Below are 57,190 nucleotides of genomic sequence, written 5' to 3'. Positions count from 1 at the left end.
GGGACGGTTCGTGAACATCATTCTTCTTGGCCCTCCCGGCGCGGGTAAGGGAACGCAAAGCGCAGGGTTGGTCGAGCGGCATGGCATGCGCCAGCTTTCGACCGGCGACATGCTGCGCGCCGCGGTCAAGGCCGGCACGCCGGTCGGCATCCGCGCCAAGGAAGTGATGGAGCGCGGCGAGCTGGTCTCGGATGAGATCGTCTCCGATCTGATCGATGCTGAACTGGCCGCCATGGCGCCTGAAACGGGTGCGATCTTCGATGGCTATCCCCGCACGGCCGCGCAGGCTGACGCGCTTGACGCGATTCTGGCACGCAATGGCCGACTGCTCGACCATGTGATTGAGCTCGAAGTGAACGAGGACGCGCTGGTAGAGCGCATCACTGGCCGCTTCTCCTGCGGCAATTGCGGCGCGTTGTATCACGACACCGCCAATCCGCCCAAGACGCCGGGCGTGTGCGACACCTGCGGCAGCACCGAATTCAAGCGTCGGCCCGACGATAACGAAGAAACCGTGCGGATGCGGATGCAGGAATACCGCGCCAAGACGGCGCCGATCCTGCCTGGCTATGAAGCGCGCGGGATTGTGACGCGGGTTGACGGCATGGCCGCGATCGACACCGTCGCGGGTCAGATCGACGCAATCCTCGACAGCTGAGCCGAGCGGGACTTGTGTCCCCCACGCTTTTGGCCCAGCCTTCGGCACGGATCGTACGGGAGGGTCTTGCCATGAAACTTCACTTTGGCGCGCCCATGGCGCTGCTTGGCCTCGCCTCGATGGCTTGGGGCGCAGCCGCCTCGGCCGAGGTTACGCGCGCAACGGACGATAGCTTCGTCTCGCGCCACGAAGTCGTGGTGAAGGCCAGCCCCAAGCAAGTGTGGCTCGCGCTGATCTCGCCCGCTACCTGGTGGACCTCGGAACACACGTGGTCAGGCAGTGCCAAGAACCTGACGCTCGTCCCTCAGGCCGGGGGCTGCTTCTGTGAAACCATCCCCGAGGTCGACGAGCCGGGGCGCTTTACCCTTGAAGGCAGTGTCGAGCACATGCGGGTGGTGCAGGCCTATCCCGAATCCGCACTGCGGATGGTCGGCAACCTCGGCCCGCTCCAGAGCGAGCCGGTGACCGGGGTGCTGACGATCGCAATCAGCAAGGTCGACAAGGGTACCCGGATCGTATGGGAGTATAATGTCGGCGGCCCGATGCGGTATGAAGTGCCGGTGATTTCCAAGGCGGTCGACGGGGTGATGGGTGTTCAGCTTGCCGCTTTGGCAAAGCCTTTGGTGGTCGTGGCAATGCCGTCCTCGTCTGCTGCAAAGCCCGCCGCAGGCCCGCCCGCTGCTGCACCAGCGCCGCCCGTCGCCAAGCCGGCCATCGACCCTGCCGCGAAGCCTGCAACTCTGCCTGCGCCGAAGCCCGCTGCCGCCACGCCTGCACCCGCTACGGCCCCGAAGCCGGTCGCCGCACCGGCTGCCAAGCCTGCTGCGCCGAAGCCGGAGCCAAAGCCAGCGCCCAAGTCCCCTTCGGTGGCGGATGTATTCGGCGATCTGGCGGACGAGCCGCCGCGCTAGCGCCAAGGGTTGAGGAGTGGGACGGGGCTGGGTGCCAGGCCTTGGGCCGCGTTCCGCTTTGCGACCGATCCGCAGTCCTTCGCCTTGCGGTTGACGGCCCGGACGAATCAGCCTATGCGCGCGGCTCATTCGACATGTTCGAAGCAAGTTCGGCAGGCATCGCCCTTGCGCGTGCCAACCGGGCTTTTTGCCGTTTGTGATCCTGCCACTTGGCAAATCACGCGGCAAGCGGACACAAGAATGAATTGAGCGTTGAGATAGGGGTGGTCTTTAATTGACCTAAGTCCCTGTGGAGCATGGAGAAATAAGTGGCTCGTATTGCCGGGGTCAATATCCCCACCAACAAGCGCGTGATCATCGCGCTGACCTATATTCACGGTATTGGTCGTACCACCGCCGTCCAGATCGCTGACAAGCTGGGTATCGCGCACTCTGCGCGTGTGCAGGACCTCTCTGATGAGGAAGTGCTGCGGATCCGCGAAACCATCGACGCCGATTTCACCGTGGAAGGCGACCTGCGTCGCAACACCGCGATGAACATCAAGCGCCTGATGGATCTGCGCGCCTATCGCGGCCTGCGTCACCGTTCGGGTCTCCCCGTCCGTGGCCAGCGCACCCACACCAACGCCCGCACCCGCAAGGGCAAGGCCAAGCCCATCGCGGGCAAGAAGAAGTAAGCGAGCGGGGCTCACCCCCTTTGCACGCTTTTCCCTTCTGACGATCTAGAGGACAGATAACGATGGCACGCGAACCAGGCCGTATTCGGCGCCGTGACAAGAAGAACATCACCAGCGGCGTTGCGCATATCAACGCCAGCTTCAACAACACCATGATCACCATCACCGATGCGCAGGGCAATGCGATCAGCTGGTCCAGCGCTGGCGCGATGGGCTTCAAGGGCAGCCGCAAGTCGACTCCCTATGCTGCGCAGGTTGCCGCTGACGATGCGGGCAAGAAGGCTGCCGAACACGGCGTCCGTACGCTCGAAGTCGAAGTGAAGGGTCCGGGCTCGGGCCGCGAAAGCGCGCTTCGGGGTCTTGCGGCTGTGGGTTTCAACATTACTTCGATCCGCGACGTCACTCCGATCCCGCACAACGGGGTCCGTCCCTCCAAGCGTCGCCGCGTCTGATCCGCCGGGATGGCGGGGGCGCTGTGCGCTCTCGCCGCCCGATCGGGTCAGGTGCCGCGTTTCGCGTTCGCATCTGGCCCGCCCAAGTTTGAACCGCCCCCTCCGGGCGAATTAGGGGAAATCCATGTCCGTCAACACCAAGAACTGGCAGGAACTCAAGAAACCCAACACCCTCGAAATCAAGGACGGCGGCGATCGTCAGCGCAAGGTCACGTTCGTGGCCGAGCCGCTCGAGCGCGGCTTTGGCCTGACGCTCGGCAATGCGCTGCGCCGGGTGCTGCTGTCGAGCCTTCAGGGCGCGGCGATCACCTCGATCAAGATCGAGAACGTGCTGCACGAGTTCTCCAGCCTCGCTGGCGTGCGTGAAGATGTCACCGACATCGTCCTGAACGTGAAGCAGATCGCGCTGCGCATGGAAGGCGAAGGCCCCAAGCGTTTGCAGCTTTCGGCGACTGGCCCGGGCGCGGTCAAGGCTGGCGATATTGCTGTCACCGGCGACATCGAAGTCATGAACAAGGATCTGGTGATCTGCCAGCTCGATGAAGGCGCGACGCTCAACATGGAGCTGACCGCTGACACCGGGAAGGGCTACTCGCCCGCCGTGCAGAACCGTCCGGCCGATGCGCCGATCGGGCTGATCCCGGTCGACTCGCTCTATTCGCCCGTGCGTCAGGTGAGCTACAAGGTCGAGAACGCCCGCGTCGGGCAGGAGCTTGACTATGACAAGCTCTCGCTGACCGTCGAAACCGATGGCACCGTTACCCCGGAAGACGCCGTGGCCTATGCCGCGCGCATCCTTCAGGATCAGCTGACCCTGTTCGTCCACTTCGAAGACGGCATCCCGCAGCCGGTCGGCCAGATGATCGGCCACGCCGTGCAGCCGGAAGAAAGCGACGCCAACCAGCTCAACCGTTACCTCCTCAAGAAGGTCGACGAGTTGGAACTGTCGGTGCGTTCGGCCAACTGCCTCAAGAACGACAACATCATCTACATCGGCGATCTGGTCCAGAAGACCGAAGCCGAGATGCTGCGCACGCCGAACTTCGGCCGCAAGTCGCTCAACGAGATCAAGGAAGTGCTCTCCAGCATGGGTCTGCGCCTCGGCATGGACATCCCGGGCTGGCCGCCCGAGAACATCGAAGAAATGGCCAAGAAGCTCGAACAAGAGCTGCTGGGTTAAAAGGGATGTGAGTCCCCGCGCAGGCGGGGACCTCATGCCGCATGAGACCCCCGCCTGCGCGGGGGGCTCACAACTGGGCGAAGGTGACGGCCCTCAACAGTCACCAGCACTGGGCTACCTGACACGGGCCCTTTTCGAACGGAGTAAAGAATATGCGTCATGGTATTTCGGGCCGCAAGTTGGGCCGCCGCACGGGTCACCGCAACGCCCTGTTCCGCAACATGGCCGCTGCGCTGATCAAGCACGAGCAGATCAAGACCACGCTGCCCAAGGCGAAGGAACTGCGCCCCTATCTCGAAAAGCTGATCACGCTGGCTAAGCGCGGCGGCCTGTCGAACCGTCGTCTCGCCATGAGCCGTCTGGGTGACGAAGTGCAGCTCAAGAAGCTGTTCGACGTTCTGGCCGAGCGTTATGCGGACCGTGAAGGCGGTTACACCCGCGTGCTGCGCGCCGGTGTGCGCGCTGGCGATGCGGTGCAGATGGCGATCATCGAACTGGTCGACCGCGACGAAAGCGCACGCGGCCAGGATTCCGGCCCGGTGCAGACCGCGGAAGACTACGAAGACGCATAATCCGCGTCACACGCAGAGTTAGCGAAGGGGCCGGGGCGGAAACGCTTCCGGCCCTTTCCTTTTGAGCAGTGCAGCCTAGTGTCGCACCCATGATCCGCACCGCTTTTGCAGCGTCCACGTTGCTCCTCGCCGCCTTACCGGCTTCTGCGCAATCCCAGCAGGAGGCGCTCGTCGCCCGTTACGATCGTGCGCTAGCGGCCGGATACAAGGCACTGATGCTGTGCGGTGCGATCGCCAATGCCGAGCGGAACGGGGCGACCCGCACGCCCGAGAGCGTCGAGCAATGGGAGCTCACCGGCATTCAGGCGCCGCACGATGCAATCATCGGCACCCTGCCTTACGAAATCGTCCGCCGCCCGAGCGGGCAGATTGCGCATGTGGCGGTCCGCTGGGCAGACGATATGCCAGCTCGGATCGCGGCCAATTTCGGGCCAGAGACCGGCTGTTCGGTGCTGCCGATCGGTGCGCCGGAGGATTCGAGCAATCCCGATCAACCGCTGCCCGTGGCGGCACAGCCCGAAGCAAAAGCGCTCGGCTCAGGCACCGTCTCGGCATCGGCTCGCAGCAAAGCCAAGGCACCCCATACGCTCGACCGGGTCTTCGCCAGCGCGCTCGCCGGGCAATATGGCGACGGCACCCGCACAACCGCCACGCTGGTCCGCTATAACCGCAACGGGAGCGGGCAGGTCGAGCAATCCTTCTACGCCCCCGGCTTTGGCGAGAAGACCCCCCAGCGCACTTGGTCCGTCGCGAAGAGCATCGCGGCGACCTTGATCGGTGCGGCGGTGCAATCGGGCGAGGCAAACGTCGCAGACCCCATCGCACTCAATTACTGGGTCGCAGGTGGGGAGACCGATCCGCGCAATGCCATCACCATCGATTACGCCTTGCGCATGGCGAGCGGCCGCTATTCCGACACTCCGGGCAACCGCACCGATCCGCTCTATTTCGGCGGCTCGACCATTGATGAGACGGCGGTAAACTGGCCGGTGCTCAATGCGCCGGGTACCGTGTTCCGCTATGCCAATAATGACACGCTGTTGGCGCTCAAGGGGATCGCCCAATGGTTGTCATTTTACCCGCCGCACCAGTTCTTTGCCAAGCTCGGGATGGCGGACACGGTGGCCGAAACCGATATTCGCGGCGATCACGTGATGTCATCGCAGGTGTGGAGCACGGCGAGCGACCTTGCGGATTTCGGCCAGCTGTATCTCAACAACGGCGTGCTCCCTTCAGGCGAACGTGTTCTGCCCGAGGGCTGGGCGAAATACGTGTCGACCCCAAGCGGTCCGCAGCCTGACGGCGCATTCGGCTATGGTGCCGGGTTCTGGCTGATGAACCGCACCGAGGGGGTGCCCGCCGATACCTTCGCCGCCTTCGGCAATCGTGGGCAATATGTGGTGATCGTTCCTTCGCGCGGGGTCGTGATCGTCCGGCGGGGCGAAGATCCGGCAGGTTCGGGTTTCGACATCGCCGCTTTCACGCGGGACGTGCTGGTGGCACTTCCGACCAGTTAGCCGATAATCGTTCATATTGTATGGGCTTTAGATTAACAAATCCTGTCATCTCAATTCAGCTTCATCACACCCCGAATCGCGCAAAAGCATCTTCGACACCGCAAGCAATCCTGCCCGCGGTGCCTGACGAGGAATGCTTCGATGACGACCAAGACCAACCTGCTGGCCTCCGGCAAAGCAGCCCGGCTTGTCTTCGGTGCGGTCGCTGCGACTGCGCTGACGGCGGCCTCTGCCACCCCTGCTATGGCTGATGACCACCGCGACCGCGGCGGGATCGGCGCGGGCGAGATCATCGCTGGCGCAGTCGTGATCGGCGGCCTTGCGGCACTTGCGGGCGCTTTTGACAATGACCGCGATGACCGCCGCTATGACTATCGCGACCGCGATGTGCGCGGCGGCTGGGATCGCGGCGGCTTCGGCAACCCGCGCACCGCGGTGGATCGCTGCGTCCGCGCAGCCGAGAATCAGGCGCGGCGCTTCGGCGGCTATCGCTTTGCCGACGTGATCGACATCCGCGATATTGACCGCACGCGCGATGGTTTCCGGGTCAAGGGCCGGATCGATGTGGGTGGCGGTTGGAACAACCGCGGCAATGATCGCGGCAACTTCACCTGCCGCTTCGACGGTCGCGGCGCGCCCTTCGTTGACTTCAGCGGTATCCGCGGCCTGCGCTGACCCCAATGAGCTACGCGCAGCCTGTCTCCTTCACGGCTGCGCGTGAACCTGCCGCCCCGTCTCCCCGAAAAGGGATGGCGGGGCGGTTTTGTTGTACCCCGCTCGGTTCAGCTTGGCGCAAGCCTGGCACGGTTAATCCTGCGGCTATCGGGGCGATTGGTGGCCGCTCGTATAGCAACAGGAGAGAGCAGCAATGGCTCTGACATTCCGCGCGCTTGCCTTGGCGGGCGCGCTTGCCGGTACCACCATGATTGCCGCCCCGGCTGCCGCCGCGCCGTTGCCTTCGGGCGCTGCGCTGGCCGCCACGCCCTTGGGCACCTTCGATTTCAGCCGCTATGATCCCGTTAGCGCCACGACCGAATGGCGGCGCTGCCGCTGGGGCTGTGGCTGGGGCGGGCACCGGCGCGGTTGGCGACGCAACCGGGTTGATGCGGGCGACGTGCTGATTGGCGCTGCGATCATCGGCGGGATCGCCGCCATCGCCAGCTCGAACAACCGCCGCGAACGTGAACGCGACGTCGTGATTGTCGACCGCGATGTGCGCAATCCCGACTGGCGCGATGATGACCGCCGTTACGACGACCGCCGCGATGATCGCCGCGCCAGCGCGCCGCGCGGTACCGGGGCCTCTGGCCTCGATAACGCGGTGAACCAGTGCCTTGACCGGATCGAGCGGGACGTCCGCGTCGATACGGTCAACGATGTCGAACGCACCGCCAGCGGGTGGCAGGTGACCGGTTCGATCTTCAACGGCGCGCAGTTCCGCTGCCGGATCGGCAATAACGGCCAGATCGACACCATCGATTATGACGGGACCTTTGGCGCGGGCGATTGGCGCGAACCTCAAGCTGATGCAGGGCGTCCTGCGGCAGGGCAGTTGGACGACCAGTCCTATGCGCAGATGCGCGCCGAACTGGGCGGCACGGTTCGCCCGGACATTGCGGTGCAGGAAGCCACGATGACCATGGCGCAGGCTCCTGCCGCACGCGCCACGACGACGACGGCGATGCCGGCCTATCCCGGCGGGCCGATCCCGGGCGAAGTCATCCCCGAAACCGTCGACAGCGATCTCTAAGGCAAAAGCGGGGGAGGGAGCCTAGGCGCCCTCCCTCTCGCCATAGCTTGGCAGGCCCCATTCCCAACGGATCGCCGCCGCGCGCAGGGCAAAGCCGCAAGTGAAGCCGAGAGCCCAGGCCCATTGGTCGCTTACGCCCAACATGGGCGCGGCCAGCATGCCCGCCACCGTCAAAGCGGCGGTGAGTGCGGCGGGGGTGACATACAATTCGGGGCTCATGATGATCGACGGGCGCCCGGCGACCACATCGCGGATGATCCCGCCGACGCAGCCGGTGATCACACCCATCAGCGCCGCCGGAATCGGCGGGATGCCATAGGCCAGCGCCTTGGCGCTGCCGATCGCGGCATAGGCGGCGAGGCCCGCGCCATCGGCATAATCGAAGCCCTTGCCCTCCCACCAGCGGACCGGCGTGAACCACGCGATCAGCGCGGTGCCGAGGCACACGGCTGCCACCCACGGATCGTCGATCCAGAACACCGGCGCGCGGATCAGCAGATCGCGCACCGTCCCTCCGCCTACGCCCGTTACCAGCGCAAAGAAGGCCATAGTGACGAAGGTCTGCTTGAGCCGCGCGGCCAACACCGCGCCCGACAGCGCGAACAGCGCAATCCCGGCCAGGTCCAGCCAGTCAAGGATCGGGGTAAGGACGGTCGGGGTCATAAGGGCTTACCGGCCGGGCGCGTTTTGCGGCGGCGGAACATCAGCACGCAGCCAATGAGCGCGCCGGTGAGCGAGAGCGCAGCAAAGAGAATCAGCACCGGGTGGCTGGTGTCCTCCCGCTCGGACAAGTCCATGATGTGCAGGCCCCATGCCAGGTCAAACGCCCGCCACCAGCGGGTGCGCACTGCCTCGATCGCGCCGGTATCGCGCCCGACATAGACATTGGTGCCATCCGCCAGTGCCACCTGCCACACGGCGAGCGGGCGGCGGAAATCGAAGGGCGTGCGGTCAGCGGGAAACAGCGTGACGCGCTCCACCGCATCGCCGCCGGTAATCTCGCGTGAAACCAGCGCCTGCGCGGCAGCCGCGTCGAGCGGCGGGAGGGCCGCACCACTCGCGAAATCGACCCGGCGGACGCTGCCATCCAGCCCGGTCAGGATCGCGACGGGGCGGTCGCCCTGCATTTGCACCCGCATCTCGGCCAGCTTCGCTTCGGGCGCTGCGAGATTGCTGCCGGGCAGCACCAGGGCGACAGGCGGGCTTTCGCGCCGCAGATGCTCGCCGCGCACCTCATCGATCGGGCGCGCGACCATCAGCAGGCCGGTTGCGAGCCAAATCACGATCGGCACGCCGACCAGCCAGCCAAGCCAGATGTGCCACTTTGCAAGAGAGCGCATGGAGAGGCCTGACATAGAAATCACTCGTCATTGCGAGGAGCCGCAGGCGACGCGGCAATCCACGGACCTTTGCGCTCCACAACAGACCATTGGTTGATGGATTGCTTCGCCTCCGGCTCGCAATGACGAGGGAAGGCTAAGAGTGCAACACCTGACCGATGGCTTCGGCCGCCGCGATGCAATCGAGATCGCTCCAGCGCGGCCCGATCACCTGCATGCCGCAGGGCAGTGTGCTGCCGAGATAAGTGCCGCTACCAATCGGGAGCACCGTGGCCGGCAGATTGGGGAAGGTCGCCAGCCCGGCCCAGGCGAGCGCATTGCCGCCCGGCTCTTCCTTGCCGTTGATCATCAAGGTGCCGCGGAACACCGCTTTGTCGCTGTGTGGCACCGCCAACACCGGGGCGGGCGGGGCGAGGACGAAGTCATACTCCGCGAACAAAGCCTCCCACTGCGCGATGCACGCCGCCTGCGCGTCGAGCAGGTCGAACCAGTCGGTGGCACTCGCGCGTCTGCCGTCCGGCGCCGGGGCACCGCGCGCCATCACCACGTTCATCATCTTGAGATAGTGGCGATATTGCTGCGCCTGATCGGGCAGCAGATCGCTCGACCGGTCGATCCGCACACCCGCGCGGGCCAGCTGTTCGAGCGCGGCTTCGGTCGGCTCCAGCACGCTGGCGTCGACCGGCGCATTGGGCAGCGCAGTGACGGCGAGAAGGCGGCATTCCTTCAGCGGCTTGGGACGGCGGCGCAGCGGCAGCTCGGCCCCCACTTCGGTCAGCACGGCAAGATCGGGCGCATTGCGCGCCAGCGGCCCGGCGATGCTCAGCGGGCTGTCATGCGCGGCGACAAAGCCTTCGCGGCGCGACATGCCGGGGAAATCATGGCCGTGCTTGGGGATGAGGCCCCAGGTCGTCTTGTGCCCCCACACCCCGCAGAAGTGTGCCGGTACCCGCACCGATCCGCCGATGTCGGTGCCGAAGTCGCCCGGCACGATCCCGCTCGCCACCGCGGCCGCACTGCCGCCCGACGATCCGCCGGGGGAGCGATCAGCGTCGTGCGGGTTGGAGGTGCGGCCATAGACCGGGTTGAAGCTTTGCCAGTCGGTGAGATCGACCGGCACATTGGTCTTGCCGATGATGATCGCGCCGGCCGCCCTCAAGTGGCGCACCAGCGCTGCGTCGCGGGTGGCAAGCTGATCGCGGAACTCCGGGTGGCCGAAGGTGGTCGGCAGCCCGGCGACGTCGAAGCTTTCCTTGATCGTCATCGGCACGCCGAACAGCGGTTGGTTCAGTTGCCGAGGCGCGCTGTCCATCACCCGCGCGGTCTCGCACGCCCGCTCGAAATCGGGGACGGCGAGCGCATCAATCGCGGCATCATCCCGCCCGGCCCGGGTGATCGCCGCATCGACCGCTTCGGCCACGCTGATCTTGCGCGTGCGGATCGCCAACGCGGTCGCCAGCACCCCGGCTTTGTCGGTCAATTGCGGATAGGCCATGCGTGGGTTCCTCTCTCTCGGGCAGGGGTCTACCCAGACAGGGACCTGCGCAAAAGCCTGCCTGAATAGTTAGCTGTTCAATTTAACCGCCGCAGCCTGGCATCAATCTGCGCGGTGATGTCGACCGGGAGGTAGAGGCCCTGGCCGTGCGCCGTGATGATCCCCGTCTCGACCCGCTCGATCGTAATGCTGTAATCGGCGAGGCGCCCCTTGCGCTTGGCCAGCGCGCGGTCGATCTTGCCGCGCAGCTTGGTGAAGTCGCCTTCGAAATTCTGCGCCAGCGCATCGGTGATCGCGCCCTGAAAATCGGGCGAATTGGCGAGCGCGAACAGGAATTCCTCGCCTACGATATCGGTATCTCCCGTGATCCTCACCTCAGTGAACTTTACCGCGCGCGATCCGCGGGTGTTGACGGGGCGCGCGGTCAGCCAGATCCGCCCCTTGGCCTGCTCGATCACCGGCAGGTCCGAGTTCGCCGTGAACTCGCCGCCCACCGCGATGCGCCCCTCGCCGGTGCCATAGACGGTGATGGTGTCGAACTGTGCGGTGACCGAGCCGTAATCGGCAATCACGAACGGCCGCTGGGCGCGCTTGGCCAGCGCCTTGGCGATCACCGGTTCAAGCACCGCGTAATCGGCCACCACCGGCACATGCAGGATGGACTTGGCCTGCGCCTTGTCACGCCGCGCCAACGGAGGAAGCGGGGCGGGCGCGGCGGCATCGGGCTTGATGCCGACGAAGCTTTCGAACATCCCATCAAGGCCCAGACGGAGCACCAGCTCGCGCCCCTCAACCGTATAGCCGCCGAATCGGAACTGTTGCGGGGTCATCCGCCCCCACACCGCCGGATTCTCGCGGTTGAGCACGAACACGCCGTGCGCCTTGGTCCAGCCATCCTGCGCGGTTGCCCTGACCGGGAGGCGAGCCAGTTCGCGCGCGACGATCCGTTCAACCTCGCGCTTGACCGGGCGCAGCTCGCGGTCGGCTTCGCTGGTGAAGGTGATCCGCCGTCCGAGGAAGTCGATCCCCGGCTCGCGCGTCCAGCGGTAATCGAGCTTTGCGGTGCTGGCGAGCTTCCAGTCCGGCGTCAGATCAAGCCGCAGCGCCAGTGCCACTTCCGCTGCGCCTGTGCCGGTCTCGCCTTTGAACATCCCGGCGACATCGCGCGCCGCCAGCGTGCCTGAGACCGGCAGGGTGACGATAAGCGCCTCACCCTTGCCACTCAGCCGCAGCCTGCCGCGCGTAACCTTGCCAATAATGTGGCATTCGATCTTGGGCGATTTGACCTTGAACAGCGCCAGATCGACCTTCTTGGAGGCGACACATTCGCTCCCCGGACGGTCGATCCGCCACAATTCGCGCGGCAATTCGCGTTCGAGCGTGCGTTCAAGCTCAGCCAGATCGAGCTTCAGGTCGACCGCGATCTGCGATGCCTGCTGCTGGAAGACGATCGGATCGTCTCCGCGCGGCGGCGCGACGGAAGCGGTATCGTCGGACGCGCCGCAGCCCACCAGCAAGATCAAGCTGGCGGCTGCCAATGCGGTCATGGCTCTGCGAACCGCGTTCACTGACGCCCCTTCTCGCCTGCTCTTGGGCGTTGTCTCAACAGATCAGGATGTTGGCAGATTGCGAGCGCTATGGCCAGCCTCGCGCGCGGTTGCGCCAAGGGCGAGCCCAAAGCCGAGGATGGGCGCCGCGCCGTAGCCGATCAGCGGGTAGGGGAAGGGGGCAATTACCGCCATCGCGCCGAGTGCGACAAGCAGCGCGGCGAGCGCGGCACCCTCGGCGCGCTGGGTCTGGGGAGATATGACGAGATGCCACAGCGGAAGCACGAACAGCATCGCCGCCAGAGCGGTTGCCCGCAGCGCGGAACGTTCGGCCACATGAGGCAGGACGTTCTCGGTAAAGATCTGCGGCTCCAGCGTGCCTTGTTCGAAGGTTGCCGCTGCGAGCAACAGCGCGGCAAGGCTGACCGCAGCATAGGCAATACCTCGCGTGCAGAAGGCCAGTGCCGCGCTCGCAAGTCCGAGCGCAGCGAGCCCCGCCGCATCGGGCTGGCGCACCAGCCCCAGGCCCGCCAGCGCGAGCACAGCGGCGCCAGCCCCACGCGGCGCGCTGGCAACCAGTACCGCGATCAGCGGCAGCAACAACGGGCCGGATTGCATCACGACCGGCCCGGCGGGAAACCACCGCGAAACGCCGCCCACCTCGGGACCGAGGAAGTTGGGGAGATGCAAAGCGAGAGCCCCAAAGCCGGCGAGCGACAGCCGATAATTCTTGTCCGAGGGCACGCGCCCGAACAGCACCCACATCAACGCCAGCGCCAGCGCGCCCGCGTTGACAGCGATCAGCCGCGTGGGCGCTTCAAAGGCGGTGAGGTATGCCAGCCCGCCCAATGTCGGGAGCAGCAGGGGCAGGGTGAGCCGCCAGCGATCAAAGGCCTGCGCGCTCACCCCTGCCGGATCACATGTGGATCGGCTTGCCCGTCACCGCCATTGCCGCTTCCTTGAGCGCTTCGGCGTGGGTCGGGTGGGCGTGGCAGGTATAGGCGATGTCTTCGCTGGTCGCGCCGAATTCCATCGCGACGCAGGCCTCGGCGATCATCGTGCCGGCGAGGCTGGCGATGATCCACACGCCGAGCACGCGGTCGGTTTCCGCGTCGGCGATGACCTTCACGAAGCCTTCGGTGTCGCGGTTGGCCTTCGCGCGGCTGTTGGCCATCATCGGGAACTTGCCGACCTTGACCGCGAGGCCGCGCTCCTTGGCCTGTTCCTCGGTGATGCCGACACCGGCGATTTCCGGCGCGGTGTAGACGACGCTGGGGATCACATCGTGGTTTACGATACCGGTCAGCCCGGCGATATTCTCGGCCACAGCGATGCCTTCATCCTCAGCCTTGTGCGCGAGCATCGGGCCGGGGACGACGTCGCCGATGCCCCAGATGTTGGGCACGCTCGTGCGGAAATCGTGGTCGATCTCGATCTGCCCGCGCGCGTTGGTGCTGAGACCCGCCTTGTCGAGCGCGAGCCCATCGGTGTTCGGACGGCGGCCGATCGCAACCAGCACGTGGCTTGCTTCGAGCGTCTGCGCATCCCCGCCCGCCGACTTTTCAATGGTGAGGGTGACGGTCTTGCCCGAAACGCTCGCGCCAGTGACCTTGTGGCCGAGCATCATCGCCATGCCCTGCTTCTTGAACACCTTCTGCGCTTCCTTGCGCACATCGCCGTCCATGCCGGGGAGCAGCTGGTCGAGGAATTCGACCACGGTGACCTTGGCACCCAACCGCCGCCACACCGAGCCAAGCTCCAGCCCGATCACGCCACCACCGATCACCACCAGGTGTTCGGGCACTTCGTCCAGATCAAGCGCGCCGGTGCTGTCGACGATACGCTTACCCGCGTTGTCGACGGTGACGCCGGGGAGCGGGGTGACTGACGAACCGGTGGCGATCACGATGTCCTTGGCGGTAACCTTTTCGCCCGCCACGGTGACGGTGTGCGCGTCCTCAAACGCCGCGTGGCCTTTGAGCCAAGTGACCTTGTTCTTCTTGAACAGGAATTCGATCCCGCCGGTCAGCTCGCCCACGGCCTTGGTCTTTTCGGCCATCATCTTGCCGAGGTCGAGCGTCGGCGTGGCGGTGATGCCCCAGGTGGCAAAGTGGCCGTTCGCGGCCTCATCGAACAGCTCCGATCCGTGGAGCAGCGCCTTGGAGGGAATGCACCCGACATTGAGGCAGGTGCCGCCGAGCGTGGCGCGGCTTTCGACGCAGGCGGTCTTCAGCCCCAGCTGCGCCGCGCGGATCGCCGCGACATAGCCGCCGGGGCCGGCACCGATGACAAGGACGTCGTAATCGTAGGAATGGTCAGCCATTTCGTTCCTCTTTCGTCATCCCGGCGAAGGCCGGGATCTCGGGCCTCCTGGAACGGGATGTGCCGCTCTGGGCCCCGGCCTGCGCCGGGGTGACGAGAGCGTTATGAATTCACAAATCAATCAGCATCCGGGTCGGATCTTCAATCGCATCCTTGATGATCTTGAGCGCGGTCACCGCCTCGCGCCCGTCGATCAGGCGGTGGTCGTAGGACAGGGCGAGATACATCATCGGACGGATCACGATCTGGCCATTGCGGACGACCGGGCGGTCCTCGATGCGGTGGAGGCCCAGCACCGCCGACTGCGGCGGGTTGATGATCGGGGTCGACATCAGCGAGCCGAACACGCCGCCGTTGGAGATGGTGAAGGTGCCGCCGCTCATGTCTTCCATGGTCAGCGTGCCCGCCTTGGCGCGCGCGCCGAAATCGGCGATGTCCTGCTCGATCCGGGCAAAGCCCTTCTTGTCGGCATCGCGGATCACCGGGACGACGAGGCCGTTAGGCGCCGAGACCGCGACCGAGATATCGACATAGTCGTGATAGATGATCTCGTCGCCGTCGATATAGGCGTTGACCGCAGGCACGTCCTTCAGCGCAAGGCAGGCGGCCTTAGCGAAGAAGCCCATGAAGCCCAGACGAATGTCGTGCTTCTTGGCGAACAGGTCCTTGTACTTGTCGCGCGCTTCCATGACGGCGCTCATGTCGACATCGTTGAAGGTGGTGAGAAGAGCCGCATTATCCTGCGCGCTCTTCAGCCGCTTGGCGATGGTCTGGCGCATCCGGGTCATCTTGACCCGCTCCTCGCCGCGGGCATTGCCGGTCGAGGCCGACGCCGCAGCGGCCGGAGCCGGCGTGGGCGCAGGTGCGGGGGCAGAGGTGCCCTTGGCCTTGGCCTCGGCTGCGGCGAGCACGTCTTCCTTGGTCAGGCGGCCGTCCTTGCCGCTGCCCTTGATGGTCGAGGGATCGACGCCGTGTTCCAGCACCGCACGGCGCACGGCGGGCGACATGGTCTGCGCCGCGCCCGGCACGTCCTCGCTGACCGTCGGGGCCGGGGTGTCCGCCTTGGGCGCCGTCGCGGCAGCAACCGTCACCGCTGCCGCGGTGGTTGCGGTTGCGCCCGCTTCGATCACTGCGATCACCGCGCCGACTTCCACTGTGTCGCCCACCGCCGCGCGGTGTTCGGACATAATGCCGGCAACCGGCGAGGGCACGTCGACCGCGACCTTGTCGGTTTCGAGGCTGCAAATCGGCTCATCCGCGGCGACCGCTTCGCCGGGCTGCTTGAGCCATTCGGCGATGGTGCCTTCGGTGACGGATTCGCCAAGGACGGGGACTTTGATTTCGGTGGCCATTGCAATGCGTTCCTAAACTCTCTTCCGTTCGGTTCGAGCGAAGTCGAGAACCATTCGTGCAGGTGTCTCGACTTCGCTCGACACGAACGGATATGTGGGCGTTCTCTCTCAGAGCCCCAGCGCGGCAGCGATCAGCGCTTCCTGCTGGGCCTTGTGGCGGCTGGCGAGACCTGTCGCCGGCGAAGCGGCAGCGTCGCGGCCCGCATAGATCGGGCGCTTGCCGGTGTGTCCGGCGGCGGTGAGCGAATCCTCGATCCGCTCGTTCACGAAGAACCAAGCGCCGTTGTTGCGCGGTTCTTCCTGACACCACACCACGTCCTGAAGGTTCGTCATGCGCTGCAACCGCACCGCCAGCGGATCGCCCGGGAAGGGGAACAGCTGTTCGATGCGGACGATCGAGACATCGTCGATCCCGGCGGCATCGCGGGCTTCCATCAGGTCATAGGCGACCTTGCCCGAACACAGCACCAGACGGCGCACCTTCTCGTCGGCAATCGTGGTCGTGTCCGACAGGATCCGCCGGAACTGGCGATCACCCAGAAACTCCGCGCGGCTGCTCTTGGCCAGCGGGTGGCGCAGCAGCGATTTGGGGCTCATGATGATCAGCGGCTTGCGGAAGCTGCGGAGCATCTGGCGGCGCAGCAGGTGGAAGTAATTCGCCGGACTGGTGACGTTGCAGACGCACATATTGTCGTCAGCGCACAGCTGAAGGAAGCGTTCGAGCCGCGCGGAGGAATGCTCCGGCCCTTGCCCTTCGTAACCATGCGGCAGCAGCATCACGAGGCCGTTGGCGCGCAGCCACTTGCTCTCACCCGATGCGACGAACTGGTCGATCATGATCTGCGCGCCGTTGGCGAAGTCGCCGAACTGGCCTTCCCACAGCACGAGGGAACGCGGATCGGCCATCGCAAAGCCGTATTCGAAGCCGAGCACGCCATATTCCGACAGGGTGGAATCGTGCACTTCGAACTTGCCGTGCGGCAAGGTGCTGAGCGGCACGTATTTGCGTTCCGACTTCTGATCGACCCACACCGCGTGACGTTGCGAGAAGGTGCCGCGCCCGGAATCCTGCCCCGACAGACGCACGCCGTAGCCTTCCATCACCAGGCTGCCGAAGGCGAGCGCCTCAGCCGTCGCCCAGTCGAAGCCTTCGCCGGTCGCAAACATCTCACGCTTGGCGGCGAGCACGCGGTCGAGCGTCTTGTGGACGTCCAGATCGGAGGGAACTTCAGTGAGCACGCGGCCCAATGAATCCAGCATCTTGGGCTCAATCGCGGTTTCAACCGAGCGGCGCGCAGTTTCGGGATCGGCGGGCTTGTTGAGACCCGCCCAGCGCCCGCCGAACCAGTCGGCTTCGTTGGCCTTGTAGTTCTTGCCGGCCTCGAATTCTTCTTCCAGCAGCGCGACGAATTCGCCCGCCATCCGGTCGCGCGTGCCGGGTTCGACCACGCCTTCGCGCACCAGGCGCGTTTCATAGGCGACGCTGACCTTGGGGTGGGCGCGGATCTTGTCGTACATCAGTGGTTGGGTGAACTTGGGCTCGTCACCCTCGTTGTGGCCGAAGCGGCGATAGCACCACATGTCGATCACCACGTCACGGTGGAAGGTCTGGCGATATTCGACGGCCAGCTTGCAGGCGAAGGTCACCGCTTCCGGATCATCGCCGTTGACGTGCAGGATCGGCGCCATGACGCCCTTGGCCACGTCACTCGGGTAAGGCGAGGACCGCGCAAACTTGGGCGAGGTGGTGAAGCCGATCTGGTTGTTGATGATAAAGTGGATACAGCCGCCGGTGTCGTATCCGGGGACGCCGGACAGCGAGAGGCTTTCCCACACCACGCCCTGACCCGCGAAGGCCGCATCGCCGTGGATCAGCACGGGGAGCACCTGCTCCTTCTTCGCCAGATCGTCACGGATCGCCTGCTGCGCGCGCACCTTGCCGAGGACCACCGGGTTCACCGCTTCAAGGTGCGAGGGGTTGGGCACAAGGCTCATGTGCACCGAGATCCCGTCAAACTCGCGGTCGGTTGAGGTGCCGAGGTGGTACTTCACGTCGCCCGAACCGCCGACATCATCGGGGTTAGCCGAGCCGCCCGAGAATTCGTGGAAGATCACGCGGTAAGGCTTGGCCATCACATTGGCGAGCACGTTCAACCGGCCGCGGTGAGCCATACCGTAGATGATTTCGCGCACGCCTGCGCTGCCGCCGTGCTTGATCACGGCTTCCAGCGCCGGAATCATGGACTCGCCGCCATCAAGACCGAAGCGCTTGGTGCCGACATATTTGCGGGCGAGGAATTCCTCGTATTGCTCCCCGCGCAGCACGGCCGCGAGGATCGCCTTCTTGCCCTCGGGCGTGAACTGGATCGTCTCGCCCGGCTTTTCGAATTTCTCCTGGAGGAAGCGGCGTTCCTCGGTGTCGGCGATGTGCATGTATTCGAGGCCGACCTTGCCGCAATAGACCTCGCGCAGGCGCTGGTGCAGCTTGCCCACCGTGGTCCATTCCATGCCGAGCACGCCGCCGACATAGACGTCCTCGTTCTCCTTGCCCGCCAGACCGTGCCATTCGAGCGTGAGGTCAGCCGGGCCTTCGCGCGCCGACAGGCCGAGCGGATCGAGCTGCGCCGCCATGTGCCCGCGCACACGATAGAGCCGCACCAGCGTCATCGCCGCGATGGAGAGCGCGGCGGCCTTCTCGACCGCCTTGGGATCGAGCGCTTTGCCCGCATCTTTCGCCGCCGCCTTGACCGCGAGCTTCATCTCGGTCGGATCCATTGCGGCGGTCAGATCGGACGCGCTATCGGCCAGCGTGTCGAGCCAGCCGCGCTTCGCCCACGAAGGGCCGGGCTGCGGGCCTTCCTGATCGGTGAAGGCGGGGATGAAGTTCTGCGGTTCGTTGCCCATGATGGGACTCCCGGGGAGGAGAAAACAATGAGGAGGAAGCATGGCCCCCCGCGCGGGTGCGAGGGGCCGGTAGTCGAAGCTTAGGCCAGCTCTTTCAGCATCGCGGCGAGGGTTTCCCCCAGCAGCGACGGCGAGGGCGAGACGCGGATGCCCGCATCTTCCATCGCCGCGATCTTGTCGTCCGCGCCGCCTTGACCGCCAGAAACGATGGCGCCTGCGTGGCCCATGCGGCGGCCCGGAGGGGCGGTGCGTCCGGCGATGAAGCCAACCATCGGCTTGCTGCGGCCCTTGGCGCGTTCGGCCTTGATGAAGGCTGCAGCTTCTTCTTCCGCGCTGCCGCCAATTTCGCCGATCATGATGATGGACTCGGTCTCGGGATCGTCGAGGAACAAGTCGAGCACGTCGATAAAGTTCGTGCCGTTGACCGGATCGCCGCCGATGCCGACCGCCGTGGTCTGGCCGAGGCCTGCCATGGTGGTCTGGTGCACGGCTTCATAGGTCAGCGTGCCGGAACGCGAGACGATGCCGACGCTGCCCTTCTTGAAGATATTGGCCGGCATGATGCCGATCTTGCACTCGTTCGGGGTCAGCACGCCGGGGCAGTTGGGGCCGATCAGGCGCGACTTGGAACCCGACAGCGCACGCTTGGCGCGGACCATGTCGAGCACCGGGATGCCTTCGGTGATGCAGATGATCAGCTCGATCTCGGCATCGATGGCCTCGCAGATCGCGTCAGCGGCGAACGGCGGCGGGACGTAGATGCACGAGGCCGTCGCGCCGGTCGCGGCCTTGGCTTCGCGCACGGTGTTGAACTGCGGCAGACCGATATGCGTGGTGCCGCCCTTGCCGGGGGTCACGCCGCCAACCATCTGCGTCCCGTAATCGAGCGCGGCCTGCGTGTGGAAGGTGCCGGTGTTGCCGGTCATGCCCTGGGTGATGACCTTGGTGTCTTTGTTTACGAGGATGGACATTCAGTAGCTCCTAGAAGGCGGCGCCGATGAGGCGGATTTTGGGTTGGTCGGACGTATTGTCCGTGAAGAATTGAAGACCACGGGCATTGCTGCCGCCTCCAAACATCCAGATCAGGCTGTCCTTCTGTTCGATCGGCTTTTTCTTGAGCAGCACCTCAAGGGCGGTGCGCATCTGCTTTTGCTGATCCTGCGACGGCAGCGTCGCTTCGACCACGCAGATGCGGGACACGCCGTCAGGATCTGCCGGGAAAGTCACCTTCACGGGCAGGCCCTTGGCAGCAAGATAGCTGCCATCGTCCTGCTTTTCCCAATTGGCGTCTGCATCGAAGGTCGACCGGTCAGCACCATCCTTGCCCGCCGCGAGTACGCAAGACGTTGCGCCCTCCATGGCCCGCACGAGCGCTGCGGGGTCGTCCTGCGCGTGAGCAGAAGACCCGAGCGCCACAGCGAGTATCGCGGCAGGCAGGGACATCTTACGCAAGGCTGCTATCCAGCGCCTTGCACGCTTCGAGCAGTTCCTTGACCGCATCGACGCTGACACCGAGGTTCGCCTTTTCCTCGTCGGTCAGGCTGATCTCGATGACATCTTCTGCGCCGCCCGCGCCGATCACCACCGGCACGCCGACATAGAGCCCGTCGACGCCATACTTGCCGTCAACCTGCACCGCGCAGGGCAGGATGCGCTTCTGATCGTAGAGGTAGGCTTCGGCCATCGAAATGGCGCTGGTGGCGGGGGCATAGAAGGCCGAGCCGGTCTTGAGCAGCGCAACGATCTCGCCGCCGCCCGAGCGGGTGCGCTGGACGATTTCGCCCAGGCGATCTTCGGAAATGCCCTTGATCTTGGCCATGTCCTTCACGGGGATGCCGTTGATGGTGGAGTAGCTCAGCACCGGCACCATCGTATCACCATGGCCGCCGAGCACGAAGGCATTCACGTCCTTCACCGAAACGCCGAATTCCCAGGCGAGGAAGGTCGCAAAGCGCGCCGAGTCCAGCACGCCGGCCATGCCGACGACCTTGTTGGCGGGGAGGCCCGAGAATTCGCGCAAAGCCCAGACCATCGCGTCGAGCGGGTTGGTGATGCAGATCACGAAGGCATCGGGGCAGTTGTCGCGGATGCCTTCGCCGACCGCCTTCATCACCTTCAAATTGATGCCGAGCAGGTCATCGCGGCTCATGCCGGGCTTGCGCGCGACGCCCGCGGTGACGATCACGACGTCCGCGCCTGCAATGTCGGCATAGTCATTGGTGCCGGTGATGCTGGCGTCGAAGCCTTCGACCGGGCCGCACTGGCTGAGATCGAGCGCCTTGCCCTGCGGCACGCCCTCGACCACGTCGAACAGCACGATATCGCCAAGGCCCTTGAGCGCGGCGAGGTGGGCAAGCGTGCCGCCGATATTACCGGCGCCGACGAGGGCGATTTTCTTGCGGGCCATTGTGAGGACGTCCTTCCCTTATTCATCGGGACGACAAACACGCGCACAGAATGCTGGCGCCAACCCCCGTCCCAAGCGGCATGGCACCCGTTACAAACCGGGCGGTAGGCCGCTCAAAATGGGATTGCAACCGTCAAAAGGTCGGATGCGGCAACTATCTTTGCAAACAGTTCGCAATTGCATTAATGCGGCAGGTCAGCCGATCAGGGGAACCCCTTAGCGCAGTTGCCGTAAGGGCAGGGCGCTGTTCAGGCGGGAATAAGCTCCCTGCCTGCGCGGGCGGCAAGGCGGCGGTCGAACATCCGGGTGATCGCGAGCCAGTGATCCTGCCCGTCGGCATCCCCGCGCTCAGCCGCATCGGCAGCGGCATCCACGGCGGCTTCGGCCGAAGCAAGACCGTGGACGGCAAAATGCCGCAGCGCCTCGGTCAGGAGCGGGTCGAACGGCGCGGGCTCGGCCACACCGTCTGCCCCAAGCCGCCGATTGTCATTGGCCGCCCGCGCCAGCGCCGGGGCCAGCAGTCCGCGCCCCGCAGCGCGCCAGCCGAGACGGCGGACCGGGTGATTGGTCGAAGCGAAGCGAACAGACATGAAGCGCGGCAATTCCCGTTATCATCGCCGCGTCATCAGCTGCGCAGCGTTCCCGAACGCTCTAGCGATCCGCCGCTAAGGCTTGGTGTGATAACAGGGTTGAGAAGCGCTTAACCCTGTTTCGGGCCAGCGCGAAGGCCTGCTGCTAGTCCTTGGCGCCTAGTCCTTGGCGGCCGGTGCCGGAGCCGCAGAGGGCGCCGCGCCCGGCTGGGCTTTCCACTGGCCTGCGCGGGCATATTCGGCCTTCACGGTCCCGGTGCCGGTATAGGCTTCGCTCGGCGCAGAGGGGGGGAGGGGCGCAGCATCAGCTCTGGCAACGCCGCCGCGTGCCGCCTGCTGGCGGACCGGGACAGGGTCGAGTTGATAGGCGATCACCGGACGGCCCGGCGCGGTCGCGGCCGGCGCGGCTGCGGTGATCGGGGCGGCGGTCGTGCGCCCGCTTACCATCGGCTCAAGACCCGCATAGGCGTTGCTGAACGCCGCAGCCTGCCCGCCCGCACCGCGATTGCGGTAGAACCGGTGCGCGCCGATGCTGCCGATATGGTCGAGGCTGCCGGCCCAGTAGGGGTTGACCCAGAGCGTGTGATAATGCGTCGCCAGCCCGACCGGCGCATAGACGCTGCCGCTCAGCGCTTCGGACGCGATCCGCTGCGCGCGGGCCCAGCTCGCGCCCGACGGCCGACGCGCCAGGCTACCGTCGCAGGTGAAGGTGAACTGGCACCCCGTCGAGCGCTCCGAACCCTGATAGACTACGCCGCACACGCTGGAGGGCCATGCGGGGTGAGCGACACGGTTGAGCACCACCTGCGCCACGGCGCGCTGGCCAGCCTCGCTCTCGCTGGCGGCTTCGTACCAGACGGCTTGCGCGAGGCATTCCTGCGCGCGGGCGTGGGTGATTCCGGTGCCGGGCGAATAGAACGGCCGTGCCGCCGCGCCCACATCGATCAACGCGCCCAGCTCGCGACCGCTTTCCGCGCCCGAGGCGAGCGGATCGGCGGTCGGCAGCGCGACGAGCGCGGTCCCGGCGGGGTCGGCCATGTAGAAGAAGGCCGAACCGGGAAAGCTCATCCCCGGCCGCTCGAACGGCAGGGCAGCTTCGGCGGCCTGACGGGTGGCGAGCGCGGCGGTGCTTTCGATCGCATTGCCCGGCAAAGTGCCGACGCCGCCGGATGCGGCCATTGCGGGTACGGCAATCGCGGCAAACAGCACCGCGAGGCGCTTGCGCCAGGTCTTGCTGGGGAGGGCAGTGACAGGCGGCATCCATCCGCGGCGGGCTGAGGCCTTGAAGGGGAAGGAGGTGCGCAGCTGAGCCATGATCTGTCCGGGCCTTACGCGCGCGGCTCGGCAACGGCGAGAGCGGCGGGCGGCTGCGTCCCGTTTCCGGACAGGTGGGCACAGCACCTTAACTCGTTGCGCCAGCGCGCGCGCCGCCCTATCGCCGGGGCCGGATATGGCGCGGGATCGCATCAGCTTGAGGGGGGGGGGAAGGGCGGTGCTGGCGGCGGCGCTGCTGCTGTCGTCCTGCGCGCCCGATGCTCCCGTGGCGCAGCCGCAATCGGATACCCCCACAATCGTCAGCCTCAACCCCTGCCTCGATGCGATTCTGGTCGAGATTGCGGGGCCAAGCCAGGTTCTCGCTCTATCGCATTACAGCCGCGATCCGGGCGGGAGTTCGATCCCGGTGAGTGTGGCGCAGCGCTACGGCGTCACGGGCGGGACGGCGGAGGAGGTGATCGCGCTCAAGCCCGATCTGGTGCTCGCCTCGATCTTCCTGCCGCAGCCCACGCGCTCGGCGCTGGAGCGCGCCGGCCTCACCGTTGCGACCTTCGGCAGCCCCGCCACTGTTGCCGAAAGCGTGGCGCAGGTGCGCGAAGTTGCCGCGCTCGCGGGCCGTGCCGGACAGGGCGAGGCGCTCGCTGCGCGCATTGCTGCTCCCCCGCCGCAAATCGGCGCACCGATTGATGCGCTGCTGTGGCAGGAGGGCGAGATCGTCGCGGGCGAGCAGACACTGATCGCAGAATTGCTCCGCCAAGAGGGCTTCACCAGCCATGCCGCTGCGCGAGGATTGGGGCAGGCGGACCGGGTGAGCCTAGAGCGTGTGCTCAGCGATCCGCCCCGCGTGCTGCTGATTGCAGGCGATGCGCCGGGCCAGCGCCATCCGCTGCTGGATGGGCCAAACGAGCGGATGCTGATCGCCGACTTCAACCCCTCGCTGATCTATTGCGGCGGGCCGACCATCCCCAAGGCACGCGAGCGCCTCCGCGCCATCCGGGCTGAGGCGGAGCGCCGCCCATGAACCGTGCGAGCCTGATCTTCGCGGCGCTGCTTGCGGTGCTGGTGCCACTGTCGCTGCTGGCCGGGCGGGTGTGGATTGCGCCTGCCGATTTCGGCCCCGGCAACACGCTGCTGATCCTTGCCGAACTGCGCCTGCCGCGCGCGGTGCTGGCGATCACCATTGGCGCTGGCCTTGGCGCGGCTGGGGCTGCGATGCAGGGATACCTGCGCAATCCACTCGCCGATCCGGGGCTGTTCGGCATCGCGCCGATGGCCGCGCTGGGCGCGGTCGCGAGCTTCTGGCTTGGCACAGCGATCCCGCCCGCATGGGCCGCGTGGAGCCTGCCGCTGATGGCGCTGGCAGGCGCGGGCCTCGGCATGACGCTGCTCGCGCTGATCGCCGGGCGCACATCCTCGGATGCAGCGGGCGGAGCGGGCGGTGGTATCGCGCTGTTCACACTGGCAGGCCTGATGCTGGCGAGCCTTGCGGGCGCCTTGACCGCGCTGGCGATCACGCTCGCGCCCAATCCCTTTGCCCTGAGCGAGATCGTCATGTGGCTCAATGGCGCGCTGACCGACCGGTCGTGGCGCGAGGTATGGATCGCTGCCCCACTCACCGCCGCCGGGGTCGCCGTGCTGGCGCTCGCCGCGCGCAGTCTCGACGCGCTGACGCTGGGCGAGGAGGCGGCGCGTTCGATGGGGGTGGAGCCGCGCCGACTGCTGGCGCTGCTGGTGATGGGCATCGGGCTGACCGTGGGCGCGGGCGTGGCGGTGGCCGGGATCATCGGCTTTGTCGGTCTGGTGGTGCCGCATCTGGTGCGCCCCTTCACCGACCGCCTGCCATCAAGCCTGATCCTCCCGAGCGCGCTCGCGGGGGCCTGTCTGGTGCTGGCCGCCGACAGCGTGTTGCGGGTGCTGCCGCTTGTGACGGAACTGCGGCTCGGCATCGCGCTCTCGCTGATCGGTGCGCCGTTTTTCGGCTGGCTGCTGCTGCGTATGCGGCAAGGGCGGCTGTAGATGCTGGCGGCGGACAACCTTGTGCTGGCGCGCGGCGCGCGCGCGGTCGTGAGCGGTCTCTCCGCCGTGCTCCAGCCCGGCACCATCACCGCTATCGTTGGCCCCAATGGCGCGGGCAAATCATCGCTGCTGCTGGGGCTTGCCGGATTGCTGGCGCCAGCTTCGGGCAACGTCTCGCTGGACGGCGATAGCCTTGCCCGTCTGCACCCGCGCGTCCGGGCGCAGGGCATCGGCTATCTGCCGCAAGCGCCCGATATCGCGTGGGATGTCGCGGTCGAGGCGCTGGTGGCGCTAGGCCGCTTGCCGTGGCGCGATCGGGGGACAGCTGCGATCGCGGCGGCGCTGTCCGCGCTCGACCTCGAACCCTTGCGGCATCGCCCCGTCAGCCAGCTATCGGGCGGAGAGCGCGCGCGGGTGCTGCTCGCACGTGTGCTGGCAGGCGAACCGCGCTGGATCCTCGCCGACGAGCCGCTCGCCGCGCTCGATCTGGCGCATCAGCTCAGCCTGACGGCGCATCTAAAAGCCTGCGCGCAGGCAGGTCAGGGCGTGGTCGTGGTGCTCCACGATCTCGGGCTGGCGATGAACCATGCCGACCGCGTGCTGGTGATGAAGGACGGCCGCCTGATCGCAGACGGCCTGCCACACATCGCATTGGCGCCGCAGGTGATTGCGCAAGGCTGGGGGGTGCGGGCGCGGTGGCTCGGCGAACCGGAATCGCAGGCGCTGATCGCGGCTGAGGAACCGGAACAGGCTGAGAGGAACAGGGGGTAAACCCTTGCAGCCACGTTCCGGCCCCCGGCCACGCTTTTGCGAGGAGCCAGGTTGCGACCCTGAAAGGACCCGGCTGAGGAATCGCTCAGCGGGCTTCGGTCTGCTTGATCCGCGCTGTTTGGGCGACTTCAGTTTTTCTGTAGCCCTACTAAACATTTAGATAAGTAGATGCGGGAATATGGGACTGGCTTTTGCGCCGCGCGCTTTGGCCTGGGTTGCCGCGCGAGGGGGGGATGCGATTTCCGGCCGCCATCCGATCATGCGGTTTGCTGTTTCGCATCCGCGCGGTTCGGGCCGCTTCGGCAGGGATCGGGAAACCGCAAGGCGCTTCGCCCGTTGCACCCGCTATAGCCCGTCCCCATCTGTGGTGCCTTGCGGATAACCCCGCCGTGCCGCCCTTGACCCACGCGAACATTTCCGGAACAGATTGCACCCATGAGCCTTACGACCATTTCCGTGCGCGGCGCGCGCGAGCATAACCTCAAGGGTATCGACATTGATCTGCCGCGTGATGCGCTGATCGTGGTGACGGGCCTGTCGGGCAGTGGCAAATCGAGCCTCGCCTTCGACACGATCTATGCCGAGGGGCAGCGGCGGTATGTCGAGAGCCTGAGCGCCTATGCGCGCCAGTTCCTCGAAATGATGCAGAAGCCCGATGTCGAGCATATCGACGGGCTGTCCCCCGCGATCTCGATTGAGCAGAAGACGACAAGCCGCAACCCGCGCTCGACTGTGGCGACGGTGACCGAGATCTACGACTACATGCGCCTGCTGTGGGCGCGGGTGGGCACACCCTATTCGCCCACCACCGGGCTGCCGATTTCTGCGCAGACCGTCAGCCAGATGGTCGACCGGGTGATGGCCTTGCCAGAGGGAACGCGCCTGTACCTGCTCGCCCCCGTGGTGCGCGGGCGCAAGGGCGAATACCGCAAGGAGCTGGCCGAATGGCAGCGGCAGGGTTTCACCCGCGTGCGGATCGACGGGGAGATCTATCCCATCGAAGAGGCGCCCGCGCTCGACAAGAAGTTCAAGCACGACATCGAAGTGGTGGTGGACCGCATCGCGGTGAAGGAGGGCATCGAGACCCGCCTCGCCGAAAGCTTCGAACAGGCGCTGAAGCTGGCCGAGGGGCTGACCTATGTCGACTTGGCCGACGGCGTCGTCCCGGGGCGCGAGGACGAGGCGCAAGGCGCAGGCGCGATGAAGGGCGCAGGCCTGCCGCCCAACCGCATCGTTTTCTCCGAGAAATTCGCCTGCCCCGTCAGCGGCTTCACCATCGAGGAGATCGAACCGCGCCTGTTCTCCTTCAACGCCCCGCAAGGCGCGTGCCCGGCCTGCGACGGGATCGGCGAGAAGATGCTGTTTGATCCGCAGCTGGTCGTCCCGAATGAGGCGCTGACCCTCAAACAGGGTGCGGTCGTACCCTGGGCCAAGTCCAACCCGCCGTCGCCCTATTACATGCAGGTGCTCGCCAGCCTCGCCAAGGCATACGGCTTCGACCTGACCACCCCGTGGAAAGACCTCGCGCCCGAACAGAAGCTCATCATCCTCCACGGCACGGGCGGGATGCCGGTGCCGCTGACCTTCAAGGATGGCCGTCGCGAATACACCGTCAACAAGGCGTTCGAAGGCGTGATCGGCAACCTCAACCGCCGCATGATGCAGACCGAAAGCGCGTGGATGCAGGAGGAGCTCTCCAAGTACCAGACCGCGCAGCCCTGCGAGACCTGCGGTGGCAAGCGCCTCAACGAGAAGGCGCTCAGCGTCCGCATCGCCCAGACCGACATCGCCACCCCCGTCGCCATGAGCGTGGCGGATGCCAAGGCGTGGTTCCTCGGGCTCGACGCGCAGCTGACCCCGCAGCAGAGCCAGATTGCCAAGGCGATCCTGAAGGAGATCAACGAGCGGCTGGGCTTCCTCGACAACGTGGGCCTCGACTACCTCAACCTCGACCGCACCTCCGGCACGCTCAGCGGGGGCGAGAGCCAGCGCATCCGCCTCGCCTCGCAGATCGGCTCCGGCCTCTCGGGCGTCCTCTACGTGCTCGACGAGCCCAGCATCGGCCTCCACCAGCGCGACAATGACCGCCTGCTCGAAACCCTCAAACGCCTGCGCGATCTCGGCAACACCGTCATCGTCGTCGAGCATGACGAGGACGCCATCCGCACCGCCGACTACATCGTCGACCTCGGCCCCGGCGCGGGCGTGCATGGCGGGGAGATCGTCGCGCAGGGCACCCTCAAGCAGATCCTCAAGGCCAAGGGCAGCCTCACCGCCGACTACCTCACCGGTAAGCGCAAGATCGACGTGCCGAAGAAGCGCCGCAAGGGCAACGGGCACCACATCACGGTCAAGAACGCGCGCGCCAACAACCTCAAGGGCGTGACCGCCAAGATCCCGCTCGGCACCTTCACCTGCATCACCGGGGTTTCCGGCTCGGGCAAATCCAGCCTCACCATCGACACGCTGCAAGCGGGCGCGGCGCGGGCGCTCAACGGCGCGCGGGTCATCGCGGGGGCGCATGACGCCATCACTGGCCTTGAGTACTGCGACAAGGTCATCGAGATCGACCAGTCCCCCATCGGCCGCACCCCGCGCTCCAACCCCGCCACCTATACCGGCGCCTTCACCCAGATCCGTGACTGGTTCGCCGGCCTCCCCGAAAGCCTCGCGCGCGGCTACAAGCCCGGCCGCTTCTCCTTCAACGTCAAGGGCGGCCGCTGCGAGAAGTGCCAGGGCGACGGCCTCATCAAGATCGAGATGCACTTCCTCCCCGACGTCTACGTCACCTGCGAGGAATGCCACGGCAAGCGCTACAACCGCGAGACGCTCGAGGTGAAGTTCAAGGGCCACTCCATCGCCGACGTGCTCGACATGACGATCGAGGACGCCGAGGAGTTCTTCAAGGCCGTCCCCCCGATCCGCGAGAAGATGCGGATGCTCAACGAGGTCGGCCTCGGCTACGTCAAGGTCGGCCAGCAGGCGACCACCCTGTCCGGCGGCGAGGCGCAGCGCGTGAAACTCGCCAAGGAACTCGCCCGCCGCAGCACCGGCCAGACGCTCTATATTCTCGATGAACCCACCACCGGCCTGCATTTCGAGGACGTGCGCAAGCTGCTCGAAGTGCTGCACCGGCTGGTGGAGGGCGGCAATTCGGTCGTGGTGATCGAGCACAACCTCGACGTGATCAAGACCGCGGACTGGATCATCGACTTGGGCCCCGAGGGCGGCGTGCGCGGCGGGGAGGTGGTTGCCGTTGGTACACCCGAACAGGTGGTGAAGGAGCCGCGCAGCTTCACGGGTCAATATCTGGCGCCATTGCTGGTCAAGTGAGCCCCCGCGTAGGGCCCCTCCTGAGCCTGCCTGCCCCGGCGCAGGCCGGGGTCGAAGGGCGGGGGCCTCAAGTGGGTTCGCGCCAAACCGCCAAGCAGCCAAGAGTGCAATCCTCCCCTGCAAGGGGAGGGGGACCACCGAAGGCCTGTCCTGAGCTTGTCGAAGGGATGGTGGAGGGGCAAGCAAGGCTGATCCGAACGCCCTTCCTAGTGTAGCGGCACCAATTCCGGCTCACACAAAGACACAAAGAGGGCAGCGCAATCCCTTCACGCTCCTGTCCCCCCCTCGCTTGACCCCGGCGTTGTGGCTGAGCCACGCCTTCGGCTCCGCCGGGGCAGGTATCAGGGCCGGGGTTGGGCGTCCGACGCCCGAAGCCCTGCGCACCCTCGCACCCCGGCAAAGACAGTGTGGTTCACGCAGAGACCGCAGAGGGAAGGAGAGGCGCAGAGGGGTCCTGCGAACCTACGGACGTTTGCGAGCGTTTCGCGTTAGGGTTCGCAACCGCACCGCCCCTGCCCATCCGTCATGCTGAACTTGTTTCAGCATCCATGCTGCGGCCCGCACTGGGCGCACTGGCGGTGAAATGGATTCTGAAGCGGAGCTGTCCGTGCACAAACAAGATCAGGATGCCGCGGTTGTCAGGCTAAGTGATGCACGGGGAGTAAAGCTTCGCGATGCAGGAGTGGCAGCGGCCGGTCGCTTTTCCCCAATATCATGACCTTATTGGACTTGCTGGAGGATCGTTCTTGTTTTATTCTTCGTGGCCAGTACGTTAGCGGCATCACAGTATCGAAAAGAATACCGGCAGATTACCGCAAAGGGCCAATGACTGCACTCATCCGGTATCAGCGTGACAAAAGATACCACCGGAAGTGTAACGGATCACTTATTGAAGTGAAGAGTGCTGGCGAGCCCTTAATAGCTGTTTAAAATGAACCCGACAGACAATATGGATCAGATTAGACCTTATCTTTATTCTCAACGTTTCGATCAATACGGGCAGAAAATCTGATGACAACGATTTCAGAAGTCGCTGAAAAGATTAGAGCAGTTGGCTCTCGCCTCTCAAGCCAGATGAATTCTTTTGGCTGGTCAATGTCCACGCCATTTTCACAATATGTCGGCGCAAGTGCGACAGTTTTGTCCGTCGAGAGCGTTATAGCTTATGGCGAGATTGTCGCTCGGCGCGTTGAGCGCCTCAATAAACAACAGCTAGAAATTGATGATTTTGGAAAATGGCTGGGGCGAGTTTCAGGTGAGTTAGATTTGCTTCAATTCAACGGCTTAAATCAGGGTCATCCATCGCAACTTACTAACGCTGTCTCAGCATTTCAAATGATAGATGCGGCCATACCAGTCATGCCGCAGAAGGAGCCGAAAGTTAATTGGGAAGACTTGAGGGAGCAAAAGTCTCTTCTTCCGAAGGATTTGGCTGCACGCCTTCGTTCTGTTGAAGCCCGCTTGCGAGACCTAGAGCCACGTACCAAGGACATCGCTGGCAAGATCGCAGATATTGAGGCAGCGCATAATGCTGCTGATCAGTTGCCCACAGATCTGGCTGAACTTGGCGAAAGGCGGCAGGAGCTTGCTGTATTAATCGAAGAAGCTCAGCAACTTGCGAAACAAGTCAGTGACGATGCTGAAATTGTAGAAAAAGCTCGCGACAGTGTTCTGGCGGATATTGATGCTGCGGATAGCAGGATCAAATCCACATTCGATTCAGCCGATACGCTTTTAACTAAGAGTGAACACGCCTTGCGCGGCGCGACTGCGGTGGGCCTTTCAAAAGCCTTTGAGGCTCGAAAAAAGGCACTGTCTAACGCCGGTTTTGCTTGGACTGCTGGATTGGCAGTTGCTCTTCTCGCCGCCGTTTTGATTGGTTGGGAACGGGTTGACTCACTGAAGGAAGTGCTGACGGGTGATAAATCCACTGTTGTGGTAATCGTAAATGCAATGTTGGCAGTTATCGGCATTGGAGCTCCAATTTGGTTTGCATGGTTGTCGACCAAGCAACTTGGTATGACATTTCGTCTTGCCGAAGACTATGCCTTTAAAGCGTCAGTTGCTCAGGCCTATGAAGGCTATCGAACAGAGGCAGTTGAAATTGACGATGCGTTGAGGGCAAGGTTGTTCTCAGCAGCGCTTGATCGTTTCGAAGAAGCTCCTATTCGTTTAGTTGACCCTGCTTATCATGGTTCGCCTTTGCAAGATGCGATGAGCAATTCAAATGTTCGTACGTCCATAGATGTTGTGCCAACGATTGGGGGGAAAATCAGTGCCTTGGTTTCGTCGAAGCCCACGAGATCCGAACAAGGACGTGATGGTGACGTTGATCGCGAAGATGCCTGATACATAAGATTTGCTACGCTAGGCTTAGCTGCGCTCTCGCGGGCCCCCTTTCCTACACCCCCCACACCCCACTACCGTGCCGCCCGCGCCGAGCAGCCCGCTCTCGCAGGAGACCCGCGCGGATGATGACGTGTACCGAGCTCTATCTCACCACCCCGTCGCCCTATGATCCGTCGCGCAAGCGGCCGGTCGGGCCGACCGACTGGCGCGATTCGGGCGGGGCGGCGTTGACCGCCGCATGGCTCGGCCCTGTCGCGGCCGGGCGGATCGGGAGTCGGTGTCGGCCTACTGCTGCGCTGCATGAGGCCGGGCTTGTAACACCCGACACAATCCGCGCGGTCACGCTTGCCGAGGCGCGGCTGATGGGCGGGGATGGGCGCTTGGGCGTTGGGTGAGGGACGGGCCGCGCGACGTCGCACGGGTCCGCCGCGCGTCGCTCTGCCCGCCGCTGCGGAAAAATCGCCCGCGGCCGTGTCCCTCGCAGGTAATCGCTTGAAATTGCGTATAAGTCTGGAAGCGGGGGCGGATTTCGCGGTCTGTTTGCGCGCGGTCATTGCCATGTGGTTGTGCACGCGTAGCGCCGTGGTTGTCGCCTCATAGGCGGCTGGTACGCGGCGCGTCGCGTCGCTCGAACGCGGCGACCGCGGCGAAGGTCGCAGTGCCGCTCGCCACCATCCACAGGAAGGCGCCGGGCACCCCCAACCCCCAGTCGAGCACCCCCAGCACCGCCATCTGCACCACGATCGCCGCCAGCGCCGCACGGCGGGCGGTGGAGCCGGCAAGCCCGGCGATGATCGGCACCGCGAGCACCGCGGCAATGGCTCCGGCATCGAGCACGAGGTTGCGAAGGCTCTCCCCCTGCATCGCGAGGAACGCCGCGACCGCCGCCGCCGCCACCGTCGCCCCCCGTGCGGCGTGCAGCAGGGCGAGGGGGGAGGCGTCGGAACGGAGGCGGCGATACCCGCTCTCGGTCACCACGGCCGAGACCGCGAGCAGGGCGGAATCGACCGAGGAGAGGATCGCGGACACCAGCGCTCCGGTGAAGACGATCAGCAGCCACGGCGGGAATAGGGCTTGGGCCAGGCTGGGCAAATACGCCTCGTCCGCGCCGAACTGGACGCCGAGAATGGGGGCGAGCTGCGGGCCGAACAGGCCGAAGCTGACCGGGATCAGCCCGACAGAGAGGTAGATCGCCGCCCCCCACAAGGCGCCCCGCCGCGCGACCTCGGGCGACCTGGCGGCGAGCGTGCGGGACAGCGCCTCCTGGCTGACCATGGTGCCGGCAATGGGGATGAGCCACAGCTCGATGCGGTCGCTCCAGCTCTCACCCGGCGCGGTGAAGCTCCAGATGGTGGGCGGGGCAGCGGCCCACATGGCAGGCAGGCCGCCCGATGCATCCGCCATCAGCGCGAACAGGATGAGGATCGCCACGATGATGATCGCGCCTTGCACGATGTCGGTGACGACGTCCCCGGCAAGACCTCCGAACATGGTGTAGGTCATCACCAGCAGCGTCGCGCCGATCAGGGCCGGGAGGAAGTCGAGGCCCGAAGCGCTCGAAATAATGGTGGCAAAGGCGAACAGCTGCGCCGCGGACCAGGTGGTGGCGGAGAGCGCGATGACGACGGCGGCGAGGCTCTCGGTCGCGGGGCCGAACTTGCTGCGCAGGAAATCGGCGAGGGTGATGAAGCCGCCGCTCCTGAGGCGGTAGGCGAAGAACAGCGCGATCGCGAGGATGCCGATGGCATAGGCGAAGGGCTCGGCCCGGGCGCCCGCGATCCCGTCACGCGCGACCTCGCCTGAGGTGGCGATCAGGCTTTCAGAGGCGAACCAGGTGGCGAACAGGCTCATGCCGACGGCGAAGGGGCCGAGGCTGCGGCCGGCCACCAGATAGTCGGCATCGGACTTCGCTCCGCGCCCGGCCCACACCGCAAGCGCGATCTGGGCAGCGACATAGAGCACGATCAGCGTGAGCGTGATGGCGGCGTTCCCCCTGCAAACCGAGCGAAGTCCTAACCGGGCAGACACTGAACGCAATAGGCGAAGGGGCGCAATCGTCAGGCGGCTGCATCCGGCGCGGGGAAGGGCGCGTTACTGAGGGCGGATAGGGAACAGCGCAAAGGAGCGCCGCATGATGCCATTCAAGATTGCCCGTCCTGCCTCGGTCTTGGCCGCCGTTCTGACTCTGACTGCGCTGGGCGCTGCGGTGCAGGCGGGGACGATCAACTCCAATCTCGAGATCGAACCCGGTCAGACTTTCGAGCTGGGCGGCGGGCAGGAGGGCGGCTTTGTCGTCACCGGCACGAACACCGGGCCGGTCGCAGTGGTGGTGCTGAGCAAGGCCGAAGGCGCCGCAGCCGTGGCGCGCGGGACCGTCGCGCCGGGCGGTGCGGTCGATGCGCGGATTGCGCCGGGCGAGATGGCATTGCTGCGCAATACGTCGAGCCAAAAGACGGCGCGGCTGAAGCTGAAGATTTCCGGCGATACGTCGAGCCTCGGGATGACCTATTCGGACAACCCGTAAGCGGATCAGTCGGCGATCAGCGCCAGTTCGACATCGGCATGTCCGCGCGCAACCATGCCGAGTTCTTCGGCTGCGGCGCGGCTGACATCGATCAGGCGCCCGCGCGTGAAGGGGCCGCGGTCGTTGACCCGGACGATGACGCTGCGGCCATTGGCGGGGTTGGTGACCCGCACGCGGCTGCCGAAAGGCAGGCTGCGATGGGCGGCGGTCAGGTCGGAATTGTCGAACCGCTCACCGCTGGCGGTGCGGCGGCCGTTGAACTTGGACGCGTAGTAAGAGGCGCTGCCGCGGCCGAGGACAGTTTCCTGCGGGACCGAGGGCGCGGGCTCTTCGATCACGGATGCGGGCGCGGTGACGTCAGCGGTGGGCTGGAGCGGCACGAGTTCAATGATGGCAGCGCTGGTGGCAGGCTCGATCCCCGAAGCGCCAGCATCAGGCGTGGCGGCCGAGGATGCAGCAAGCGGCACAAGCCCGAGCAAGCCGGCTACTGCGAGGGCTTGCAGGCTTCGCGTAGCGGCGCTGCGGGCATCTAGGCCATGTATGCGATTTCCCGTCCGCATGGCGGGGCCGATAAGGCGGGGGCCCACGCAAAAGCAAACCAGGTTAGCATTTCGTCGCTGGGAGGGTTCTAGTGGGGAGTGAGTCGCCCCGGAAATGCGATGAACCGTTGGAACCGGGGACCGCCAGCGGCCATCGGCGTAAGCTTTTTGCGCCAGGCGACTCGGGCAAAGGTGATGGGGACGGAGGCGGACTGGCCCGCACAATGCAAATGGGGCCGGCATTGCTGCCGACCCCACTCTCACCGGCGTGTGGATGACCCTCGCTCCTGATACGTCCGGCGAACCTTCGGCATCTTTTCGCTCCGGGCCATACTTGGCGCCCGATGTCTAACCCCTAGCTGCCCGGTCTTGCGACTGGCCTTGCCAGAGCTTCGTCACCGGCGCTCGCGCCGGCATCCGGCTCTGCTCCTGCCAGCTGCGTCCATCGTCCGGCCGAAGCCTGTCGATTTTCGCCGCCTTGCGCATTCGCTCGGCCGAGACCGCGTTCCTTTACCGATCTGAAGCGCGGCGGCTTGGGGGCTTTCGCCGGTTCCGCTGCTCTTCTGTCCGGCCAGGTTCTTGGCCTGTCCGGTGTCATCGCGTCGCTCTCACCCGTTAATGAGCAGACTTGCCTTTGGCCGAAGCCTCCTGCATGCCGTCTCCAGCTGAGCGCGTGGACAGATGTCACCGCCATCTTTGGGATCAAAACCTCAGGTTCTTCAAAGCCTTGCGACTTTCCGTTCCGGTTGCTTCGTGTCCCGAAGACAAGTTGAAGGTGCGCCTGAATCGGCGATCTGACAACATTCCAACCGGCGAGTTTTCCACTTCGGGCGATTTGTCCTGTGGACACGAGTGGATAAGTCAACGCTTCGTCGCAATAGTCGCGAAGCGGAGCAACGAGCGGAAACCGAACCGCCCTCCAACCATCACGATAAGGGCTTCAGACCGCTGCACCCAGCGGTCCGACTCGGTTTTCCCCGTTTTGAAGCCCGATCAGGCGTCGCGGTTGCGGCGCGAGAGCAGGCGCAGGCGCAGGCCGTTCAGCTTGATGAAGCCTTCGGCGTCCTTCTGGTCATAGGCCCCGGCGTCGTCCTCGAAGGTCACATGCGCTTCGGAATAAAGCGAGTAGGGCGACTTGCGACCCACCACGCTGGCCAGCCCCTTGTAGAGCTTCAGGCGCACCGTGCCGGTGACCTTGTCCTGGCTATGGTCGATCGCGGCCTGCAACATCTCGCGCTCAGGCGAGAACCAGAAGCCGTTGTAGATCAGCTCCGCATAGCGCGGCATCAGCTCGTCCTTGAGGTGCGCTGCGCCGCGATCCAGAGTGATCTGCTCGATCCCCCGGTGCGCGCGGGCATAGATCTCGCCGCCGGGAGTCTCGTACATCCCGCGGCTCTTCATCCCGACAAAACGGTTCTCGACCAGATCGAGCCGCCCGATGCCGTGCTTGCGGCCCAGTTCGTTGAGCGCGGTCAGCAGCGTGGCGGGCGACATGGCCTCGCCGTTCAGCGCCACGCCGTCACCCTTTTCGAAGTCCACCGTGATATATTCCGGAACGTCCGGCGCGTCCTCGGGATTGACCGTGCGCGAATAGACGTAGTCGGGGGTTTCCTCCCACGGATCTTCCAGCACCTTGCCCTCGGACGAAGTGTGGAGGAGGTTCGCGTCAGTCGAAAACGGGCTGTCGCCGCGCTTGTCCTTGGGCACCTGGATCTGGTGCTTTTCCGCCCACGCGATCAGCGCGGTGCGGCTGGTGAGGTCCCATTCGCGCCACGGCGCAATCACCTTGATATCCGGGTCGAGAGCATAGGCCGAAAGCTCGAAGCGCACCTGATCATTGCCCTTGCCGGTCGCGCCGTGGGCGATGAAATCGGCGCCGGTCTGGTGCGCGATTTCGACCAGACGCTTGGAGATCAGCGGGCGGGCGATGCTGGTGCCGAGCAGGTAATCGCCTTCATAGCGGGCATTGGCGCGCATCATCGGGAAAACGAAATCGCGCACGAATTCCTCGCGCAGGTCTTCGATGAAGATGTGATTGTCAGGGATGCCCATCGCCTTGGCCTTGGCGCGCGCAGGTTCGATCTCCTCGCCCTGGCCGAGATCGGCGGTAAAGGTCACGACCTCCAGCCCGCGCTCCACGCTCAGCCACTTGGCGATCACGCTGGTATCGAGACCGCCGGAATAGGCGAGGACGACTTTCTGGGGCTGGGCCATGGCGAGAGGTTCCTTGGGAATGAACTGCGGGCGCGCCCCTAACAGTGCGCGCGGGCGGGGGCAATCGGGGTTTCGGCATCCGGTGAAGGTCAGGCGCTAAGATACTAAAGTATCATGTTTTTCCGGGTGACTTGCCGGAAGGAAACGCGTAAGTGCGCAGCGGGATCGTCGCAATTGGAGGGCATTGTCATGCACCGGTCCCTGTTTCTCGCTACGCTCGCACTTCCGTTTCTCGCCGTACCGGCCATGGCGCACGAGGTGCTTCACGCCGGCCACGATGCCCATGCCCACGGCCAGACCTGCGGCCATCAGGCGCTCGAACATGCGGGCCATGTCGATTACCTCCACGACGGCCACCTGCATCATGGCCATGACGGGCATGTCGATGAACACACGCTCGACGTCAGCACCGCCAATCCCGAAGCCGAGGAACTCAGCGCGCGCGTGACGAGCGACGATCATGCCCACGGCCACGCGGGCGAGGAACACCTGAGCGTTCAGCACGGCGCCCATGTCGATTTCATCCATGACGGGCGGCTGCATCACCTGCACGGCGATCACACTGACGATCACGGCGCAGTCAAGCTGGTGGCCGCGCGCTGATCTGTGGGCGATTGGCCGCACGGCAATCGTTCTTTCGGAATTTGCTGCTAAATCTCTGTCCGGCGGCGTGAGGTGCGTTGCCGGACAGGGGATTGCATGCTGACAATGTGGAGCAAAGCGCGCGAGCTGGCGGAAATGACCCCGCCCGAGCGCAATCGCTGGGTCGATTTTCTGCGGGCCGTGTCGATCATGGCGGTGGTGATCGGTCACTGGCTGATGGCGGGGCTCTATGTCGACGCCTCCGGCGAGCTGCGGCGCGGTGATCTGCTGTCGGTGGCCGAATGGACTCACTGGCTGACCTGGGGCTTTCAGGTGATGCCGGTGTTCTTCCTGGTCGGCGGCTATTCCAATTCGGTGAGCTGGGCTGCAACCACGGCCAAGGCGCCGCGCGACCAGGACGGCGTCTATCGCGACTGGCTGGCGAGCCGGGTGCAGCGCCTGATCACCCCAACCTTCCCGGTGCTGCTGCTGTGGGCCGCGCTGGCACTGGTGATGACGCAGGTCGGCCTGCCGCGCGAACAGGTCCGCATGGCGACCGAAGCGGCGCTGATTCCGGTCTGGTTCCTTGCTGTCTATCTGCTGGTGACGGCCTTCACGCCGATCGCTTACCGCGCGTGGCAGCGGTTCGGGTGGCTGAGCTTTGCCGTCTTCATCCCTGCCGCGATGCTGACCGACTGGCTGACCTTCACCGCCAAGTTGCCGTGGGTCAACTTCACCAATTTCCTCTGGGTGTTCCTCGGCATTCACCAGCTGGGGTTCGCCTGGCGCGCGGGCAAGTTTGCGGCGACGTGGTTTGCGTGGGCGTGGTTCGCGGTGTCGCTGGCGATCCTCGTGTCGATCACGGTCTATGGCTTCTACCCCGTCTCGATGGTGTCCGCGCCGGGCGGCTTCTCCAATTCGCTCCCGCCAACTTTGGCGCTGTTTGCGCTCGGAGCGGTGCAGATCGGGCTGGTGCTGGCGCTGGAGCCGGCGGGGCGGCGGATGCTCGACCACGTTGGCGTCTGGACGGCGACGGTGCTGATGAACGGGATGATCATGACCGTGTTCCTGTGGCACCTCACCGCCTTCGTGCTGGTGATGACCGTCGCCTGGCTGGCGCTGGGCGGGGTGGGCCTCGATCCTGTTCCCGGCACCGGCGCCTGGTGGGCGAGCCGTCCGCTGTGGATCGGGCTCTACATTCTCGCGCTGCTCCCCATGATCGCCATCTTCGCGCGGCATGAGCGCAGCTTCGGCCCGATCCGCGGCGGTCGCACCGTGCCGCGCCTGCGCGCGGTGCTGGGCGTGCTGGCCATCTGCGCGGGGCTCGGCGCGACGGCGGGGCTGACGATTGCCAGCCCCGAGGGTGTATCCGGCGTCCGCTGGTGGGTGATCGCGTTGCCGCTGGTGGGCGCGGCGCTGATGGGCTTCGGCCCGGTTTACCGCCCGCGCAACCGCCCGGGATCGAGCGGGGAGCCAGCCTAGGCCAGCACGCCGCGCTGATCGAGCCGGCGGGCGAGCCACAGCAAGCCCGCCGCGATCACCACAACGCTGGATAGCACCACCACCTGCGGGGTGCCGAAGACGGCGAACACGCCCAGCAGCGCATCGCCTGTCCACAGCAGGACATAGCCGACCAGCGAGACCGCGAGCACCGCGACGCTCGCCCTGCGGCGCGCGATCAGCAGCACGCACCCAAGCGTGCCGCCCAACGTGCCAATGGCAAAGACCGCCGCCATCCATACCGGTAGCCCGGCGTAAAGGGCCGCCTGCTCCGGAGTCATGCCGTTCGCGACGAGGTCGGCCTCGTCATTGAAGGTCTGCACGACGAACTGGAAGGCGCCGAACAGGCTCCATAGCAATCCGGCGACAGCGACGATGCGCGCAGGCAGCGGGTAGGGGGCGGCGAGGGGAGCAGTGGTGGCAGTCATCGGGCAGCGTCCTTCCATGCGGCCCGGCGCGAGACGTGCAGCGGGCTTCGTGAAGGGAGACGCAGGTGGCGGCGCGGATTCGACCGACCCTCTCAAAAAAATGTGAAAGGGCAGGTCAGCTGCCGATCAGATAATCCCGCGTGATCGGCAGGGCGCGGCGGCTGCGGACGTACTGGATCTGGTAATTGCACATCCCGCCATTCTCGAAGACCGTGGCCGCCCCGGCGAGGTAGAAGGTCCACATCCGGAAGAACCGCTCGTCATGCAGAGCGATGATCGCCTCGCGGTTGGCGATGCAGTTCGCGTACCAGGCGCGGATCGTCTTGGCATAGTGGAGCCGCAAGGTCTCGACATCCGCGGCGATCAGGCGGACCTTCTCGCTGGCAGCCAGCGTCTCTGACAGGGCGGGGATATAGCCGCCGGGGAAGATGTACTTGCGGGTGAAGGCATCGGTGGTGCCCGGTCCGCCGAAGCGGCCAATGGTGTGGAGCAGCATCACCCCGTCATCCGCCAGCATGCGCGCGCAGTCAGCAAAGAAGGTTTCGAACTGCGCGCGGCCGACGTGTTCGAACATGCCGACCGAGACGATCCGGTCAAACCGGCGTCCGCTGGCGGCGGTGTCCCGATAGTCCTCCAGCAGGATCGTAACCTTGTCGGCGACCCCGGCGGCACGCACCCGGTCACGGGCGAGGGCCGCCTGTTCCTCGGAGAGCGTGATCCCCGTCACCCGCACATCGTGATGCTTGGCCAGATGGATCGCCATCCCGCCCCAGCCACAACCAATGTCGAGCACCTCCTGCCCGGCTGACAGCGCCAGCTTTTTCGCGATATGCGCCAGCTTCGCCCCCTGTGCTTCGGCCAGCGTGGTGACGCCCTCGGGCCAATAGGCGCAGGAATATTGCCAATGCTCCGCGTCCAGCATCAGGGCATAGAGCGGATTGCCGATGTCATAATGGTGCGCGACGTTCTGCTTGGACCCGACGCGATTGTTGATCTGTTCGGCGGCAAAGCTCGCGCGGTTGATCCACCGCTTCAGCCGGCTCGGCGGGCCGATATCGCCGCCCTTGTCCCACGGATTATTGGCGCGCAGCAGGCTGACGAGACCCATCACATCGCCTTCCTCGATCAGCAGCCGCCCGTCGATAAAGGCCTCCGCCGCACCCAGACGCGGGTCGAGCACGATGTCGCGCGGCACGCGGGCATCGGTGAAGCGCAACACGAGCTCGGGAAACCCGGGTGCGCTCGTGCCATAGGTGCTGGCGCTGCCATCGGCGAACACAATGCCGAGGCGGCCTTGCCTGACAGCGCGCGACAAAAACCGGTCGAGGAGTGGCTTGCTCATGGCGTTCCTTTCGTGGTTCACTCCTGTGGGGTTACCGCAACTCACAGCTTTCGCAATAACGCGGTTGCAGCAAAAGGTGCGGGTAGGAGGGGAAAGATGACCGAGGCCAAGACACAGATCACCGCCGTAACCGTCGATGCATTCATTGAGGCTGTCGAGCCTCAGGCCAAGCGCGACGATGCGCGCGTACTGGATGCGATGTTCCGCCGGGTGACGGGGGAAGCGCCGAAAATGTGGGGGCCGAGCATTATCGGCTACGGCGATTACCGCACCACCTACGAAAGCGGGCGCGATGTTCATACGATGCGCACCGGCTTCAGTCCGCGAAAAGCCAAGTACTCACTCTACCTGATGGGCGGCTATTGCGATGACATCACCGCCCAGGGCCGTGACGAAAAGCTGGAACGGCTGGGCAAGTACTCCACCGGCAAGAGCTGCCTCTATGTCAACAAGCTCGCCGATATCGATCTGGCGGTGCTGGAGGAAATCGTTGCGGCCGATTGGCAGACGATGCTGCGCCTGTTTCCGAAGGACTAGACCCCGGCGTACCACTGGTAGCCGGCAACATCCTCCCAGAACCCGCCTTTGCCCTGACCGATATCGTCAAAGCTGGCGACCGCTTCGATCGCCTTCACATATTTCGCCTGCTTGTAGCCCAGCTGCCGTTCAATCCGCATCCTTAGCGGCGCGCCGTTCTTCTCTGGCAGCGGCTCGCCATTGAGGCTGTGGGCGATGATCGTCTGCGGGTGATAGGCATCGACCATGTCGATACTCTCGTAATAGTCGCGTCCGTAGAGCACATCGGCGCAGCGGAAGACGATGAAGTTCGCCCCTTCCTTGACCTTCGCCGCATCAAGCAGAGCGGCGAGTTGCGGCCCTTGCCATTCGCCGATCGCGCTCCAGCCTTCGACACAGTCATGCCGGGTGATCTGGGTGCGCTGCGGGAGCGCCCTGACCTCTGCGAGGGTGAGCGCGAGCGGCTGTTCAACCAAGCCCTTCACCTCAAGCTTCCACTCGGGAAAGCCCTGCGCAAGCTGCTCTTGATAGAACGGATCGGCGACCGTGACCGAGCCATTGCCCCGGAATGTGGGTGAACGTTCGGCGCGGGAATATTCGGGCGCGAGGCCCTGCTTTCCCGCGAGCGCGCGGTGGGTGATGCGGTGCCCGTCCTCGGCGGCCTTGAACAGGCTCTTGGCGGTTTCGCTCTCGTTGATCTTGGAACAGGCCGCCGCGCCCATGGCGGCGATCCCGGCAAGCAGCGAACGGCGCGGCAGATCAACCATGGGCGGGCGCTCCATCTTCAGGGGGCATGGTGTCAGGCTCGGGCGGAGCCGGAGCACCCGCACGCTTGCCGCCGGTGAACATCTCAAGGATCAAGCGCCAGTCGATCAGCGCCAGCACGATGTGGATCACGAAGAAGCCGAAGATCCCCCAAGCGGCGATGAAATGCAGCGAGCGCGCGCTCTGCCGCCCGCCGAGCACATCGAGCAGCCACGGTGCGGCCGCCTGAAAGCCCGGACTGATCGCCAGACCGGTGAACAGCATCAGCGGCAACAGCACGCCGAACACCATGCCATAGAGAATGCGCTGCACGGGGTTGTAGCCTTGCGCTGCCCCGTCCCCTGAATGCGCCTTGACCGAGGCAATCACTGCGCCCGGCGTCCAATCGCGCGGGGTGGTGGTCAGATCACGGCGGAAATGGCCGTTGACCAGCATGGCGACCCAGATGAACAGCAAGCCCACGCCGAACGGCCAAGCCGCCGTCGTATGCCAATCGCGCGCGAGGGCGAGATTGTAATGCTGCGGGATCGTCGCCCAGCCGGGGAATTTGATGACGCTCAGCCAGGCATCCTTGGGATCGAAGCCATAATCGCCCCAGTAGAGATAGCGGTGCGCGTTGGAGATATTCAGCCCGGTCATGAACAGCACGATGATCGCGGCGGCATTGACCCAATGCCATAGCCGGGTCGAGAGTGCGTGCTTCTTCATGCGCTTGCCCCTGTCGCCTGCGCCCCTTCGCGCGCGAGCCAGATGACATCGCGCGGCTGATCGAGCAGATGCTGGCCGCTGTCGATGAACAGGCTCTGCCCGCTTTCGAGCGCGCCGCTGCTCAGAAACAGCGCGGCATCGGCGATCTCGTCCGCGCCGGTTTTGCGCTGAAGCAGGTTGAGGCGATGTGAAATCTCGGTCTCCTCCTCGCGCTGGTCATGGCTGGCCAGCACGGCCCCCGGCGCCAAGCCATAGACCCTGACGCCCTTGTCCGCGTTTCCCTTGGCCAGCATCCCGATGGTGGAAGCCAGCGCATGTTTGGACATGGTGTAGCTGAAGAAATCGGGGTTTGTGTTTTCGATTTTCATGTCCGTGACGTGGATCACGCTGCGCACGGCCGGGCTCACCGCATGGGCGATGAAGGCCTGAGCAAGGCGGGCCGGGGCAAGTGCGTTGATCTGCATCGCTGCCCGGTTCGTGGCCGGATCGAGTTCGGTTACACCGTCATAATCAAAAACCGAGGCGGAGTTCACGAGGCACCGCCAGTCGGGCAGGCGCGCCGCGAGCCGTGTCACAGCGGCCACGGCCGCCTCATCGTCAGCAAGATCGAAGGCGATGGTCTCGGCCGAGGGCAGAGTGGCGGCGAGTGCCTCGGCGGCGGTGCCGGAGGCGCGGTAATGAATCACCACGTGCCAGCCGGCCTCGGCAAAGCGGCGCACGATCGCAGCACCAATGCGGGTCGCCCCGCCGGTTACAAGCACGGCAGGGCGGGTCATGCGGCGGGTTTTGCGATTTGGGGCATGGCCCAGCGCTAACAGGGCAGGGGCCGCGCTTCAATCGGGGAGCGCGGCGCAGCCCCTGCCGGTGATAACTGAACGGGCAAGAACGCCGCTGGCGGTGGGACCAGCGGCGTTCAGCCCGTTAAGGAGTGTCAATTAGCGGCAGCGTGCTTCGCCGCGGTCGATTTCGCGGCCCAGCAGACCCCCGGCGAGACCGCCGAGGACGGTGCCAAGCGTACGGTCACCGCGGGTGTCAACCGTGCGGCCGAGCAGGGCCCCACCGACCGCGCCAATCACGAGACCAGTCGTCCCGTTGTCGCGCTTGCAGTAGTAGCGGCCATCATTCCCGCGCCAGATGCGGTCATTGCGCGAGAGGCGGCGGCCACGGTCATCCCAGTCGCGACCACGGTCACGGTAGTGGCGACGGTCACGGCGGTCACGCCAGTCGTCACGGTCGCCATAGGCGGCAACACTGGTAAAGGGTGCCGCGCTATCGTTGAAGCTGGCGAAGATCGGCGCAGGCGCGGCGGGCAGTTCGGCAGCCTGCGCAGGGGCGGCAAAGACTGCCATCGAACCGGCGGCGGCGGCGAGCAGGGCAAGGTTTTTCATGTCATTCTTCCTTGTGGCGGCTCCCCGATGGAGCGACCCCCTTTTCGTTCAGATTACTCGAACGCAGGATGAACGCGGCTTTCAGGAAACCGCCAGATTTGTTCAGCTGAGGGCGCTTTGGGATGAACCGTGGCTCAACCGCGCCGGGCTGCGGCTTTGGCGCGGAGGCGCGGGGTGAGCGCGGCGAGATCGGCCAGCTGTCCCAGTTCGTTGGCTGTCGCTTTGCCCGCCACCAGAGCCCGAAAGACCCGCGCAACGCTCCAGTCTGCCGCGCCCATGGCGACTCGTTCGAGCGAATCGCCCGCCGCGACCTCTCCGATCTCAAGCACCCGGAAATACCAGCCGCAGCGTCCGGTTGTGACGATCTGCGCGACCATGCCCTTGTGACCAAAGCGGTGTTCGATCTTCCAGCACGGCTGGCGCGGCTGGCTGATTTCGATCAGGGCAGTTCCGAGGCGGAAGCGGTCGCCGATATGGACCATGTTTTCGGTAAGGCCGGTGACAGCGAGGTTCGATCCGAAGCCGCCGGGTTCGTCCAGCACCGGATGGTCGCCGATGATCCCGCGCCACCAGGCGTGGTGATCGAGCGGGTAGAGGTGCAGCGCCATCTCCGGCCCGCCGTGCACAGTGCGATCGGCCTGTTCATCCGGGGCGAGGCCTTCTTCCAGCACTTGCACCAAACCTTCGCGGGGTCGCTTGGCAAAGGCGCTCAGTTCCGCGCCGTTGAAGGGGCGGGCGCTGCCGGTGCAGACGGCCTCGACGATATGCTTCATGACTTTCTCACGATGAGGTCAATCCAGTCGCGCTCGACATTGTCGAACCCGCCAGCGGTGTAGTGACGGGTCTCGGCGATCTCCCAACCGGTCAGCGCTTCGTATTGCGCAGCAAGCCACGGGGCATCGGGGAAATTGTAGAAGCGGCCAAGCGCGTCGCGCCCTTCTGCTGTGCCCAATTTGTAGCTGGCGAAGTGCCACCCTCCGGGACGCAAGGCGCGGTGGATGCGGGCGAGCACGTCGGGCAGGGCGGCGCGGGGGCAATGGAGCAGGCTCGCATGCGCCCATACGCCGTCATAGGCCGCTTCGGCTTCGAGCTCGTCGAAGGCCATTACCCGCGCCCCCACATTCCAGCGCTCGTTCGCCTTGGCGACCATCGCCGGGGTGCCATCCGTGGCATCGACCGCAAAGCCGCGCGCAGCGATCCGCGCGGCATCCTGACCGCCGCCGCAGCCAAGTTCCAGCACGCGCCCGCCCGCAGGCAGGCGGTCAAGGAAGGGATCGAGCTGGTAGGAGTGCGCCTGTCCGAACTTCAGCACATAATGCGGCGCGCGCGTCTGGTAAAAAGCGATCGTGTCCGGATCGGTGCTCACGCGTCCGCCGCTGCCGCCGCCTCGCGGTCACGCTGCGCGCGGGATTTCTTCTCGGCCGCTGTCTTCAATTGCCCGCAAGCCGCATCGATATCGCGCCCGCGCGGCGTGCGTACCGGGGCGGAGATGCCGCCTTCGAACACGATCTGCGAGAAGCTACGGATGCGGTCGGGCGTCGAGGTTTCGTAACCCGCACCCGGCCAGGGGTTGAAGGGGATCAGGTTGACCTTGGCCGGCAGGTTGTACTGCTTGAGCAGGCGGACAAGCTCGCGCGCGTCATCGTCGCTGTCGTTCTTGTCCCTGATCATCACATATTCGAACGTGATGCGCCGCGCGTTCGATGCGCCGGGATAGTCGGCGCAGGCCTGAAGCAGGTCTTCGATGCCGTATTTCTTGTTCAAGGGCACCAGCTCGTCACGCACGTCCTTGCGCACGCCGTGAAGGCTCACCGCAAGGTTCACCCCGATTTCCTCGCCGCAGCGCTCCATCATCGGGATGACGCCGCTGGTGGAGAGGGTAATGCGCCGCTTGGACAGGGCAAGGCCATCGCCGTCCATCACCAGCTTCAGCGCATCGCGCACGTGATCGAAATTGTAGAGCGGCTCGCCCATGCCCATCATCACGATGTTGGTGAGCAGGCGGCCATCTGCCGTGTAGTGGCCCGCCTCATCATCCTCGTCGATCACATCGGCGTCGGACACCATCGTGCCGCGCGGCCATTCGCCCAGCGCATCGCGCGCGAGCATGACCTGACCAACGATCTCGCCGGGGGTGAGGTTGCGCACCAGCTTCATCGTGCCGGTGTGGCAGAACGAGCAGGTGAGGGTGCAGCCGACCTGCGAGGAGACGCAGAGCGTGCCGCGGGTCTCGTCGGGGATGAACACCATCTCGAAATCGTGCCCGTCGGCGGTGCGCAGCAGCCACTTGCGGGTGCCGTCGACCGAATGCTGGGCCTCTACCACATCGGGGCGGCCGATCACGAAGCATTCTGTCAGCCACGGGCGCATCGGCTTGGCGATGTCGGTCATCGCCTCGAAGTCCGTCACGCCGCGGTGGTAAAGCCAGTGGAACACCTGCTTGGCGCGCAGCTTGGCGGCCTTGGCATCGAGCCCGGCTTCCTCGAACAGCTCGCGGATGCGCGGGCGCGGCAGGCCGATCAGGTCAATACGGCCGTCGGCACGCGGGGTGATGTCGCGCGAGGCGGGTACCGGGTCGACGAGGCCCGGGATGGACATGAGTGCAGTATCGGCCATGAGGCCGCGCATATAGTCGCGCTTGGCCGGTTTGACCAGTCAGCGCTTCTGCGCACATCCCACGGTTGCTGCGTCAATGGCTGTGGCGGCACCGGCAAGGGCGTAGCGATCCGTAAAGCCGCCTCCCTTGGCAGCGGTGGCCGAGACGCTCATCCGCGCGGCAGAGCGCAGCGCAGCGATGATCGCGGCGTCATCGCGCGCGTCCGTGGCCCAAGCATTGCGGCCTTTGGCGACCAGATCGAAGCGCTTGTCGCCCACGGCGAGCCGTACCGCCCTCTGGTCCGCCACATCACGCGACAGAACAAGATGCACCGCCCCGCGCACCTTGCGATCCGGCCAGTTGGAGACCGTGGCATAGGCTGGCGCGGGCGGCTTGCCCTGTGCCTTGGCAATCGCATAGCAGCGCAGGGGCTTGGCATCCTTGAACGCCGCCCAGCCGTCATAAACGCCAAGACTTTCGCGCGCGGCCAGAGGCGCGGCGAGAAGCAGCAGGGCGAGAAGTGCGTACCTAGTCATAGCTGATGGCCAGCACTTCCCATTCTTTCGTGCCTGAGGGAAGGCTCACCACCCGCAAATCCCCGACGCCCGCACCGCGCAGCGCCCGCGCGAGGGGGGAGTTCCAGCCAATCCGCCCCGCGCTCGCGTCCTGTTCGTCATCGCCGACCAGATGCACTGTTTGCTGATCATCGTCCTCGTCCGCAATCGTGACCCGTGCGCCAAAGAACACGCGGCTACGGTCCACCTGCGCGGCGGGATCGACGACGCGCAGCGCTTTCATCCGCTTGATCAGATGCGTCAGCTCGCGGTCGATCTCGCGCATTTTCTTGCGGCCATAGAGGTAGTCGCCGTTCTCGGAGCGGTCGCCATTGCCCGCCGCCCAGCTGACGATCTCGACAATCGCGGGGCGGTCGGTTTCGAGCAGCTGGTCGTATCGCGCCTTCAGCGCCGCCATCCCCGCAGGGGTGATGGGCTGCCCCTGTGGCTTCACGGGCAGGCTCAGCGCAGGAAGGCATCGACCGGACGCGGCAGTCCGGCCCGATCGGGGTACATGTGCGAATAGGTCACCGCATTGCCGATCACACGCATGATGTAATAGCGCGTTTCGAAATTGGCCGGGATCTTCTCGACCCACGTGACCCAATCGATCTCGCCCCGGCGCGGGTCGCCGTTGAGGCGCAGCCATTCGTTCACGCGGCCGGGCCCGGCATTGTACGCGCCCACCGCCAGCGGATAGGCCCCGCCGTAATAATTCATCATCCGCGCGAAATAGGCATCGCCCAGCGTGATATTGTATTGCGGCGCGCCGGTCAGATCGGCGGAGAGATATTGCATCCCGAGCTTGCCCGCCTGTTCGCGCGCGGTGCCGGGCATCAGCTGCATGATCCCGCGCGCACCGGCATGGCTTTCGCGCGTGCGGTCAAATTCGCTTTCCTGCCGCGCAATGGCGTGGACCATCACCCAGTCGTTGACAGCAGGCGGTGTCGCAACCACCGGGAAGCCGATCCGCTCAAGACTGGAAAGCCCGTTCTCGCCCGCCTTCATGCCGAGCACCACCGCCATCTCGTCCAGCCCGACTTCGTTGGCGAGCATCGCGGCCATCAGCATTTCGGTCGGCGTGTCGGCCTCGTCACCCAAGGCTTCGAAGAAACGGCGCTCCGTCCGCCAGTCGCGGCGGCTCACGGCGAGCGCGCGGATCGCCTTGACCAGCGGGCGGCTTTCAAACTCGGCGCGGACGCTCGGATCCATCGCGGGCTGGGGGAGACTGGCGAAGGACGGCATCGACCGGCCCAGCTCGGATAGAGCCAGCTGGCCGTAGTAATAATCCGGCCAGCGCGCAGCCATTTCGAAATAGCGCGCCGCATCCGCGCCCTTGCCCGCTTGGCGCGCGGCACGTCCGGCCCAGAAATAGCCCTTGGCCTTGGTCAGCGGGGTCTTGGCTGCATCGCCATAGCGCTGGAACAGCGGCGCAGCGGTGGTGCCGTCGCCCATATCCCACAGGGCGCGGGTGCCGCCCAGCCACATCAGGTCGGTATAGCGATCGCGCAAGGTGAAGCTCATCAGCGACACATCGGTGCCGGGCGCGAAAAGATCGTCGGTGCGGGCGGCGATCATCGCCGCATCGCGCGCGCCGGTAGCCTTGGCGAGCGACAGCAACTCGCCCACGAAAGCCTCGGGATCAAGGGCGGGGCGGTTGAACGCCGGACGGTTGGTGAAGGCTCGCGCGGCTTCACCCGATTGGCCGGTGGAGCGCAGGAACTTGACCAGATTGAAGGTGTAGCCCGGATCCGCTTCCGCCCCCGCTGGCACGGAGAGGCCGGACATCTCGGGCCGCGCACCGCGCAGCAGCGACAGACGGGCCATCGCCATTTGGCGGTCGGGCTCAGACAGATTGACCAATTGGCGCGAGGCGGCGTCGCCCTTGCCCTGCCATAGCAGCGCATCCATTCGCACCGCGTGATCTTCCGGCGTGAACTGCGCGCCGTAGAGTCCGGCAATGTACAGCTCGACCGGATCGCTCATCGCGCCTCCGCGCCACGCACGGCGCGCTTCCTCGAGCGCCTTGGGGTGCTGCATCGCGGCCAGTGCCAGAGCATAGCGGGACCGACCGGGGTTGGTCAGCGGCGGGTTCGCGTCGAAATAGCGCAGCACTTCAGCCTGCGATGGCGCCTCGTTCTCCAGCGCAGCCTCGGCCCGCAGGCGCAGAATGTCCGCCCGCGGGAAGGTGGGATAGGCCAGCACGAAGCCTGCATAGTCGGCGAAGCTGTGGGTGCGGCTGGCTTGCAGCACCTCCCAGCGCGCCACGGCCGCGTCGATCGCGGCCGGCTGACGGGCGACGAGATTATCGCTCCCCGAAAGATTCTGTGCAGTGGCAGGCAGCGCCGCAAAACCCGCCAGCGTCAGCCCGAGTGCAGCATAAATCCGTGACGAGAACAAAGAATAACGGACCATGCTGGACATAGTGCCAATCGGCTCCTTATCAGGCGGTGAACGAAAGAGGGCGGGGGATGCCCGCTTCGATTGATATCTAGCGATGAAGGCAGGACAAAGGCAATGTTCAGCGGTTCGATACCCGCTCTGGTGACTCCTTTCCGCGGCGGGACGTTTGACGAGGCCGCATTCCGGCGGCTGGTCGACTGGCAAATCGAAAATGGCAGTGCGGCGCTGGTGCCCTGCGGGACGACGGGGGAGGCTTCGACCCTCTCGAATGCCGAGCATCATCGCGTGATCGAAGTCTGCATCGAGCAGGCGGCGGGGCGCGTCCCGGTGATCGCGGGCTGCGGGTCGAACGACACCCGCAACGCGCAGCTGCACATGAACTTCGCCAAGAAGGCAGGAGCAGCGGCGGGCCTGTGCGTCGCTCCCTACTACAACCGCCCGAGCCAGCGCGGGCTGGTGGCGCATTTCAGCTATCTGGCGGAAAACTGCGACCTGCCGATCGTGCTCTATAACGTGCCCGCGCGCACGGTGACCGACCTGCTGGATGAAACCGTGGTGGAACTGGTGCGCAAATACCCCGACCGGATCATCGCCATCAAGGACGCCAGCGGCGACCTCAGCCGCGTTGCCGATCACCGCATGGGCATTGGGCGCGAGTTCTGCCAGCTTTCGGGCAATGACGAATTGTGGCTGCCGCACGCGGCGGCGGGTGGGCGCGGGTGCATTTCGGTGACGGCGAATGTCGCGCCCAAGCTATGCGCCGAGTTCCACGAAGCGATTGCGGCGAACGAACTGAAGAAGGCGCGCCAGTTGAACGACCGCCTGTTCCCGCTGCACTACGCGATGTTCTCCGACGCCAGCCCCGCGCCCGTGAAATATGCGCTGAGCCGCGTGCATGGCTGGATCGAGCCGGAAGTGCGCTTGCCGCTGGTCGAGGCATCCGACGAGGCCAAGCGCGCAGTGGATGAAGCGCTGGTACTGGCCGGGGTGCTGGAGGCCTAAACCACCTCGTCCTCGTCCAGCAGACGCTCGGCATTGCCTTGCGGTTCGCTGGCCAGAATCGCTTCGGTGATCGTGTCGATCTGGGCGCCGACCCGCTCGGGGTGGTCGATGGCGGCGATGTGGAACAGCGCGTCGCCCTGATGCACCACGGGCAGGGTGGCGTGGCCGATGATAATGCCGTCCAAGGGGCTGATCATCTCCTGCGGCTCCTCACCGAACAGGCCCGAGACGCAGGCGAGCACATCGCCCTTTCTTACCGGATCGCCGGATTCGCGCACCATCTGCACCACACCGCCGCGCGGAGAGCGGACCCAGACCGAGCGGTTGGCGCGGGCCGGGATGCCGACGGCGCTGAGGCCGTCATCGGCTTCGATCATGCCGAGATGCGCCAGCACCCGCTCGACTCCCTCGACCCCCGTTTCGATCGACAGCCGGTCGAACCGCAGCGCCTCGCCCGCCTCCATCAGCAGCATGTCGACCCCGTGTTTCTGGGCAAGGTCGCGCAGAGACCCGTCACGCAGCGGGCTTTCGATGATCACCGGCGCGCCGAACGCCATCGCCAGTTCCACCAGCTTGCGGTTGCCCGCCGCGATGCGGATTTGCGGGAGATTGTAACGGTGGATCGCGGCCGAGTGGATGTCGATCCCAAGCTGACATCGCGCCACCACCTCGCGATAGAATACATGGGCAAGCTGCCCCGCCAGCGATCCGCCCGCGCTCCCCGGAAAGCTGCGATTGAGGTCGCGCCGGTCGGGCAGGTAGCGCGAATGGGTGATAAAGCCGAAGATATTGGCGACCGGCACCAGCATCACCGTTCCCGCCAGCACCGCCGGATCAAGCGTCCTGGCCAGCCGCTGGATCACCGCTGTGCCGATGATCTCGTCCCCGTGGATGGCCGCGCTCACGAACACCGCCGGGCCGGGCTTGGCGCCGTGCAGCACCCGCACCGCCAGCGAGGATGCCGTACCGGTCGCCATGGTGGTGATCGGAAAGGCGACATCGCGCAGGGTGCCGGGCGCAATGCTTTCCCCGGCGATGATGAATGGTTCAGGACTGTTCATGCGGCCAGGCCCCCGTGCTGCGTGCACCCAGCGATACCCCGCTAGGGCGCTCAGCGCAAAGGCCCTCGCTTTTTGCGTCTTGCGCTCCTACATCGCCCGTCCCATGGCACGCCCCAAACCCGTAACCTTCGACAAGCTCAAGATCGTCGCCGAGAACCGCCGCGCGCGGTACGATTACTATATCGAGGACAAGTTCGAGGCCGGGCTCGCCTTGCAGGGCACCGAGGTCAAAGCGCTCAGGGCGGGCGAGGCGAGCATCGCGGAATCCTATGCCGAGGTGAAGGACGGGCAGGTCTGGCTGATCAACGCCAATATCCCCGAATACAGCCACGGCAATCGCCTGAACCACGAACCGCGCCGCCCGCGCAAATTGTTGCTGCACGAACGCGAGATCGAGAAATTTGTCGGCGCGGTCGAGCGCAAGGGCATGACGCTGGTGCCGCTGATGATCTACTTCAACAGCACCGGCCGGGCCAAGGTCGAACTCGCGCTCGCCAAGGGCAAGCAGACCCATGACAAGCGCGCCAGCACCAAGGAGCGCGACTGGAAGCGCGACAAGGCCCGGTTGATGCGGGATCGCGGGTAAATCGCGGCCGACGAAAAAATACTCACCGAGGCCCGGATTCACCTACTGGTCACCAAGGCTATGCTACCCATATCGATACTCACAATGCGCTCCCGGCCTGCCTCCCGCGATACTGTCGCCCCCCTATGCCTGCTTGAGCGCCGGGAAGGCGCTCGCGCATGAGCATCCCGCCGCCCCGCAAAAAGAGCATCAGTTTCCGGTCCAAGACTTGGGCGATGGATGTCATTCGCAAGAACACGCCCACGCGGGAAGAAATGGCGCAGAACCGGTTCTTGGCTCCGGTTGCGCACCGCGTGCTTTCGCCCGAACTGTGGCGCTTTACGCGCCGCTCGGTGCCGCGAGGAGTAGCGCTGGGATTGTTTGCGGCGTTCATCTTTCCTCTTGGACAGATCCTGATCTCGACCTTCCTTGCCCTGCCGGCGCGGGCCAATGTGCCGCTTGCGGCGCTGGTGACCTTTGTGACCAACCCCCTCACGCTGCCGTTCTGGATGGCGTTGGCTTACAAGATCGGCGATTTCATACTGCATCTGGGGGCCACCGCTCCGGTCATTGTCACGGCACCGGCGGATGATGGAATGTGGAGCGTCCTGACCAACATCTTCGATGTCGGCTTCGCCGCGATTGTCGGGTATCTGGTCCTGTCGCTGGTCACGCCGGTTATCGGCTATGTCATGTCGGTCTGGGTGTGGCGCGCTGTAGTGTCCCGCAAGCGCGCCAGACGGTTGAAGGTCATGGAAGCACGGCTCGACCAGCGGCTCGGCACGCAGTAGGAAGCACCTTTCCGCGCTTCTCGCGCTTCCCGCGATCCCTGCCACAGGAGCCTGCCCGCTTGTCCCGCCGCCTTGGCAATGATTCGAATGCTGTGCCCGCTGCGCATGACGCAGCGGGGCCTACCGACGCACCTCCAGCAACGCTGCTGATGGCGCTGGGCGGCGCGGTGGTGGCCAGCGCCGCCGTGCTGTTCTTCGCCACCGGCAGTGGCATCGTGGCGCTGGCCTTCGTGCTGGCGGCGGGCGTGATGCTGGGCGGCGTGGTGCTGCTTGACCGGATGCGCGGCGCACCGGCCAGCGAAAGTATTGGAGCGCCTGACTGGAGCGTCACCGTTGCCGCGATCGAGCGCGAAGGTGAGGCGATCGCGATCACCGACCGCGCCAATCGCCTGGTCTGCGCCAACGCGTTTTTCCTCGACAGTTTCGGCGCCAATGCCGCCCCGCCTGCGCTGCCGTTCGGGCGTGCAGGCCAGGAGGCGGTGACGCTGCTCGCGCGCAATGCGTGGCGAGACGGTTCGGCGACAATCGAGGCGCTTGAGGCGCTGGACGAAACGCGCTGGCAGGTTGCCGCCACCCGCGCCGGACGCGGCGATGATCACCTGATCTGGCGGTTGCGCCCGATGGCCCGCGCACGGGTGGACAGCCTCGGCCTGCTCGATCTGGCGGGGCCATTTGGCAAGATGCTGAGCCGGGCGGGGATCGAGACTGCGATTACCACCGCCGACGGCGTGATCCGCGCCGTCAGCTCCGGTTTCGCCGAGCGGGCGGCGGGCGATGACCGAGCGACCTTGGTGGGGCAGGACTTCGTCAGTTTTCTGCGCTCGGACGAGCGCGACCGCATCTTCTTCGCCCGCGAAGGACGGGGCGGCACGCCGCAGACACTGGTCGATATCCCGCTGGTCGATCCCGAGGAGCGCGTCACTGCCGCCGGGCCGGACGAGGCGACCTCGCTTATGCTGCTGATCGATAGCGGCGTCGGCATTGGTTCCGGCTGGGACGGGGCCTCGCAAGCGGGCGTTGCGCAGCTTGATGCGCTGCTGGCGCAATTGCCGCTGGGTCTGGCGATGACCGACCGTGACGGGCGTTTCCTGTTCGGCAACGAGGCGTTCCTGCGCTCGGTCGCGCGTGAAGGGCGGGGCCTGCCGCAATTCCCGACCGATCTGGTGGTGCGCGAAGACAAGGCTGCGTTGTCCGACGCCGTGCGCCGTCACGGGCGGGGGCCGGCGACGAGCGGCGATGTCACCGTGCGGCTGGTGGGCAGTCCGGAAGAGCCGGTCTCGCTTGGCCTGGCAGGCGTGCGCGGGTTGGGCGAGGCAGCGGTGCTGCTCAGCCTGGCCGATACGTCTCAGGAAAACCAGCTCAGGCGCCAAGTCGCGCAGGCCACCAAGATGCAGGCCGTCGGCCAGCTCGCGGGCGGGGTCGCGCATGATTTCAACAATGTCCTGACCGCGATTATCGGCACCTGCGATCTGATGCTGCTGCGCCATATTCCGGGCGACAGTGATTATGACGACATCCAGCAGATCCGCGCCAATTCCAACCGCGCCGCCGCGCTGACGCGGCAATTGCTCGCCTTCTCGCGTCAGCAGACCCTGCGACCGGAGATCATCCAGCTACCGGACGTGGTCAGCGAAGTCAGCCCGCTGATCAAGCGGCTGCTGGGCGAGAAGATCACCTATTACGTCCAGCATGACCGCAACCTCGGCCCGGTGCGCGCCGATCCGCAGCAGCTGGAGCAGGTGATCATGAACCTCGCCGTGAATGCGCGCGATGCGATCCAGTCACGCGGGAACGGGCAGGGGCGGATTTCGCTCTACACCCGCACCTTGCAGGCCAAGCAGGTCGTACAGTTGGGATCGGAAGTGCTTCCCGCAGCGGATTACACCGTCCTGATTGTGCAGGACACCGGCGGCGGGATCCCGCCGCACGTGCTGCCCAAGCTGTTCGAGCCGTTCTTCACCACCAAGGAACAGGGCAAGGGCACCGGCCTCGGCCTCTCGACCGCTTACGGGATCGTCAAGCAATCGGGCGGGTTCATCTTTGCCGACAACATCACCGACAAGGCCGGTCATCCCACCGGCGCGCGCTTCACAGTCTATTTCCCGGTCCACCGCGGCGAGATGCCCAAGAAGCGCCCGGTGCAGGAGCTGGTTTCGTCCGACTGGTCGGCGGGCGGCAAGGTCCTGCTGGTCGAGGACGAGGACATGGTCCGCATCGTCGCCGAACGGGCACTGGCGCGGGCAGGCTATGACGTCACCGCCTGCGCCAATGGCGAAGAAGGCCTCGCCGCGATCACCGAGGGTGCGGCGAAGTTCGACATCGTCGTCTCGGACGTGGTGATGCCCGGGATGGATGGCCCCGCGATGGTCCGTGCGATCCGCGCCAAGTTGCCCCACATGCCGGTGCTGTTCATGTCCGGCTATGCCGAGGAGCAGCTCCGCCGCGACATCGACATTCCCGACATGCACTTCATCGCCAAACCCTTCAGCGTTGCTTCGATCGGCGACAAGGTCGGCGCGGTCCTGCGCGAAGCGCGGGCGGTGCAAGCCACAGGGGCCTGATCCGCGTCCCATCCCCCCATTTGGCGGGAAAGCGCGCCATTCACCTTGGATAAAGCGTCCAAGTCGTTCATCCTGATTGTCATAGGCAGGAGGGGACGAGATGATGGACCGGGCATTCAGCGCTGTATGCAGCGTATCGGCAGCGGCTTTGCTGGCGGCAGGCGCTGCGGCGCAGACATCGGACGACAGCGCCCGCTCCGAATCGGCGCAGGGCGAGGTTGCGCTGACGATCTACAACAACAACATCGCGCTGGTGCAGGACGTGCGCCAGCTCCCAATTGCCCAAGGCAGGAGCCGGGTCGAATTCCCCGACGTCTCGGCCCAGATCCAGCCCCAGACGCTGAACTTTGCGGCGGCGAACACCACGATCATCGAACAGAACTTCGATTACGACCTGCTCACCCCGACCAAGCTGATGGAGAAAGCCGTCGGCCAAACTGTCACCCTGCTGCGTACCAACCCTGCCACCGGCGCCGAAACCCGCGAGCGCGCGACCGTGCTTTCGGTCGCGGGCGGCACTGTGCTCAAGATCGGGGAGCGCATCGAGGTGCTGCGCGATGATGGCCTGCCGGTGCGCGTGATCTTCGACCGCGTCCCGCCCAATCTGCGCGCACGACCGACGCTTTCGGTCAATCTCGACAGCACCCGCGCAGGCACGCGGCCGGTGGCGCTGCGCTACCTCACCAACGGCCTCGGCTGGAGCGCGGATTATGTCGCGCTTTATAACGAGAAGGGCGGCATGATCGACATGCAGGGCTGGGTGACGCTGACCAACCAGACCGGCACCACCTTCCACCAGGCGGACACCGTGCTGGTCGCAGGCGCACCGGCGATGGGCGGGGCCGAGATGCCGGGCGGCGGGCGCGGCTTCGGGGACCGCGGCATGACCCGCGCCGGAACCGAAGCAGCCAGCCGCGAGCGTTTGGGCGATTTCTACCTCTACCCGATCAGCGGCCGCACCACAGTTGCCAATGCGCAGACCAAGCAGGTCAGCTTCCTTGACGTGCAGGGCGTGGCCGCACGCAAGATCTATTCGCACAGCGTCTATTGGCAACAGAATGACGAGGAGCCGGAGAACGTCGAAAGCCGCATCGCCTTTTCCACCTCGCGCGATCAGGGCCTGGGCGATGCGCTCCCGGCTGGCACCGTCCGCTTCTACCAGCGCGACAGCGAAGGCACGCCGCAGTTCATTGGCGAAAAAGCGATTGCCCACACCCCGATGGGCAGCGATCTCTCACTGGTGACGGGCGAGGCCTTTGACATCACGGTCAAAGCCGAAGTCGAAAAGCGCGAGACCATCACCGCTGACGAATGGGAAAAGAGCGCGCGTTACCGCGTGGTCGAAGATGGCAAGGTCGTGCAGGATATCACCCTGGAGCGCCCCAAGACCTATTACCGCACCACCATGCGCTACACCCTCACCAACGCGAAAGCGGAAGCCGTCGAGGTGCAGCTCACGCAGACCGGCCTCAACCGCAACTGGTGGTCGGACGATTTCCGCATCACCTCGGAAGACATCAAGGGCGAGCAGCTCAACAATGATCAGCGGCGCTTCATCGTCCCCATCCCGGCCGAGGGTGAACGGGTGATCCGCGTTACTTACGAAACCCGCTACTGAGGGCTGGGCCGTGCGCCGTCCTAACCGTACTCGTAGCCTTCCCCCCTCCCTTGAGGGAGGGGCCGGGGGTGGGTGTGCGGCGGTTATCATTGGCGTGGAGCCCCCACCCCCAACC

Annotated in this window: 53 protein-coding genes; 24 read left to right on the top strand and 29 right to left on the bottom strand. The window is 65.4% G+C overall.

All coding sequences use genetic code 11. The annotated features are described in order from the left end of the window. Positions 1-10: 10 nt before the first annotated feature. The 9 genes from GVM20_RS07620 (at position 11) to GVM20_RS07580 (ending at position 7,717) form a co-directional block, all read left to right on the top strand. Positions 11-658 (top strand): adenylate kinase, encoded by a 648-nt coding sequence (locus GVM20_RS07620; RefSeq protein ID WP_166546622.1) that lies wholly within the window; start codon positions 11-13, stop codon positions 656-658. 71 nt (positions 659-729) lie between these two features. Beyond that, entirely contained in the window at positions 730-1,569 is an 840-nt protein-coding gene (locus GVM20_RS07615) for an SRPBCC family protein (RefSeq protein WP_234031906.1), read from the top strand. 308 nt (positions 1,570-1,877) lie between these two features. Continuing rightward, entirely contained in the window at positions 1,878-2,246 is a 369-nt protein-coding gene (rpsM, locus tag GVM20_RS07610) for a 30S ribosomal protein S13 (protein ID WP_160761271.1), read from the top strand. 62 nt (positions 2,247-2,308) lie between these two features. Continuing rightward, on the top strand, positions 2,309-2,698 hold the full coding sequence (gene rpsK, locus GVM20_RS07605) for a 30S ribosomal protein S11 (protein ID WP_101791853.1): 390 nt from the start codon (positions 2,309-2,311) through the stop codon (positions 2,696-2,698). 124 nt (positions 2,699-2,822) lie between these two features. Continuing rightward, on the top strand, positions 2,823-3,878 hold the full coding sequence (locus GVM20_RS07600) for a DNA-directed RNA polymerase subunit alpha (protein WP_166546621.1): 1,056 nt from the start codon (positions 2,823-2,825) through the stop codon (positions 3,876-3,878). 152 nt (positions 3,879-4,030) lie between these two features. After that, positions 4,031-4,450, top strand: a complete 420-nt coding sequence (rplQ, locus tag GVM20_RS07595; RefSeq protein ID WP_166546620.1) for a 50S ribosomal protein L17 — start codon at positions 4,031-4,033, stop codon at positions 4,448-4,450. An 89-nt stretch (positions 4,451-4,539) separates the two neighbouring features. After that, positions 4,540-5,967 (top strand): serine hydrolase domain-containing protein, encoded by a 1,428-nt coding sequence (locus tag GVM20_RS07590; protein WP_166546619.1) that lies wholly within the window; start codon positions 4,540-4,542, stop codon positions 5,965-5,967. 141 nt (positions 5,968-6,108) lie between these two features. Beyond that, positions 6,109-6,642 carry a hypothetical protein gene (locus GVM20_RS07585; RefSeq protein ID WP_166546618.1) on the top strand — a complete coding sequence of 178 codons (534 nt, stop codon included), beginning with the start codon at positions 6,109-6,111 and terminating at the stop codon, positions 6,640-6,642. Positions 6,643-6,835: 193 nt separating this feature from the next. Beyond that, on the top strand, positions 6,836-7,717 hold the full coding sequence (locus GVM20_RS07580) for a hypothetical protein (protein WP_166546617.1): 882 nt from the start codon (positions 6,836-6,838) through the stop codon (positions 7,715-7,717). A 21-nt stretch (positions 7,718-7,738) separates the two neighbouring features. Here the strand turns inward: GVM20_RS07580 and GVM20_RS07575 are convergent, their stop codons facing one another. The 13 genes from GVM20_RS07575 to GVM20_RS07515 all read right to left on the bottom strand — a co-directional run bounded on the left by GVM20_RS07575 (position 7,739) and on the right by GVM20_RS07515 (position 22,988). Then, positions 7,739-8,380, bottom strand: a complete 642-nt coding sequence (locus tag GVM20_RS07575; protein WP_166546616.1) for a trimeric intracellular cation channel family protein — start codon at positions 8,378-8,380, stop codon at positions 7,739-7,741. Continuing rightward, positions 8,377-9,057, bottom strand: coding sequence for a PepSY domain-containing protein (locus tag GVM20_RS07570; RefSeq protein WP_234031905.1), 681 nt, complete (start codon positions 9,055-9,057; stop codon positions 8,377-8,379). Before GVM20_RS07570 ends, GVM20_RS07575 begins: the two co-directional genes overlap by 4 nt. 136 nt (positions 9,058-9,193) lie before the next feature. Continuing rightward, positions 9,194-10,552 carry an amidase family protein gene (locus tag GVM20_RS07565; RefSeq protein ID WP_166546614.1) on the bottom strand — a complete coding sequence of 453 codons (1,359 nt, stop codon included), beginning with the start codon at positions 10,550-10,552 and terminating at the stop codon, positions 9,194-9,196. A gap of 77 nt (positions 10,553-10,629) precedes the next feature. Continuing rightward, on the bottom strand, positions 10,630-12,099 hold the full coding sequence (locus tag GVM20_RS07560; RefSeq protein WP_166546613.1) for a DUF4403 family protein: 1,470 nt from the start codon (positions 12,097-12,099) through the stop codon (positions 10,630-10,632). 63 nt (positions 12,100-12,162) lie between these two features. Continuing rightward, the gene (locus GVM20_RS07555) at positions 12,163-13,005 is read right to left on the bottom strand and encodes a hypothetical protein (RefSeq protein ID WP_166546612.1); all 843 of its coding nucleotides are present in this window, start codon (positions 13,003-13,005) and stop codon (positions 12,163-12,165) included. Positions 13,006-13,015: 10 nt separating this feature from the next. Then, complete coding sequence (lpdA, locus tag GVM20_RS07550; protein ID WP_166546611.1) at positions 13,016-14,422, bottom strand: dihydrolipoyl dehydrogenase; 1,407 nt, start codon at positions 14,420-14,422, stop codon at positions 13,016-13,018. A 109-nt stretch (positions 14,423-14,531) separates the two neighbouring features. After that, entirely contained in the window at positions 14,532-15,773 is a 1,242-nt protein-coding gene (odhB, locus tag GVM20_RS07545) for a 2-oxoglutarate dehydrogenase complex dihydrolipoyllysine-residue succinyltransferase (RefSeq protein WP_166546610.1), read from the bottom strand. 108 nt (positions 15,774-15,881) lie between these two features. Next, positions 15,882-18,677 carry a 2-oxoglutarate dehydrogenase E1 component gene (locus GVM20_RS07540; RefSeq protein WP_166546609.1) on the bottom strand — a complete coding sequence of 932 codons (2,796 nt, stop codon included), beginning with the start codon at positions 18,675-18,677 and terminating at the stop codon, positions 15,882-15,884. Positions 18,678-18,757: 80 nt separating this feature from the next. Next, positions 18,758-19,648: a succinate--CoA ligase subunit alpha gene (gene sucD / locus GVM20_RS07535; protein ID WP_166546608.1), complete on the bottom strand. Its 891-nt coding sequence runs from the start codon at positions 19,646-19,648 to the stop codon at positions 18,758-18,760. 10 nt (positions 19,649-19,658) lie between these two features. After that, positions 19,659-20,129: a hypothetical protein gene (locus tag GVM20_RS07530; RefSeq protein WP_166546607.1), complete on the bottom strand. Its 471-nt coding sequence runs from the start codon at positions 20,127-20,129 to the stop codon at positions 19,659-19,661. Then, positions 20,122-21,084, bottom strand: coding sequence for a malate dehydrogenase (gene mdh / locus GVM20_RS07525; RefSeq protein WP_166546606.1), 963 nt, complete (start codon positions 21,082-21,084; stop codon positions 20,122-20,124). Before mdh ends, GVM20_RS07530 begins: the two co-directional genes overlap by 8 nt. 248 nt (positions 21,085-21,332) lie before the next feature. Continuing rightward, complete coding sequence (locus tag GVM20_RS07520) at positions 21,333-21,674, bottom strand: hypothetical protein (RefSeq protein ID WP_166546605.1); 342 nt, start codon at positions 21,672-21,674, stop codon at positions 21,333-21,335. Positions 21,675-21,833: 159 nt separating this feature from the next. Further along, positions 21,834-22,988 (bottom strand): cell wall hydrolase, encoded by a 1,155-nt coding sequence (locus GVM20_RS07515; RefSeq protein ID WP_234031904.1) that lies wholly within the window; start codon positions 22,986-22,988, stop codon positions 21,834-21,836. A 157-nt stretch (positions 22,989-23,145) separates the two neighbouring features. Here GVM20_RS07515 and GVM20_RS07510 point away from each other — a divergent pair, with 157 nt between their 5' ends. The 6 genes from GVM20_RS07510 (at position 23,146) to GVM20_RS07485 (ending at position 31,813) form a co-directional block, all read left to right on the top strand. Then, a complete protein-coding gene (locus GVM20_RS07510) occupies positions 23,146-23,970 on the top strand; it encodes an ABC transporter substrate-binding protein (RefSeq protein WP_234031903.1) in 825 nt (274 codons plus the stop codon). Next, positions 23,967-24,965, top strand: coding sequence for a FecCD family ABC transporter permease (locus GVM20_RS07505; RefSeq protein ID WP_166546603.1), 999 nt, complete (start codon positions 23,967-23,969; stop codon positions 24,963-24,965). Before GVM20_RS07510 ends, GVM20_RS07505 begins: the two co-directional genes overlap by 4 nt. Beyond that, complete coding sequence (locus tag GVM20_RS07500; protein ID WP_166546602.1) at positions 24,966-25,736, top strand: ABC transporter ATP-binding protein; 771 nt, start codon at positions 24,966-24,968, stop codon at positions 25,734-25,736. Between the two features lie 435 nt (positions 25,737-26,171). Next, a complete protein-coding gene (gene uvrA, locus GVM20_RS07495; protein WP_166546601.1) occupies positions 26,172-29,069 on the top strand; it encodes an excinuclease ABC subunit UvrA in 2,898 nt (965 codons plus the stop codon). Positions 29,070-30,080: 1,011 nt separating this feature from the next. Then, the gene (locus GVM20_RS07490) at positions 30,081-31,418 is read left to right on the top strand and encodes a hypothetical protein (RefSeq protein WP_166546600.1); all 1,338 of its coding nucleotides are present in this window, start codon (positions 30,081-30,083) and stop codon (positions 31,416-31,418) included. Between the two features lie 122 nt (positions 31,419-31,540). Beyond that, positions 31,541-31,813 carry a hypothetical protein gene (locus tag GVM20_RS07485; protein WP_166546599.1) on the top strand — a complete coding sequence of 91 codons (273 nt, stop codon included), beginning with the start codon at positions 31,541-31,543 and terminating at the stop codon, positions 31,811-31,813. A gap of 199 nt (positions 31,814-32,012) precedes the next feature. Here the strand turns inward: GVM20_RS07485 and GVM20_RS07480 are convergent, their stop codons facing one another. Next, positions 32,013-33,380, bottom strand: coding sequence for a sodium:solute symporter family transporter (locus tag GVM20_RS07480; RefSeq protein WP_166546598.1), 1,368 nt, complete (start codon positions 33,378-33,380; stop codon positions 32,013-32,015). 169 nt (positions 33,381-33,549) lie between these two features. Here GVM20_RS07480 and GVM20_RS07475 point away from each other — a divergent pair, with 169 nt between their 5' ends. After that, positions 33,550-33,942 (top strand): hypothetical protein, encoded by a 393-nt coding sequence (locus GVM20_RS07475; RefSeq protein WP_166546597.1) that lies wholly within the window; start codon positions 33,550-33,552, stop codon positions 33,940-33,942. A 5-nt stretch (positions 33,943-33,947) separates the two neighbouring features. On the opposite strand, the gene GVM20_RS16445 is transcribed toward GVM20_RS07475, so the two are convergent. Together GVM20_RS16445 and GVM20_RS07465 are read right to left on the bottom strand one after the other, a co-directional pair. Beyond that, entirely contained in the window at positions 33,948-34,409 is a 462-nt protein-coding gene (locus GVM20_RS16445; RefSeq protein WP_353653124.1) for a septal ring lytic transglycosylase RlpA family protein, read from the bottom strand. Positions 34,410-35,474: 1,065 nt separating this feature from the next. After that, a complete protein-coding gene (locus tag GVM20_RS07465) occupies positions 35,475-36,695 on the bottom strand; it encodes an argininosuccinate synthase (RefSeq protein WP_166546595.1) in 1,221 nt (406 codons plus the stop codon). Positions 36,696-36,884: 189 nt separating this feature from the next. On the opposite strand from GVM20_RS07465, the gene GVM20_RS07460 reads away from it, so the two are divergent. After that, positions 36,885-37,298 (top strand): hypothetical protein, encoded by a 414-nt coding sequence (locus GVM20_RS07460; protein ID WP_199799508.1) that lies wholly within the window; start codon positions 36,885-36,887, stop codon positions 37,296-37,298. 96 nt (positions 37,299-37,394) lie between these two features. Next, on the top strand, positions 37,395-38,759 hold the full coding sequence (locus GVM20_RS07455; RefSeq protein ID WP_166546594.1) for an acyltransferase family protein: 1,365 nt from the start codon (positions 37,395-37,397) through the stop codon (positions 38,757-38,759). Here GVM20_RS07455 and GVM20_RS07450 read toward each other — a convergent pair. Both GVM20_RS07450 and GVM20_RS07445 read right to left on the bottom strand, forming a co-directional pair. Then, on the bottom strand, positions 38,756-39,205 hold the full coding sequence (locus tag GVM20_RS07450; protein ID WP_166546593.1) for a hypothetical protein: 450 nt from the start codon (positions 39,203-39,205) through the stop codon (positions 38,756-38,758). The two genes, GVM20_RS07455 and GVM20_RS07450, sit on opposite strands and share 4 nt — an antisense overlap. A gap of 115 nt (positions 39,206-39,320) precedes the next feature. Next, positions 39,321-40,547, bottom strand: a complete 1,227-nt coding sequence (locus tag GVM20_RS07445) for an SAM-dependent methyltransferase (protein WP_166546592.1) — start codon at positions 40,545-40,547, stop codon at positions 39,321-39,323. Positions 40,548-40,643: 96 nt separating this feature from the next. Here GVM20_RS07445 and GVM20_RS07440 point away from each other — a divergent pair, with 96 nt between their 5' ends. Beyond that, complete coding sequence (locus tag GVM20_RS07440; protein WP_166546591.1) at positions 40,644-41,084, top strand: DUF1801 domain-containing protein; 441 nt, start codon at positions 40,644-40,646, stop codon at positions 41,082-41,084. On the opposite strand, the gene GVM20_RS07435 is transcribed toward GVM20_RS07440, so the two are convergent. From GVM20_RS07435 to GVM20_RS07390, 10 genes are all read right to left on the bottom strand, one after another. Further along, entirely contained in the window at positions 41,081-41,830 is a 750-nt protein-coding gene (locus GVM20_RS07435; RefSeq protein WP_199799507.1) for a molybdopterin-dependent oxidoreductase, read from the bottom strand. The genes GVM20_RS07440 and GVM20_RS07435 overlap by 4 nt on opposite strands. After that, a complete protein-coding gene (locus GVM20_RS07430; protein ID WP_166546589.1) occupies positions 41,823-42,536 on the bottom strand; it encodes a cytochrome b/b6 domain-containing protein in 714 nt (237 codons plus the stop codon). The genes GVM20_RS07435 and GVM20_RS07430 overlap by 8 nt, the downstream gene beginning before the upstream one ends. After that, positions 42,533-43,312 carry an SDR family oxidoreductase gene (locus GVM20_RS07425; protein ID WP_166546588.1) on the bottom strand — a complete coding sequence of 260 codons (780 nt, stop codon included), beginning with the start codon at positions 43,310-43,312 and terminating at the stop codon, positions 42,533-42,535. The genes GVM20_RS07430 and GVM20_RS07425 overlap by 4 nt, the downstream gene beginning before the upstream one ends. Before the next feature lie 159 nt (positions 43,313-43,471). Next, a complete protein-coding gene (locus GVM20_RS07420; RefSeq protein WP_166546587.1) occupies positions 43,472-43,924 on the bottom strand; it encodes a glycine zipper 2TM domain-containing protein in 453 nt (150 codons plus the stop codon). A 134-nt stretch (positions 43,925-44,058) separates the two neighbouring features. Then, positions 44,059-44,697, bottom strand: coding sequence for an MOSC domain-containing protein (locus GVM20_RS07415; RefSeq protein ID WP_166546586.1), 639 nt, complete (start codon positions 44,695-44,697; stop codon positions 44,059-44,061). Further along, a complete protein-coding gene (locus tag GVM20_RS07410) occupies positions 44,694-45,290 on the bottom strand; it encodes a class I SAM-dependent methyltransferase (protein WP_166546585.1) in 597 nt (198 codons plus the stop codon). The genes GVM20_RS07415 and GVM20_RS07410 overlap by 4 nt, the downstream gene beginning before the upstream one ends. Then, a complete protein-coding gene (gene rlmN, locus GVM20_RS07405; protein ID WP_166546584.1) occupies positions 45,287-46,540 on the bottom strand; it encodes a dual-specificity RNA methyltransferase RlmN in 1,254 nt (417 codons plus the stop codon). The genes GVM20_RS07410 and rlmN overlap by 4 nt, the downstream gene beginning before the upstream one ends. A 39-nt stretch (positions 46,541-46,579) precedes the next feature. Next, a complete protein-coding gene (locus GVM20_RS07400; protein ID WP_166546583.1) occupies positions 46,580-47,056 on the bottom strand; it encodes a hypothetical protein in 477 nt (158 codons plus the stop codon). Next, on the bottom strand, positions 47,049-47,528 hold the full coding sequence (greB, locus tag GVM20_RS07395) for a transcription elongation factor GreB (RefSeq protein ID WP_166546582.1): 480 nt from the start codon (positions 47,526-47,528) through the stop codon (positions 47,049-47,051). Before greB ends, GVM20_RS07400 begins: the two co-directional genes overlap by 8 nt. Positions 47,529-47,536: 8 nt before the next feature. Then, positions 47,537-49,489: a lytic transglycosylase domain-containing protein gene (locus GVM20_RS07390; protein ID WP_166546581.1), complete on the bottom strand. Its 1,953-nt coding sequence runs from the start codon at positions 49,487-49,489 to the stop codon at positions 47,537-47,539. A gap of 102 nt (positions 49,490-49,591) precedes the next feature. On the opposite strand from GVM20_RS07390, the gene dapA reads away from it, so the two are divergent. Next, on the top strand, positions 49,592-50,479 hold the full coding sequence (dapA, locus tag GVM20_RS07385; protein WP_160761228.1) for a 4-hydroxy-tetrahydrodipicolinate synthase: 888 nt from the start codon (positions 49,592-49,594) through the stop codon (positions 50,477-50,479). On the opposite strand, the gene GVM20_RS07380 is transcribed toward dapA, so the two are convergent. Continuing rightward, a complete protein-coding gene (locus tag GVM20_RS07380) occupies positions 50,476-51,540 on the bottom strand; it encodes a succinylglutamate desuccinylase/aspartoacylase family protein (protein WP_166546580.1) in 1,065 nt (354 codons plus the stop codon). The genes dapA and GVM20_RS07380 overlap by 4 nt on opposite strands. A gap of 103 nt (positions 51,541-51,643) precedes the next feature. Here GVM20_RS07380 and smpB point away from each other — a divergent pair, with 103 nt between their 5' ends. From smpB to GVM20_RS07360, 4 genes are all read left to right on the top strand, one after another. Beyond that, entirely contained in the window at positions 51,644-52,126 is a 483-nt protein-coding gene (gene smpB, locus GVM20_RS07375; protein ID WP_166546579.1) for an SsrA-binding protein SmpB, read from the top strand. Between the two features lie 158 nt (positions 52,127-52,284). Further along, on the top strand, positions 52,285-52,896 hold the full coding sequence (locus GVM20_RS07370; RefSeq protein WP_234031902.1) for a DUF2062 domain-containing protein: 612 nt from the start codon (positions 52,285-52,287) through the stop codon (positions 52,894-52,896). A 149-nt stretch (positions 52,897-53,045) separates the two neighbouring features. Further along, positions 53,046-55,457 carry a response regulator gene (locus tag GVM20_RS07365; protein ID WP_166546726.1) on the top strand — a complete coding sequence of 804 codons (2,412 nt, stop codon included), beginning with the start codon at positions 53,046-53,048 and terminating at the stop codon, positions 55,455-55,457. A gap of 100 nt (positions 55,458-55,557) precedes the next feature. Further along, positions 55,558-57,075 (top strand): DUF4139 domain-containing protein, encoded by a 1,518-nt coding sequence (locus GVM20_RS07360; RefSeq protein ID WP_166546578.1) that lies wholly within the window; start codon positions 55,558-55,560, stop codon positions 57,073-57,075. Positions 57,076-57,190: the final 115 nt, after the last annotated feature.

This window comes from Porphyrobacter sp. SLTP (assembly GCF_009905735.1).
Classification (GTDB): domain Bacteria; phylum Pseudomonadota; class Alphaproteobacteria; order Sphingomonadales; family Sphingomonadaceae; genus Erythrobacter.
The sequence above is the reverse complement of the archived record's forward strand: the minus strand, read 5'-3'. Positions and strand labels throughout refer to the sequence as shown.

Bases quoted from the DNA above. Each gene is read 5' to 3' on its own strand.
- GVM20_RS07615 (WP_234031906.1), top strand. From the start codon at position 730: ATGAAACTTCACTTTGGCGCGCCCATGGCGCTGCTTGGCCTCGCCTCG.
- rpsK (WP_101791853.1), top strand. From the start codon at position 2,309: ATGGCACGCGAACCAGGCCGTATTCGGCGCCGTGACAAGAAGAACATC.
- GVM20_RS07600 (WP_166546621.1), top strand. From the start codon at position 2,823: ATGTCCGTCAACACCAAGAACTGGCAGGAACTCAAGAAACCCAACACC.
- rplQ (WP_166546620.1), top strand. From the start codon at position 4,031: ATGCGTCATGGTATTTCGGGCCGCAAGTTGGGCCGCCGCACGGGTCAC.
- GVM20_RS07590 (WP_166546619.1), top strand. From the start codon at position 4,540: ATGATCCGCACCGCTTTTGCAGCGTCCACGTTGCTCCTCGCCGCCTTA.
- GVM20_RS07585 (WP_166546618.1), top strand. From the start codon at position 6,109: ATGACGACCAAGACCAACCTGCTGGCCTCCGGCAAAGCAGCCCGGCTT.
- GVM20_RS07580 (WP_166546617.1), top strand. From the start codon at position 6,836: ATGGCTCTGACATTCCGCGCGCTTGCCTTGGCGGGCGCGCTTGCCGGT.
- GVM20_RS07575 (WP_166546616.1), bottom strand. From the start codon at position 8,380: ATGACCCCGACCGTCCTTACCCCGATCCTTGACTGGCTGGACCTGGCC.
- GVM20_RS07570 (WP_234031905.1), bottom strand. From the start codon at position 9,057: ATGCGCTCTCTTGCAAAGTGGCACATCTGGCTTGGCTGGCTGGTCGGC.
- GVM20_RS07565 (WP_166546614.1), bottom strand. From the start codon at position 10,552: ATGGCCTATCCGCAATTGACCGACAAAGCCGGGGTGCTGGCGACCGCG.
- GVM20_RS07560 (WP_166546613.1), bottom strand. From the start codon at position 12,099: ATGACCGCATTGGCAGCCGCCAGCTTGATCTTGCTGGTGGGCTGCGGC.
- lpdA (WP_166546611.1), bottom strand. From the start codon at position 14,422: ATGGCTGACCATTCCTACGATTACGACGTCCTTGTCATCGGTGCCGGC.
- odhB (WP_166546610.1), bottom strand. From the start codon at position 15,773: ATGGCCACCGAAATCAAAGTCCCCGTCCTTGGCGAATCCGTCACCGAA.
- GVM20_RS07540 (WP_166546609.1), bottom strand. From the start codon at position 18,677: ATGGGCAACGAACCGCAGAACTTCATCCCCGCCTTCACCGATCAGGAA.
- sucD (WP_166546608.1), bottom strand. From the start codon at position 19,648: ATGTCCATCCTCGTAAACAAAGACACCAAGGTCATCACCCAGGGCATG.
- mdh (WP_166546606.1), bottom strand. From the start codon at position 21,084: ATGGCCCGCAAGAAAATCGCCCTCGTCGGCGCCGGTAATATCGGCGGC.
- GVM20_RS07520 (WP_166546605.1), bottom strand. From the start codon at position 21,674: ATGTCTGTTCGCTTCGCTTCGACCAATCACCCGGTCCGCCGTCTCGGC.
- GVM20_RS07515 (WP_234031904.1), bottom strand. From the start codon at position 22,988: ATGGCTCAGCTGCGCACCTCCTTCCCCTTCAAGGCCTCAGCCCGCCGC.
- GVM20_RS07505 (WP_166546603.1), top strand. From the start codon at position 23,967: ATGAACCGTGCGAGCCTGATCTTCGCGGCGCTGCTTGCGGTGCTGGTG.
- GVM20_RS07500 (WP_166546602.1), top strand. From the start codon at position 24,966: ATGCTGGCGGCGGACAACCTTGTGCTGGCGCGCGGCGCGCGCGCGGTC.
- uvrA (WP_166546601.1), top strand. From the start codon at position 26,172: ATGAGCCTTACGACCATTTCCGTGCGCGGCGCGCGCGAGCATAACCTC.
- GVM20_RS07490 (WP_166546600.1), top strand. From the start codon at position 30,081: ATGACAACGATTTCAGAAGTCGCTGAAAAGATTAGAGCAGTTGGCTCT.
- GVM20_RS07485 (WP_166546599.1), top strand. From the start codon at position 31,541: ATGATGACGTGTACCGAGCTCTATCTCACCACCCCGTCGCCCTATGAT.
- GVM20_RS07475 (WP_166546597.1), top strand. From the start codon at position 33,550: ATGATGCCATTCAAGATTGCCCGTCCTGCCTCGGTCTTGGCCGCCGTT.
- GVM20_RS07465 (WP_166546595.1), bottom strand. From the start codon at position 36,695: ATGGCCCAGCCCCAGAAAGTCGTCCTCGCCTATTCCGGCGGTCTCGAT.
- GVM20_RS07460 (WP_199799508.1), top strand. From the start codon at position 36,885: ATGCACCGGTCCCTGTTTCTCGCTACGCTCGCACTTCCGTTTCTCGCC.
- GVM20_RS07455 (WP_166546594.1), top strand. From the start codon at position 37,395: ATGCTGACAATGTGGAGCAAAGCGCGCGAGCTGGCGGAAATGACCCCG.
- GVM20_RS07450 (WP_166546593.1), bottom strand. From the start codon at position 39,205: ATGACTGCCACCACTGCTCCCCTCGCCGCCCCCTACCCGCTGCCTGCG.
- GVM20_RS07445 (WP_166546592.1), bottom strand. From the start codon at position 40,547: ATGAGCAAGCCACTCCTCGACCGGTTTTTGTCGCGCGCTGTCAGGCAA.
- GVM20_RS07440 (WP_166546591.1), top strand. From the start codon at position 40,644: ATGACCGAGGCCAAGACACAGATCACCGCCGTAACCGTCGATGCATTC.
- GVM20_RS07435 (WP_199799507.1), bottom strand. From the start codon at position 41,830: ATGGTTGATCTGCCGCGCCGTTCGCTGCTTGCCGGGATCGCCGCCATG.
- GVM20_RS07430 (WP_166546589.1), bottom strand. From the start codon at position 42,536: ATGAAGAAGCACGCACTCTCGACCCGGCTATGGCATTGGGTCAATGCC.
- GVM20_RS07425 (WP_166546588.1), bottom strand. From the start codon at position 43,312: ATGACCCGCCCTGCCGTGCTTGTAACCGGCGGGGCGACCCGCATTGGT.
- GVM20_RS07420 (WP_166546587.1), bottom strand. From the start codon at position 43,924: ATGAAAAACCTTGCCCTGCTCGCCGCCGCCGCCGGTTCGATGGCAGTC.
- GVM20_RS07415 (WP_166546586.1), bottom strand. From the start codon at position 44,697: ATGAAGCATATCGTCGAGGCCGTCTGCACCGGCAGCGCCCGCCCCTTC.
- rlmN (WP_166546584.1), bottom strand. From the start codon at position 46,540: ATGGCCGATACTGCACTCATGTCCATCCCGGGCCTCGTCGACCCGGTA.
- GVM20_RS07400 (WP_166546583.1), bottom strand. From the start codon at position 47,056: ATGACTAGGTACGCACTTCTCGCCCTGCTGCTTCTCGCCGCGCCTCTG.
- GVM20_RS07390 (WP_166546581.1), bottom strand. From the start codon at position 49,489: ATGGTCCGTTATTCTTTGTTCTCGTCACGGATTTATGCTGCACTCGGG.
- dapA (WP_160761228.1), top strand. From the start codon at position 49,592: ATGTTCAGCGGTTCGATACCCGCTCTGGTGACTCCTTTCCGCGGCGGG.
- GVM20_RS07380 (WP_166546580.1), bottom strand. From the start codon at position 51,540: ATGAACAGTCCTGAACCATTCATCATCGCCGGGGAAAGCATTGCGCCC.
- smpB (WP_166546579.1), top strand. From the start codon at position 51,644: ATGGCACGCCCCAAACCCGTAACCTTCGACAAGCTCAAGATCGTCGCC.
- GVM20_RS07370 (WP_234031902.1), top strand. From the start codon at position 52,285: ATGAGCATCCCGCCGCCCCGCAAAAAGAGCATCAGTTTCCGGTCCAAG.
- GVM20_RS07365 (WP_166546726.1), top strand. From the start codon at position 53,046: ATGGCGCTGGGCGGCGCGGTGGTGGCCAGCGCCGCCGTGCTGTTCTTC.
- GVM20_RS07360 (WP_166546578.1), top strand. From the start codon at position 55,558: ATGATGGACCGGGCATTCAGCGCTGTATGCAGCGTATCGGCAGCGGCT.